Origin of the sequence: Cellulophaga sp. BC115SP, assembly GCF_009905545.1 — a bacterium.
Taxonomy (GTDB): Bacteria; Bacteroidota; Bacteroidia; order Cytophagales; family Spirosomataceae; genus Flectobacillus; species Flectobacillus rivi.
On record NZ_JAAALB010000032.1, the window covers coordinates 1 to 57,671 of the forward strand.

A 57,671-nucleotide genomic window follows, 5' to 3' on the forward strand; every position below is an offset into this window, starting at 1 on the left:
TACTTTTTCCAGTTTTAGATTTTGAAGTTGCCATCATTAGTTGATTTTTGAGGGCAACCTATTTTAGGCAAGGACAAAGGACAACTCATAATTCACAACTCATAATTCAGCACTCAGAATTACCAATCCCAATAAATAATAATTGTTTACTTTATCTCCCTTTATTTTATGAAACGTATTGCAATCGACATGGATGATGTTTTGGCTGACACGACATCAGGTATTCTCACCGAAACCAACCTCCGTCTTGGAACAAATTTTACCAGAGAAGACATTAGTAATCCTGAAAAGGCAAAAGAATTTTATGAGCAATATTTCCCGATTCGTGATTTTTTGCATGAAAAAGGATTTTTCCGTAATCTTCCTGTTTTTGATGATGCGATTGAAACTGTAAAAAAATTGCAAGACCATTATGAAATATTCATTGTTTCGGCGGCTACGGAATTTCCCAATTCATTGAGCGAAAAACTAGAATGGCTTGAGGAGTTTTTCCCGTACATTGGTTGGAAACATACGGTTTTTTGTGGACACAAATACATGATTAAAGCTGATTATTTGATAGATGACCATGAAAAAAACTTAGTAAAATTTGAAGGAACAGGCTTATTGTACGATGCACCTCACAATTACCATATCGAAGGTTATCAGCGTGTTTATTCTTGGAAAGAAATTGGCTCTCTCCTACTTCCCACCGAAGTTTAGTAGATTTGTACATTCTTTCCACTCATACTAAAATTTATGGAACTATCACTAACTTCTAATCATGCTAAAGCCGCTCGTTTGGCAACCAACGCACTATTCTTTATTTCTGGACTCAGTTTTTCAAGTTGGGCTTCACGCATACCAGATGTAAAGGAGAAATTAGGCCTAGGCGACGCCGCATTAGGCACCGTTTTGTTTGCTATGCCCATTGGGAGCTTATCAGCTTTGCCATTGGCTGGTGTGATTATCAACTACATAGGTAGCCGAAAAGTTACGTTGATTGCTGCTATTATTTATTTGCTATCCATGCCTTTTTTGGGAATCGCTAGCCAAGGTTGGCAACTAGCCATAGCACTTTTCATATTTGGCTTCGGAGGTGACCTTCTCAATATTTCGATGAATGTGCAGGCTGTAAATGTTGAAAAAACCATGAGTAAATCCATTATGTCGTCCTTTCATGCCATTTTTAGTATTGGTTTTATGATTGGAGCGGCATTGGGTGGCATTCTAGCTTCTCAAGGGATTTCTACGGTATGGCACTTGAGTACAGTTGGTATTTTGGATATTATTGTAGCCTTGTTTGTTTATCAGTATTTAATAGCACAAGACTTCAAATCTTCAGAAGCACAACCTTTATTTGCATTACCCGACAAATCACTTATGCTATTAGGAGTTATTTGTTTCTGCGGCATGCTTTGCGAAGGCGCAATGGCCGACTGGAGCGTATTATACTTCAAACAAATATTGGGGAATGCATCCAAATATGCCACTTCAGCTTTCACAGCATTTTCGATTACGATGGTAATAGGTAGAATAATAGGTGACAAAACGGTGGCTAAATTAGGACTCAAAAAGACCCTTATTCTCAATTGTTCGCTTGTAACCATTGGGATGATTTTGGCGCTGGCATTACCTATTTCTTGGACTGTTATTCTTGGTTTTTCAATTACAGGACTTGGGCTATCTACAGTAGTACCTCTTATTTATAGCGAAGCAGGGCATTCTAAAACTATGTCGGCAGGAGTTGCCTTAGCTGCTATTTCGACTGTGGGTATATCTGGCTTTATGATTGGTCCAGTAATGATTGGCTACATCGCCGAGTTTACATCTTTGAAAATTGCTTTATTTTCATTAGTTATTTTAGGTGGCTTAGGAACAATCCTAAGTACTCGGATCAAAAATTAGGAGAAAATATTATACAAGATGGAAGGACTAAAAAGAGTAGCGGTGATTTGTATTCTCCGAAATCAGACTAATTTTTTATTATTAAAACGATTCAATGAACCACTTAAAGGGCTTTATGTACCTGTAGGGGGAAAAGTTGACCCTTACGAAAATCCAAAGGATGCAGCCATAAGAGAGGTAAGCGAAGAGGCTGGTTTATCATTAGAAACTATGCGTTTTTGTGGTACTCTAGTCGAAACCTCTCCCTCCAAATATAATTGGATGAGCTTTATTTATGAAGCCGAAGTGGACTATTTCGAACCGCCAATCTGTAATGAAGGTATTTTAGAGTGGCACGATTTTACAAACATAGATTCGTTTCCAACACCTGAAACAGACTTTTTTATTTATCAATATGTATTAAACAAGAAGCCTTTTGCTTTTAATGCAGTATATACCGAAAAGGTGGAGTTGCTTTCGATGATAGAGGAAATTGAAAGTGTAAAAGTGGTTTAGGTTGTAGAATTAGCCAATGCTTTATGAAATAGCTAACCAACCCAACAAAAAAGCCGATAGTAGGAGAATATCCCTGCTATCGGCTTTTTTTAATACTCAGCTAAAATTAAAGATTATAACGGAAGATTGGATCTATCTGCTCAGGAGAATCAATATTTAATACTTCTTTGATTAATCCTGTATGCAAATCAAATACCCATCCGTGCAAGTGAGGATACTCACCATTTTGCCAAGCATGTTGAATAATTGTTGTTTTAGCTAAGTTCTTAACTTGCTCGTGTACATTGAGTTCTACCAAACGATTAAATTTCTGTTTTTCATCTTCGATACCTCCCAATTCTACCTCGTGCTTAGAATATACTTCTTTGATATTGCGCAACCACTTGTTAATCAAACCAAAATCATCATTACCCATTGCTGCTTTTACGCCCCCACAATTATAGTGACCACAGACAATAATATGTTTTACTTTCAAAACCTCAACACCATACTGAAGTACAGACAAGAGGTTCATATCTGTATGTACGACCATGTTTGCTACATTTCTATGAACAAACACATCGCCTGGCTGGGTATTAGTGATTTCTTCCGCAGGTACACGGCTATCGGCACAACCAATCCAAAGAAACTCTGGCTTTTGGTCTTTTGCCAATCTTTCAAAGTAGGTCTCGTCCATCGACAAGCGGTCAGCTGCCCAAGCTTTATTGTTGAGCAATAGTTTTTTGTAATCTTTCATCGAAACTTGTTTGTAACTTGTAAATACTCCGATACTTTGTCAAAGCTATAGGTTTACTGTCAGAGTATATTCGAACATTGATTATAACTTGAGAAATGAAACGGTAGAAATCAATCGTAAAATTTCATTTCTTTATTGCTGATGAACTTTGAGTTTTTATTGAATGCTCAAAGTTACGAATTAATGCGCGGAAATCGACTCAGGTAAGTATTGATTTATGTCTCCTTGTATTTTTCTTGACACTTTTTTGAAATCTACCTCTATATTTCTACGATATGCAGATGCTTTGAATTCATATAATAGATTATAAATGTCATGATCTATAAACTGAGCTTTAGTGGCATCAATATAAACCACATCTCCATCTTCAAGACTAAGTAATATCTGTTTGATTTTAGGCTTATTCAAAAACGATACATCTTTATTAAATTGAATCAGCACATTCTTTCCTTCTCTCACAAACGAAACCGCAGAATGAAAGTTAGTTGATAAGACAAAAATTAACCCCACTCCTGTTCCTATAAAAATACCAAATAACAAATCTTTGAACACAATCACCAAGATAGTTACCAAAAACGGAATCCATTGGTCATACCCTTCTTTGAATACTTTGACAAATACTTTGGGGTGCGCCAGTTTGTATCCAACTGTCAAGAGTACAGCAGCGAGCGACGATAAAGGAATTTTGTTTAATAAATTAGGAATTAAAAGCACAGAGCCCAACAACAACATTCCATGTACTACAGAGGACATACGTGTACGTCCACCCGAATATACGTTAGCAGAAGTTCTTACAACAACGGACGTAATTGGTAATCCACCAATCAAACCTGAAATTACGTTACCAATTCCTTGGGCAACTAATTCTTTGTCAGGAGATGATTGTCTTTTTAGAGGGTCGATGGCATCGGATGCTTCCAAATTCAGTAATGTTTCAAGACTGGCAACAATTGCTAAAGTAAAGGCAACGATATAAACCTTGGTGGTCATCAGCGCTGAGAAATCAGGAAAAGAAAATGCAGACACAAAATCACTCACTCCACTCATTTTGGGGATATTTACCATGTGAATCGGAGAATTTCCTAAGTAATAAAACGGCTGATATATACGATATGCTTCATTCATAAGTGTACCTACCAATACAGTCACCAAAGCAGCAGGAATCATGGCAAAAATACCTTTGTACTTCTTGGCAGCTCGTTCCCAAAGCAATATCACTGCCAAACAAACGATAGCAATCGTGACAGCACCATAGTTAAAATCCACTACCGAACGAATCAATTCTGTGATAGTATTCTGATGGTCAGCTACTTGCTCAAATTCAAATTCACCTTCATAATCTTGGTCATCGCCAAGCGCATGAGGGATTTGCTTTAAAATAATAACAATACCAATAGCGACTAACATACCACGAATCACACTTTCGGGAAAATAAGCACTAAACTTCCCCGCTTTGATAAGTCCAAGTGCCAATTGAATGACACCTGCTAGCACAACTGCCACTAAGAATCCTTGAAATGAACCTAAATCATGAATTGCCGTTGCTACAATTACGGTAAGACCAGCCGCTGGTCCACTGACTGAAATTTCGGAGCCTGAGAGTAAAGCGACAAAAGTACCTGCTACAATACCTGCCAAAATACCCGAAAAGAGAGGAGCGCCAGAGGCGAGAGCAATGCCTAAACATAAAGGCAATGCTACCAGAAATACTGACAAACCAGATTTCCAGTCGCTTTTAAATAAAGCGTCTTTGTAATGTTGAACTGAGTTATACATATTGTTTGATGTTGGTTTATTATAGAATCCGAGCAGAAAATGCTCGTTATAATTCTACACCAAACTTATAGATTTTTTAACTCAGATTAGAATACGATTAGAGTTTTTTTGCTAAACGAAAATAGCTTTCCATAACTATTTTTATAAAAAATAAAAATAATCCATGAAAAATAACCTTTTTTAGTAATAATTAAAGAAATTCTAATCTCTATCTAATGTCAGATTGGCTAAGAATAACGTTTCCGTTTTGTGGAGGAACAACTCTGCGAGATGATTTGGAATGGCGTATCAACTTTTTCTTTAGTCTTTCTATTTCTTTGTCGGACTCTAATTTGCTGGCTAAAGTGGAGTCTTGTCGAATGAGTGCTTCTCTCAGATTTTCAATCACGACAATACGTTCTCTCCACTGATACCAATTTGCTGCTATTGACCCCAAACAACAGATAGTCACAAGACCTATTACCCAATAGAGTTTGGATAAAGTCTCATTTTTTGTGGTCACATTCGTATTTTTTTGGTTGATTACAATCATAATTTCTTTGACTAAAACGATTTCACCTACTCCTACTATCCAACTTCACTGTGAGATTTACAAAATAATTTCCATTTTGCAGGTCGCTTGCCATCACTTACATGTACTTGCTTGATTTTCATTCGCATACACATACCATTAAGTTAAAAAATTAATTCATAACAAGCAAATGATGTATCGAAGGATGGAGGAATTAAAGTAGCAAAAAAAAGTTTCTGCAGCTCCATACAACTGCAGAAACTAAGCACCTTAAACACCTATATTATAGTACTAAAATCTTCTTTTCATGAAAAGGCCTCTATCAAACTTCTATCTCTAATTCTGCTTTAGCCTTTTCTTGATTTAAAATAAGTAACAAATCTTTAAGAAGGAATGAAGATAAAATTAAAATCTAGTTAACAACTATAACTTTTTCTTCAAAGAATTGTACTTTAAAGACCGTTTTATCAAGTGTTGATTCCTTAATAAATAAATTTCCTTTATGAAGTTTGATGATTCGTTCGGCCAATGGTAAGCCTATGCCATAACCACGGGTATCCGCAGTTTTTTTAGAACGAAAAAATGGCAAGAAAATCAACTTTTGGTCTTTGGTATCTATCACAGCGCCTTTGTTGATAAACTCTAAAAATAATCCTTTATCAAAACCTATATTAACATTTATTGTCTGGTTAGTAGAAAACTTACAGCCATTTTCAATAAGATTCATAAAAGCTACTTTCAAAAGCTGACCATTGCCCAAAATACTCAATTGCTCATCAGAGTCGATATTATCAGAAAACTCAATAGAAATACCATAATTTTTGTGCACTTTCAACAATGAACTCCTTGCTTCCCAAATAATATCGTCAATTCTGATGCTCGTAAATCTGTTAGGTAGACTATCGTCACTTAGTTTAGTAAGTTCGAGTAGGGTATTTGTTAAAAGGTTTAAGTCCTTCACATCCTGCAAAACCGATTCCATCGTTTCTTGGTATTCTTCCTCAGTCCGTCGGTTGAGCAATGATACTGTTAGCTGTGAAATAATTTTGGTTAAGGGATTTTTAAGCTCATGGCTCACATTCGAAATAAATACCTGCTGATGCTGAAAAGCCTCCTCTACCCTAGTCAAAAGGTTATTAAATGTGAAAGTTAACTGTCCTATTTCATCTTTCACATTTCGGACTTTCAAGCGCTTTTTGAGGTTGTTAGGATAGATATCATTCATCTCATTTATTACCTCGGCAATTGGCAATAACGCCCTCCCCGCGAAAATCCACCCAAATATCGCAGAGGTAAAAACGATAATGATATATAAAGAAATAAGGATACGTTGCAAATCTCGGAGGGTTTCAAGCCCCTGCTGATCGACCCCACCCGCTAGTACCAACAAACGGTTGTATTTATCGTAATAAGGAATCCCCAGAATCTGAATATCCTGATAGGTTGTTGTTGCTGTACCTTCCAGACGAACATCGTTGAGAAACTTACGTGTTACCACAACTTTTACAGTATCATTGTTTGTATAAATTTCCTCGTTTTTGTAATTATAAATCGATACTTTCTCTTTATACAAAACATCCTTATTCGTTTTTTCTATGACCTTCAACAATTTTGAGTCAATTTGGTCGACTTTTACAAGGAGTTCCGCGGTGGTAATAGCCTTTGACTGCAATCGTGAATAAAATCGATTCTCGATATAAGTATGGGTAAAATAATAAATCCCTAAAAATGACAAGAGCACGATTAGGGATACCAAAAGAGTAAATTGTAAAGTAAGTTTAAAGCGAATACGCATAGCGTTTGAGCATTTATTCTGATTTCAAAACATAACCCATTCCATAGACATTATGGATAAGTTTTTGAGGAAAATCTTTATCTACCTTTTTTCTTAACAAATTGATATACACCTCAATAACGTTGGTACCGGTATCAAAACTCACATCCCAAACTTTTTCGGCAATTTCTACTTTTGAGAGTACTTTTCCTTGGTTACGGAGTAGCATTTCTAGTAGTTCAAATTCTTTGGCAGTCAAAGGAATTTTTACGCCCGAACGTAATACAACTTTTGAATCTAGGTTCATTTCCAAATCCATAAACGTCAAGGTGTTTTTGTGCATACTCACGCCTGTGCTTCGACGCGACAACGCTCTGATTCTAGCTAAAAGCTCTACAAATTCAAATGGTTTTACCAAATAATCATCAGCTCCAGCATCAAATCCCACCACTTTATCTTGAAGATCGCCTAAGGCTGTCAGCATCAAAATAGGCGTAGTCAAGCCTTCTTTCCTCAATTCTTTACATAGTTCGATACCATTGAGTCCTGGCATGATAATGTCAGTTACAATAACATCGTAGGTATTTTTTTTAGCTAGGTGTTTGCCTATCAAACCATCATAACAATAATCAACCTCAAAACCCGACTCCTTCAATCCTTTGCTAAGTGACTGAACGGTTTTTGCTTCATCTTCTATCAATAATAACTTCATAAGGTTACTGTTTTAACTCTGTATGCGCCAACCCGACTATTATTCAAAATCAGGGTTAATAATAATTACCCAAAACTACAGAAAAAACATAGACTTTCTATCATTTAGTTCGTGGCTGATTCGAATGAAATGGTCTAAAAACAACATTGGGTTGACGAATATCGTCAACCCAATAGATATAATAAACCACATACAAACTAAATTATTGCTATAATCAGTTTTCTAAATCCAGGCACTTTCAATGAAAGTGTTCGACCCTTTCGAGTCCAAAAATGAATATGGGACAACGCTTCTATCTCTTTCTACACGCCAAAATTCATTTTGTTTACCTTAACAGGTATATTTTTTTACTACTCCCTTTCCCAAACCGTTGCCTCTCACGAGTAGTTTCCTTAAATTTCTTCATCACAAACTTCAATACCAAACTATTGGTTACAAGCGTATGATTTACTTACAAGGGTAAGTACAAGTTATGAATTAAAATTAAATAATTATTGGCTATATCAACTTTACTAAAGTATAGATTGCGGTAGGCGAAACAAAATACTTGGTAAGATTTATGACAAATCTCTGCAAAACCTTTCTTTGTAAAAATGTGTCAATCTACAGGGCATCAATATTGATATATCCCTAATAGCTTTTGACATCTCTTTATCAAGAAATGTTGCAAATCATTTAATCCTAAATTCTAAAGTTTTTAAACAGCATAAAGAGCTGTCGATCTGAGGAGTATTTTTGGAAGAATATATTATTGATCTTGCGATTTTGTTCTGCAATCAAATAATTGGTGAATAAACCGTAGAATGGCGAAAAAGACAAAATGGCTGCAGAAGCAAAAGGATGTGCGGCGTCTTCTTCGTTTTCTTCACTTTCAGAGAGATTTTCTTCGCTATATTGAAGAGCACTTTTGTCTTTCGAAGCTGATACAACAAATCTTTTCATATTCTCATTCGCCTGTCCCAGATCAGCGGCCATGGAAATAGCCACCTTGAAACTTGCAAGGACGAAGATTAAAAATATTCTAAGATATAACCTCATGTATCTACTTTGAAATTCTTTGGAATCACTGTTTTGTGACTTCTGATGGCAAATTAAAAAAATGGTTTAATCATTTGACAATAATTTAAATATTTTTTTTTGCCTCTATTGCATTTTACTTTAAAAAATACAATTAAAAGTGAAATTATAACAATTTCTGAAATAATTATCAACAAAAAATCCATTTGATTTACAAATGGATTCTCTAATATATATTAAAAGTAGGAGAAAGCTTTTTTGAAATGATTAAGACAATTGCCTGCGGAGACACCGCTGTGTGACTCCGTCAGACATTGTACACCATTAACCATTTTTATAAACAAAAACTAACCAAATATCTCGTGCTAATGCATCTGATATATCGAATGTATATTTTGAAAGCTAGTTGTGCTATGGCTAAAAAATTAGTAGTTTAGACAAGCCAACTATGCTACACTATGCTATGCTAAAAATTCAGGACAAATATAAAGACATTTTTTGCTATTCAAAATAATTTCAATAATAATTTGTACATATTGGGTAGAATTCCTCTATTTTTTTGATGTTCGTATTATTTTTTATTTATTTTAAACTACTATATTGCCGAAAATGCCAATATAATGACTTCTTAAAGTTTAGATGGCTTTTGTTTGTATAAGAAGACAAAAACAATTTTGAGATTCCTCTGTTAGGTCATTTAATATAGCTTTATAAACTTTTTGATCATTTATTTGTCAAACACTATGACGTTTATTGGACACTTGAATCACACTTTTCAAAGTATTGACTCAAACCCCAATAGGTACTCCAACGATTCTATTCTCATTAATGAAAGATTTTGCTCTAATCGATTCACAATCGAGTAAACCTAAATACCAGCAACTTATAGAATATATCATCGATTCGATTGAGAACGGAAGACTCGCCAGAGGTCAACAACTTCCTTCAATCAATGAAGTGGCTCAAAACTTTGGCATGGCTCGTATGACTGTGACAAAGGCCTATGACGAATTGCGTGAGAGGGGCTTGGTGACATCACATCACGGAAAGGGTTTCTATGTAAATAGTACAGATACTCGTAGTCAAATGAACATTTTTGTGTTGTTTGACGCCCTCACACCCTATAAGGAAATCCTATACGATGCTATTGTTGAAGGGCTAGGAGAAGATGTAAATGTCAATATCTTTTTCCACCATCATAACATCAAGGTATTTGAAAACCTGATTCTCAACAACTTAGGTCATTATAATTTTTATGTGGTGATGCCTCACTTTAATCAGGATGTTTCTGAAATTTTAAAACAGATTCCAAAAGAAAAACTTTTACTACTAGATATTGATGTTCCTTCTTTTGGAGAAGACTTTGCGCTACTTTATCAAGATTTCGAGCATAATGTTTACCAAGGTCTTTCGGAAGCCCAAAATTTGATTCAGAAATATCAAACCCTTTCCTTGGTATTAAGCAGTAAAAGTTTTCAATACACACCTGTCGGGATTATTAATGGATTCAAGAAATATTGCCTCGAAAATCAAATCCCTTTTGAGATTATTCCAGACTTAGAAGAAGAAGAACATTTGCAAAAAGACCATGCATATCTCGTTTTTAGAGAAAATGATTTGGTACGTTTTATCAATTGGTCGAACAAAAAAGGATGGAAATTAGGAAAAGATATAGGTCTCATCTCTTATGATGATACTCCTATTAAGGAAATATTAGCAGAAGGGATTTCTGTAATTTCCAACGACTTTCAAGCCATGGGAAAACGTGCAGCAGAAATGATTCTTAGCAAACAAAGAGGTCGAATTGTCAATCAATGTAGTTTTATTAAACGTAAATCGTTGTAAGTTAGAGACAATCACACATATCAAAAACCTGTATATCAATTACTTAATCCAACAGAACAATAAATACTATTATACATCCGTATAATTTCGCCAAACCCAATTGATTAATCTAAAACTATGAAATTTTTAATAACCCTACTCTTCACTATCCTTAGTGTTCACATCAGTATTGCTCAAAAGTTTAAGGTCTTGGCTTTTTACACAGGCAAAAATGACTTAGCTCACATTAGTTTTGTGAAAGAAGCCAACACGTGGCTTGAGCAACTAGCCAAGGAAAAAAAGTTCAGTTATCATGCTACTAATAATTGGGATTCTTTGAATACAGAAGTGCTAAAATCAGTGGATGTTGTATTGTTTCTAGATACCAGACCCGAAAAGCCTGAACAAAGAGAGGCTTTTGAAAACTATATGAAAAATGGTGGGGCTTGGTTAGGATTTCATTTCGCTGCATTTTCCCTAGACAAATCAACCTATCCTCAAAACTGGGATTGGTATCACAATCAATTTTTGGGGTCTGGGCAGTATGAAGGAAATACGTGGAGACCAACTTCTGCTATTTTGAAAATTGAGAAAAAAGGACATCCAAGTTTGAAGAAATTGGAGAAAGAATTCACGACTTCTCCAAATGAATGGTATAGCTGGGAACATGACCTACGTCAAAATCCTGATATTGAGATTTTATTGGCTATTTCTGAAAAAAGTTACCCATTAGGTACAGGTCCAAAGAATCATGAAATATGGTATTGCGGCTACTATCCCGTGATGTGGACTAATAAAAAATATAAAATGGCATACGTAAACATGGGACACAATGATATGGATTACGAAGGAGGAACTAATGCTACTCTGTCATATCAATTTGCCAATCAAAACTATCGACAGCTGATTACCAATACGCTGTTTTGGCTTGGTAAGAAATAGTTTTAAAAAAAATACCTAGTTCGAGACTTTGTCTCGGACTAGGTATTGGTCAATCAACCTATTGAACTCCCGTAGCCCCCTCCACCTGGCGTCTTCATAATTAGTCTATCTCCTATTTCTAATTCGGCGCCATCGACTCCAGCCAATAAGATTTTTTCACCAGATTCCTTCAAAATATATTGTTCTCCGCACTGTCCATTTTCTCCACCATTTAAACCATACGGAGCATATTTTCGATGTTGAGTCAAAATAGAAAGCTTTACTGGTTCTAAAAATAAGAATGTTCGAGTAATACCATTTCCTCCACGGTATTTACCTTGTCCTCCTGAGCCTTCACGGATTCCAAAAGATTCGAGACGAACAGGATAGCGTTTTTCCAAAATTTCAGGGTCAGTAATACGCGTATTGGTCATGTGGGTATGTACACCCGAAGTTCCGTCAAAGCCATTTCCTGCTCCACTTCCACCACAAATGGTTTCGTAATATCCAAACGAGTCGTTACCAAAAAGCGTATTATTCATTGTTCCCTGTGAACAAGCCATAATTCCAAAAGCTTTGAATAAGGTATCCGTTAAACGTTGGCTAAGTTCGACATTGCCACCTACCACAGCAGGGCATTCCTCTGGATTTTCTGAAAATATTGGACTCAGTAAGGTATTATTTGGAATTACTAATTCGGCAACCCTCAACAATCCATCGTTTAGAGGAATATTGCTTTGCAACAGTACTCTCAGGACATAAATTACCACAGAGTTTACAATTGCTTCATTAGCATTCAGATTACCTTTATGAACCCCAGATGTTCCCGTAAAATCAATAGCGCATCTACCATTTTTCAATGTCATATTTACCTCTAATCGAGTATCATCATCTAATAACTCCACAGCATGATAATCTCCATTAGGAAATTCACTCAAACGCTCCTGCATTTTATCGGCCGAATAAGATTTGAGCAAGTTCATGTAATAATGCACACGCTCCAAGCTATGTTCCTGTACTAACTGCTGAAGTGCCAACTCACCATTTTTAATAGATGCCAAAGCAGCATTCAAATCTGCTAAGTTTTCAGCAACAGCTCTGGATGGATAAGGTGCATTTTGGAGTAAATCTGTTATTTCTGTCCAATCAATTTTTCCATTTTTTGATAAAAATACAGGGGTAATCACGACGCCTTCTTCTGCTAAATTTTTGGCATCGGGTGGCATCGAAGCTGGGCGAATCCCTCCTATCTCTGAGTGATGACAGCGATTGACCACATATCCAATGAGTTGATCACCTTGTTTGGTATAAACTGGTGCTATAAGCGTTACATCGGGCAAATGAGAACCTCCAAATTTAGGATGATTTGTAATGACAATATCTCCTTTTTCAAGGGTAACTTGTGCCAAAAGCTTTCTCACGCATACACCCAAACTCCCCAAATGTACAGGGATATGCGGTGCATTGGCAATTAGTTCGGCATTGTGGTCGAGTAAAGCACAAGAAAAATCAAGACGCTCTTTTACATTGACCGAAAGTGAAGTTCTTTGTAACAAAACACCCATATTGTCTGCAATAGACATAAAGCGATTCGTGAAAAGCTCCAATTGGGTAATATCCTGTTCAGAAGAGGCTATTTTTTCTTGAACATTGGTATCTACTTTGGTCAGAATGGCTGAGCCATTAGTGGATAATTGCAATTCCCAACCTTTTTCAATAACGGTTGTACTAAAACGATCGAGTAATAAGGCAAAACCTGTAATTATTGAACCTTCTTCTAATTGCTCACGTAGAAAAACAGGAACTTCTTGCCACTGTCCTTCCACCCAAGCTTTTATCGTATGTGAAGGAATCGCTTGCTTTTTCGTCAAAACTACTTGACTTTTTTCTTCAAAAATATTCTGCTTTTGAGCTGCAATCAAACGGATATTCTCTACCTCAATGGCACGATTTTCGGTCCAGTGACCATAAATTTGGCGATACTTTTCTTCAAATGTTTGTATGCTTTTCTCGAAACCCTCCCACTCTATTTCCAAACTTGCATCTTGCCCTTTCAGGCGTAAATAAATATATCGATGTTTAATATAGCTTTGATGAGGTTCTATACCATCTTTCTTCAGTTCGATCATGGCTTTTATTGCCAAATCTTGATATTTTTTATATAACTCTTTATCAAGATTTTCATCATAAACCTCCAAAACCGATGCCTCTGCAAAACGCTCTACTTGTGCCTGAGATATACCGTAAGCTGATAATAAACCAGCATCTAGCGGTAATAATATTTTTGAAATACCCAGTAATTCAGCTATGCCACAAACATGTAAACCTCCAGCCCCACCAAAAGCCACAAGGGCATAATCAGTAGTGGCATACCCTTTGGCTATGGATATTTTACGGACGGTTTCTGCCATTTTCTCATTGGCAATGGCTCTAAAACCCTCCAATATCTCCTCAGCTTGCGGACGGGCTCCTGTATTTTTTTCGATGCTAGATAAAATTTCTTCCAATCGCTTTTTCGCCCCATCCATAAATACAGGTATACCAAATTGTGTACTGTCCAAACGTCCCAATAACAGATTGACATCGGTAATTGCCAAAGGACCGCCAGCACCATAACAGGCAGGACCTGGCCATGAGCCTGCGCTTTCGGGACCAACACTCAATTTGTAGCCATCGTACGTGCATATTGAACCTCCGCCTGCGGCCACGGTCTCAATCGCCAAGGCTGGGCTAAAAATTTGGGTATTACCAATTTTTTGGACAAACTGATATTCAAGTTCATGGTCATAACGAGCCACATCGGTGCTTGTGCCGCCCATATCAAAGGCGATAAATTGCTGGATACCAGCTTTCTGAGCCACTTTAGATGCACCAACCACACCACCTGCTGGACCTGAAAATAGGCTATCCTTAGGGTGAAAAGCGTCATATCTTACCAAACTACCAGCACTGGTCATTACCTTCATATTGCCTTCGCCAACTTTGGAAGCAATGTTGCTCAAATAACGATGAATCACGGGTGCCAAATAGGCATTCACCACCGTAGTTTCGGCACGTTGTTGAAACTTGATTTGTGAACTTAATTCTGTGGAGATATGGACAAACTCAAAATACGGACTCAAGGCCTCTTTGAGGGCGATTTCATGAGTGGAATTTCTGTAAGAGTTTTTTAAACAAATCGCTATTGACACTATTTCAGCAACCTTAAGTTTTTGAATTAGCTCGTCTATTTGCGTAATATCTAAAGTTTGCAAAACTTCACCATTAGCGTCTATTACTTCCGAAACCTCCTCTACTAATGCATACAAAGGTTCAGGACGTTCGATTTTCATGGCAAAAATATCAGGACGGGCTTGGTTGCCTATTACCAATAAATCCTTGAATCCTTTACTGACTAAAAAAGCTGTTTGGGCACCCTTCAATTCCAACAAAGCATTAGTTCCTTTGGTAGAGCCAACACGCAATTCGATGGAAGGAAAAGCCTCGTTTAACGCTGTTTCAGTAATGAGTCTTGCACCTAATACTGGCGCTTCTTCAAAAGCAGTGAGCGCAAAGTTTTTTCCAATCAAATCAGTCGGGATTGGTAGCTCAAGCGTCAATATTTTTTCCTTAAAATCATAAGATACAACCTTCGACTCAAATGATTGGTCGAGGCTGTATAATTGGTATCCTGCCAAAATATCTTTTGACAAAAACCATGACTCTTTAATTTTGAGGCTATTCTCGGACACTAATGCTAAGGCTTGCCCACGCAAAGTACCATTAGATAAAATCTTTTTTCGGTATATTTTTCCTTCGGAATCAGTTGCGATGCAATCAGTAAATGTTCCTCCAGTATCTATTGACACATTGTAATGCACAGACATCTTTCGATTGGGGATTTGGGATTTTTGATTTCAGATTTGGAGACTAGCTCATTAATATCCGATGATTTATTAGTCTATTGGAAAAATCATTTATAATTCACCTATCAACTCTCCAACTTCTCGGTATTCATTGGGCTGTAAATCGCCCAAATGTATTTGGTCAATTCTTATTCTTTTGAGAGACAAAACTTCATAATCTAGTTTATAGCACATACGACGGATTTGTCTATTGAGTCCTTGTACTAGAATAATGCTAAAAGTATGCTCATCAAGGGCTTCTACGGAACAAGGTAATGTAGTTTGCCCCATAATCGTAATACCACTTGACATTTGAAGAATAAAAGATTCTGTAATAGGTTTGTCGACCGTCACGATATATTCCTTTTCAGTCTGATGTTCCTTTCGAAGAGTTTTATCAAAAAGTCTTCCATCATTGGTAAGCAATAAAAGTCCTTCCGATGCTTTATCGAGGCGACCTACAGGAAAAAGTTTTTCTTCAAAAGGCAAAATAGCCTGTAAATTATCAGGGATAGTTTGATTGAGGGTTGTTTCTATTCCGACTGGTTTGTAAAAGGCGATATAGTGCAACTTTTTTTCTTCTCGCAGTATTTCCTCCTTCCAAACAATTTCTTGAAACGCTTGTATTTCTACATTTTCAAACACCTGTTTTCCAGCAACCCGACATTCACCAAGCGTAATCAATTCAAGGGCTTTTTTATTTGAAATTTGTAATCGTTTTACCAAAAAATATTGGAGTCTATTCCGAAAAGTCATGAGTTTGTGTTTGAAGGATTTGGGTTAGGCTTTGGGCAAATACAATTTCAGATTTCAGATTTCGGATTTGGGATGTTGGATTTTGGAGTTATTGCCAGTCTGTAAAATTCCGAAATCCCACATCCCAAATCCGAAATTGTTATGAAACTCTTGCCTAAACCCTCTCCCCTATCCCCTAATAGTCAATATGTACATTAATCCAACCAGCATCGAAACGTGCTCCAAATTTTTTGTAAAAATTAATAGCAGGTTCATTCCAATCTAACACTTGCCACATCAAACCTGTACAGTTGTTTGCTTTAGCAATATCGAAAGTTCCTTCCAAGAGTTTTTCGCCTACCCCTTTTCCACGCATTTTTTCACGAACTACTAAATCCTCTAAATATAAACGTTTGCCTTTCCAAGTAGAATAACGATAGTAATACAGCGACATTCCGACCACTTCGCCATCAACTTCAGCTAGAATAGCACCAAAAACAGGATTTTCACCAAACCCATCGATATACATTTGTTCAACAGTATTGGTCACTTGTTCAGGAGCTTTTTCATATACTGCCAACTCCATAATCAAATCAAACATCACTGGGAGATCTTCAGGAGTAAATTTTCTTATAATAACAGACATTGAGGAATGGTTTTAGGAAATAAAAAAAGACTATTTAAGATTTGTTGATAGTCTATTTATTTCAGTGATGATTTTTCAAATATAATAAAAAAGTCAGTTGCGAGGCTTTTGCTCAACAACTGACTTAGCTTACATTTTCAGACAAATTGCTTTGTTGCTAAAAATTGTAAATAATATCTCCATTCAACCCGATAAAAATCCAACCTTTTTGCTCTAATTCTCGCAAGAGGTTGTGCGGGCTTTGAGGAGGATGCGATCCCACAAAAAAAGTGGAAATGTAGTTTTTTAAGGACTTGGCCTTTTTAGGTCTTTTAGCTCGTTCGATGCCTGCTAAATAATCGACTAAATCTTCTGTTTCGGTAACAAAGGTATTCATGGCTTTACAAGAACAAATTGTTAAGAACTCAAAAAATCGTGTAAATATGAATGAGAATCTATTTACACATTAACTAAAAAATTGGAAAAACTTTTCAGAAAATAATCAATAGTATTTTAGCGATAATTCATGAATCAATACAATGTTTGCTTAAATCATGAGTTATTCAAACCATTTTTATGACAAAATAATAAAAAAATTCTATTCGTTGTTCACGTATTTTTCCCATTTTTCAAGCAAATTCTGCATGTCTTCAGGTAAATCAGTATCAAACTGCATAAACTCACCCGTTGTAGGATGAATAAAACCTAATGACTTGGCATGCAGGGCATGACGAGGACAAATTTTAAAACAATTGCCTACGTATTGTTCATATTTGGAGAACAAAGTACCTCTCAAAATTCTATCACCGCCGTATGTACTATCATTGAAAAGTGGATGACCAATATGCTTAAAATGCACACGAATTTGGTGAGTACGCCCCGTTTCTAAGTTACACTTTACCAAGGAGACATAACGCAAATTTTTCAACACTTTATAGTGTGTCACAGCATGTTTTCCAACCGAACCATCAGGGAATACTGCACGGATTTTACGGTCTTTTATGCTACGACCAATATGTCCTGTAACAGTACCTTCTTCATTTTTAAGTTCGCCCCAAACCAAGGCATAATACGTACGCTCGATGCTATGGTCAAAAAACTGCTTAGCCAAGTGTGTCATGGCATAGTCGTTTTTAGCAATTACCAAAAGCCCAGAGGTTTCTTTGTCGATACGGTGCACCAATCCTGGGCGAGCCTCCCCGTTACGATGAGTTGGCAAGTTTTGAAAATGATATACCAAGGCATTTACAAGGGTGCCCTCCCAATGCCCAAAAGCAGGGTGAACTACCATACCAGCTGGTTTGTTTACCACCAACAAATCATCGTCTTCATAAACAATATCCAAAGGAATATTTTCAGGCTCGATACCACCTTCGCGTGGAGGGTGCGGCAGCGATACCGTGACAACATCAAAAGGTTTAACTTTATAACTTGCTTTGGTTACAATATCGTTGACTTTTACGAGACCTAAATCTATACCGTTTTGAATCTTGTTTCGAGTTGCATTTTGCATGCGCATCATCAAATATTTATCAAGACGTACTAATTCTTGACCTTTTTCTACTACGATTCGATGATGTTCGTATAATTCTTCTTCGTCTTCTTCCAGTTCTTGCATAATTTCGTGTTTTCAGATACAAAATTATTAATTTTAGTTAAGAAAAGCTGAAATAAATGAGGATACAAGATTTGTTTTAAAATTCATGACTACGTAAAAAAGGACTACAAGCCTATTTAAGTTAATTTTGTAAGAATTAGAGACTCATTCATTTCAGACGCTTCAAATGCCTTATTATGCTAATTTTCCCATCATTTGACCTTCCTATATCTCCCATACAAACAATTTTTCATCCTACTTTAGAAAAAGTAGATATTCAACTGATTTTAAAACGTGACGACTTAATTCATCCGAGTATTTCGGGAAATAAATGGCGCAAAATGAAGTATAATTTGATCGAAGCGCATCAGCAAGGCTTTAGGCAACTCATTACTTTTGGAGGAGCTTATTCAAATCATATTTATGCCACTGCCTCCGCAGGAAAAGTTTTTGGTTTTGAAACTTTAGGAATTATTCGCGGCGATGAACTAAATCCACAGTCGAGTCCCACGTTGAAATATGCAGCCGAAAATGGAATGCAGTTTAAGTTTGCCAGCCGAACAGCATATCGAGACAAAGAGGAGATTTTAAGACAATTAAAACAAGAAGATATCACTTTAGAAAAAGCCTATTATTTACCAGAAGGTGGTAGTAATCATTTAGCCTTAAAAGGACTAGCAGAGTTAGCACAAGAAATTTATCAACAAACTCAACCCGATTATATTGTTTCGGCAGTTGGTACAGGTGGTACCATTGCAGGCATACTTGCAGCGAGTAAAGCACCGACCCAAGTTATCGGAATAACGGCACTTAAAGGAGCAACCTCAGGACTTTTGAATGATATTCAAGACCTCCTTTCCGAAAACTCTACCATTGATTTTATACGCTTTGCCCTACTCGACGCCTATCATTTTGGTGGATACGCAAAATATACTCCTGCGCTACTAGACTTTATCCGACAACTTGAAAGCTACAATCCAAACCTCCAACTCGAACAAGTCTACACAGGCAAAATGCTGTACGGAATCATCGATTTAGCAGAAAAAGGATATTTCAAGAAAGAAAGTCAAGTGGTGGCTGTGCATACTGGCGGTTTGCAGGGGCGGTTATTGGAGATTTAAGATGGCTATCTCCTAATTCAATTTTTCTAGCAATAGAGGTTAAATATTAAGTATCTTCTGTCTGTTTTATAGCTATTAAACTAGTTAAGTTTTTGTAAAACATATTCCTATCACCGCCTTGACTTTCTTATACATTTTGTATAATTTTATATAAAATAATCGAGCCTATGAAGCCTAAAAAAGTTCTAATCAAACGCCTATTAGATAACAAATATATAAATGCGTCAATCATAAAAGTAACTAACTTTCATATTCTTCCCAGCATCACTGATGGATGGAGGTTTAACTTCCGAAAACATGCTCGCATGAAAACGAGGCAGACATATTCATTAGTTACAGATGAAGAACCAGCCATTATACAAGGATGTTTAATTTATGATGAAAGTATTCCTTACATGGCCTATATCGAAATTGCGCCACATAATAGAAGTAGTTCTGAAAGCCAAGTCTATGATGATGTTGCAGGCTGTTTAATTGCGCATGCCTGTAGGTTAAGTTTTTTGCATGAGGACGATAGATTCAAGGGATGGCTTACCTTTGATGTCCTAGAAGATAGCACCGAGGAAGAGTTAAAGTTGAAATCGTTGTACAAGCAAAAATATGGAGCCAAAGAAATTCCAGGTCGTTCTACCATGTACATTGATCCTGAAAATGGAGAGAAATTGATTCAAAAATATTTAACACGAAAATCATGACAAAACATAATGAAATACATCCTTCCGATATTTGGAGTAAGGACAAGGCAGATTTTTTAGTCAATTTTATCGAAAATCAATCAGACCTTCAAACTCCTGAGAGATTGATTAGAAATAAAATGCTTGCTATTCAATATCAAATCGAAGACTATCTTGAATCAAACCCTTCAGATGAAATTAAGTCAATTGCCTACTTCGTCAAACTCTATATCAAAGCATTTGATGTCTCACAAAGTAAAGTCGCAAAATTATTTCAGATGCAAGAAAGTAATTTTTGTAAGTATATAAATGGCGAGAGAAAACTGAATAGTAGTTTTATTATAAAAATCAGCGAATTGACCCAAACAAATCCTGAATATTGGCTGAGGATTGAGGCTAAAAATAAATTGTGGGAAATCCAAAAAGAGAAAAGAAATAGGAAACATGAGGAATACACTCTTAGCAAACTTCTAAGTATCGAATAGATATAAAAAAAGAGGAACAAATTTCTTTGTTCCTCTTAGTACCCAGAGCCGGAGTCGAACCGGCATGCCAATGAAGGCATTGGTGTTTGAGACCAACGCGTCTACCAATTCCGCCATCTGGGCATTTGGTATTCAAGTAAACTTGAATGCGAATCGTTGTTCTTTCGTTTCGTGATGCAAAGGTAGAGAGTTTTTCTTTATCCTCCAAATCTTGTGAAAAGAAAAATCAATAATTATTTTCTTTCCTGTGATGAAAAAATAGCATTTTTATCTATTTCAAGGGCTTTTTTACCATTTTGGTTCTACCCATAAAGCCGTAAGAATGAATAGGATAAGCACCCACCAAACCCAAGGAGAAAGGCTCGATTGTCGGGCAATTGAAAAATCTATATTTTTTTGTTTTTTTTCTGAAAAATTATTTCCAACATACATTTTTAGCCGTTGTAAGTACGCTAAATCCTGCGTTGAGTCCTCGACATATACCGATAAACTATCAAAAAGTGGCTGCCAACCAGCCTTTGTAAATCGGTAGTTTTGATACTCATTCTGAGAACTCAATGACGATACCGACGGCTTAAGGGTATCCTCTCCTACTTGCCAATTTACATTTTTCTTGAGCGTATTCAGCCTGATTTGTTTAGGAATATTAACAAAAACAGGTGCGTTAACTTGTATAGAAACTGGTTCGGAAGGCAGAACAGCCTCCAAGGTTGAAGCCCAAATTTTGTTGTAGGTAACACTATCACCACTGAGCATTAAAGGATAGGTTTCGTTGAGCAAACACAGCCCTACTCTCCCCTTCTGGCGTTGTACTGCAATGGGATATTCCTTCAAGCTTTTTTGCCAAGTATTTGGTTGTATTTGATAAGGTAAGGCTGTCAAATCATTGGATAATTGGATAGCTTCTTGTGTCGAACTTTTTGTCAATCGCCATTGTGTTCCCAACGCCTGATTGATAATACGAGTTTCCGTTTCGGGATTGGTTAAATTGATAATAAGAACGCCTTTATTCTCTCCCAATACCTTCTTGACTCTTGCATCGCCTGCTAAGCTAGGGTCAGTCACAATCAAGTCATAAGATTTGATGGATTGTTTGGTATTAATTTGAAATTGACTTTGGGTATTCTTAGCTACTTTGGTCCAAGTTTCTACTTTGTATCCACGTTTGCCCATCCAGTCGGCCAAAGTTTTACTTTCAAAATCGGGGTTACTTTGTAATACCAATACACTTTTACTCGGTTTTTCCATTACTGCAAAATGTATAGGCTGTAAAAGCTTTTCACCAAGCCATAACTCACATTTCGCTTTTCCTTTGATAAAGGCAGGAAATTTAAGATTAAAATCTACTAAGCCTTTTTTAAGGGAAATACTATCCAATACTTGTTCTCCAATTTTCAGGCTCAACACTTGTGTTTTCTCACTCAATATCTTCCCGCTTACACGTTGCAAATCTCCTCGGTACAAAACACCTTCCCATCGAATAGACTCAACTTGATTATTTTCCCAAGTAGGTAGCCATTTCCATTCTTTATCGAGCAGTTGATTCAATAAGGTTGGCTCAAAATGCGTCCCAGCCAAATAAACTGTACCTATTTTCGAGATCCAAGCTGGATGCTCGTTAATGGATTGTAATAATTCTTTTTCTGTAAAACTCTCAGCTATATGAAGACTATCTTGCCAATGTTGAAGGTTTGTATGTGGTATATTCTGCTGGTAAAGTAATATCTGATTTGAATCTGATGAACGGGTAATGGTGGGTTGTAATATCCAGCCCAATACGCTTATCCAAAGTAAAAAATTCAGTAAGACCTTTAACCCCCATCTTCCTTTTGAGCGGTTTCTCCAAAGGGCTAAAAATTGTACTATTCCCATAATCAACACAGCTACCAATAAGATTATATTGGATGCAGTGTTGAGTTGGAATTGAAAGTTGATCTGTAATATCATCTGGTTTTCAATATTTTTCTATAGAGCCATTGCGGGCAAAGTTCTCTCAGGAGATTGATTTTCCAATAAATTATTATTGGGATGTACAATCTTTGATTTTTGGTTTATCTACCTGAAAACGTTGCCTGCAACATCTCTACCTAATTGTTTGCCCAATTTTTGAAAAAGGATTTTTCCAATCTTTTTTCCGAAACATTTCCTTGTGGCGTTGCTGAAGACGGTTTGGGTAAATCAGTATTGAGTAAGGCAAAAATGCGAGTATTCAAGCGCTTAGCCTGAGCTGAATCTAAAACCTTACCACTTGCCAGTTTTTGTAAATCCGACAAAATACTCCATTGGTTCATGCCTGTATTCAATACCTTCTGACTCAAAGCCATGCTTAGCATAAGTACCTTTTGTTTTTGCAAACCATTTAGCGATTTTTCTTCTTGCAAATAGCCCATTATCTCAGCAGCTAAGGTGGTTAATTGTGCTTGAGAAAGGTTTTTTGCATAACTAAACTTGGCATTAAACTTGGTCAACTCGCCTGATAGTCTCTTTTCTTTTTCCTTGATTGGAGGCGGGTCAAAGCTGGTTTTCTTGGCAAAAGTTCTGGCTTTGTGTTGTGCTGCTTTCAAAAACTCCAAAGCTTTTTTCTCGTACGGCAATGCCTTTTCTGGTTCATACATACGCAAATGCAGTTCGGATTGCCACATTTGTTCTAATGAAGACTTCAACAAACTTCTAGTCGATTGTTCGTAAAAGGTATTCGCTTCTCCATCGTCATGCGAGTGTACATAATCCGCCAGCATACTTGCCAATGGATCTTTATTATCATCATTGGACTGTTCGTGATGATGATGTTCTTCTTCATGTTTTTCGGCTTGGTCATGATCATGCTCACCTTCATCGTGTGCATGACGAAAACCTTTTAGAATATCGCCATCTTTGTCAGCATTGTCTGGCAGGGGATTGCCTCCTCCTATCGAATTTTCGAACTCTTCACCCAAATATTGTCCGTATCTCAAACGCAGCGTTTTTTGGTCAAACCCAATCTCGTTTGAGGCACTTTTAAACTCCCTATCTCCGATTTTTTTACGTTTGGCAATCAATTTTTCAGTATCAATAATAATCTGTCTTTGACTTCTAAAATATTCGGGCATGATATTCATAGCCATTGTTGCCAAATCTGATTCTTCCGCCTTAGTCGTATCTTTATAAACAATAAAATAGGTATCTGATTTTGTGAAATTTGGCCTAGGTTTACGATTATCGATTGCAGCCCAATAATAGTACAATTCATCTCCTGGCGTAAAATTGAGCACCTTTAAGTCAATAGATTTACTCAATTGTGCTGATTTGAATGCCTTTTGTGTGATAGGCATTTTTACTTCACGAAACTTTACATTTTCACCGCTACCTCTTGCCAAAGTCGCAATCATATAGACCTCATTTACCATAAAATCATCCGAAACTTTGGCATTTAACTGTACTGTTTTAGGGTCTTTGAGATAATGAAAACTATATAATTCTTTGCTACTTGGCTCAATTTTAGGGGCTGCGTCTGGTAAGGCCTCCAAGCGATAATAGTCTGAAGCATAAATCAATGAATCTTTCCAATAGGCTTTTATGGCATATAATCCTGAGCTCAACAATTGATCTTGGTAAAGATATTTATCTTCTTTCTGTGTAAAAGGAAGTTCAACGCCTCTGGCATTACTAAGCTTAACTTTGAGTTGGTCTTGATGTGAAAATGTCAAATGCCAAGTCAAATTTGAGCCTACAATTGCTGAGGCATTCAGTTGCTCGGATTGAACGGTCTGCAAACCTGTGTAAGCCGGTGGAACGACCGTTAAAACAGCTTTCTCGAATTTGGGTGGTACTGCTGGCGTATCCTTTTTTCCTGAAACAATTTCTGTCAAAGACTTTTCGGATAGTTTTTGAACAAAAGATTGGTCAAACAAAACAGTCAATAAAATTGATGTACAGACCGCTCCCAGATAATACCATAAATGATGTGTAAAAACCCAAGGTGTTTGCAGATTTCCTTTTTCGAATAAGCGATTAAGCTGGAGTTGCTCAGCAATATTAAGCTCGTTTTTCTCCAATAAATCTAGGCTATATTCAGTATTATCGATTTTTTGATGCACTAAGCGAATGGCTTGTTGGTGTTTTGTGGAAAAGAAACCTTTCCAAAAAGACCAAGCCAAAGCAGCCACAAAAGCCAAAGCCCATGTCCAGATTGCAACGGGGAAATAGTAATGAAGCCAAATCGCAATTACGCCGAAAACAGATAGCCCTCTGAGCAAATCTTCGGTATGCAATTGCCATTTAACTTTTGATATGATTTGTGAGAAAGGATTCATGCGTTTCGGTGAATTGCGAGCCAACGCTCAAGACTAAGCAATAAAACCAAGAGAGTGATTAATACTGCGGTAAACCACTCTGTTTCGAGCGGTTTGACTAATTTTTGTTCCTTAAATAAGGCTTTCAACTGGCGATTTGAAATGGTGTTATTCTCAGCTTTGATTCCTTGAAAGTTTAGAATTTTCTCTAATAACCATGCAGGAAATTTTCCTTCAAAGACCGCATCATCGGTTTGGGGATTCATTGAGTTTGACCACTCTATGACATTCGAAGCCAAGGACTTTTGCGAATACTTATCACTTTCTGGAACCAAATAGAGTACTTCAGGATTTAACACTTGAGGAAGTTGACTAGTACAAACTAATTGTGCTTGTTCCTTTTGGTCTTTATTCAAAAGTTGAATAGGAAGTTGATACACTTCTTCAATTGCTTTCAAACTAGCTTTCAACGTTTTCTGAGCTGATTCAGAAGTTGAAATCCAAACTTTCAAAGCGCCTTTTTGTACTATTTCTGGATTATTAGCAGTAACTATTCCTAATTGTCCTTCGGGATTTATACCTACGTTTTTCTGTCCATCTACTTGCCAAACCTTTACTTGATGTTGCCTAGTACTATCAGAAATAGCGTGTAAATTCAGTGGTGTTGGGTGATAAATTACAGGCAAATTTGTCAATGACTGTTGGTTCACCACATACAATTCCACTGATTGTTTTGGATACTTTTTTCCTAACTCTATAAGCGCATTCTGTAATACACTTGCCTTAGTAGCTTCTTTAGGCTGTTCGGACAAATCTTTCAGTTCAATTGGAGAATTTTCTATCCAAAAACACGGTTCGCCTTTTTTGAGAGCCTCCTCTATTTCAAATCGAAAGTTATTGGTAACCAATGTATTCGACTCTATCAGATGGATTTTAGAGAAAGATGAAGACGTTTGTAAGGTATTCCAAAGTGGCTTGGCTAAAGCCAAACACAGCAATAGTACAATTGCCAAACGCAATACTAATAGCCCAATATTATCTAATCGTATGCCTCTAGCTTGTTGTAAGTTTTTTTCGCTTAACCACTGAGTAGCGGCCCAGTCTAGTCGTTTACCTTGTTTCTGATGCCAAAAGTGAATCAGAATCGGTATCGCTAGACCAAACAAGCCCCAAAGTAATGTTGGCGTATTAAAATCTATCATTAGAATAGTAAAAATTTGAAAGTTCAAAATCAGCTTGATATATTTTCATCAAAGGATTTCTCTTATAATACCCGCAATAGGGTCTTTAAGACTGATTTTTTTCCAGTAAACAAAAGGCACTTTTAAATCTGATTCGATTTGTGACAAAAACGATTCGGCATTGGCTTTTACTTCGACCTTAATTTGCTCTGCCTGAAGTTCCACTTCTTGTCCTGTTTCCAAATCTTTGAAGCGGTAAAATCCTTTTAAATCAAAATCTAGCTCATGTTGTCCAAGTACCTGAAATACATAGATTTCTCGTCGTGGATTCGCTAATTTTTTCAATAATTGAATCCATTCATTATCCAACTGTAAAAGGTCTGAAGCAAAAAATAGTATCTCTTTTTGTTTTTGTTGAAAAACGGGAAAGCTCTTGGTATCGCTTGTCCATTTTCCTGAGGCTTCTGCTTTTTCTAAAGCGTACAAAATCCGTTGAAACGCTTGCTTGCCAGAGGCTACCAAAGTATGTACTTGATTGTCTTTGAGCACATATAAACTCAATTGATCGCCTTGTCGAAAACCCATATAGGCTATAGAGGCCAACAAGATTTTACAATATTGTAATCTACTTACCCCCTCTTCAGTATAATTCATCGAACCTGAAAGGTCAAGTACAAAACGGATATGATAATTACTTTCGGTAGAAGACTCTCGCACCAAATGTTTTTGGGTACGGGCAAAAAGCTTCCAATCTATGCGTTTGGGGTCGTCCCCTATTTCGTAATGCCTATATTGCTCAAATTCAATCCCATAGCCATATCTCTTACTGGCGTGAATCCCTAACATAAGTTCCTCACTTACCAATTTGCTGGCTAATTGGAGATTGGTAATTTTTACTAATTCGGAACTGAGTAAAGCCATTCTTTGAGTTGTGAGTGATGAGTTTTGAGTGATGAATTACAATCTGTCCTTCAACTCATTAGCCCATTAATTATCATCTGTTGAGTTACACTATTTTCCTGAAAGCATGGCTTTGATTACATCATCAGGAGCAATTCCTTCGGCCTCTGCACGGAAATTTAAGGAAATACGATGGCGTAAAATAGGATAAGCCAGCGTATGAATATCTTCAGGAATAACCGAAAAACGTTCATTCAATACGGCTCTTGCTTTGGCACATAATACCAAGGCTTGTCCCGCACGTGGACCAGCACCCCAGTCGCACCATTCTTTTACAAAAGCCGAGCTAGTTGTATCAGGACGAGTACTTCTTACAATACGGTTAACCTCCTCTATCAATTCATCACTAATATGAACTTGACGTGTTAGTTTTTGTAAATCCAAAATATCCTTATCGCTCATTACTGCCGATAATGTTGGTTTTCCTGAGCCTGTCGTACTTTTTAATACTTGTAATTCTTCTGCTTCGGAAGGATATCCTAATTTGATATATAACAAAAAGCGGTCGAGCTGCGCCTCTGGTAATGGATAAGTTCCCGCTTGTTCGATAGGGTTTTGCGTAGCAATAATCAAGAAAGGCTTTGGCAAATCGTAGTTGGTACCCGCATAAGTCACCTTGTATTCTTGCATAGCTTCGAGCAAAGCAGCCTGCGTTTTGGGTGGCGTACGGTTGATTTCATCGGCCAAAACGATATTGGCAAAAATAGGTCCTTTGCTAAATTTAAAGAACTTCTTGCCCGTTTCATGATCTTCTTCCAATATCTCCGTACCAACAATATCCCCTGGCATCAAATCTGGGGTGAATTGGATACGTTTGAATTGCATTTCAAGTGCCTCCGAAATCGTTTTTACCATAAGGGTTTTTGCTAATCCTGGCACACCTTCTAGTAGGCAGTGTCCACCAGCCAAAAGGGAAATAATAATCTCGTCAATAGCCTCCTCTTGTCCGATAATGACTTTTGCGATTTCCTTTTTGAGTAGAGGTAATTTGCTTACCAAGGATTTATAATATTGAAGCTCTTTTGTTTCCAGTGTCATTTGTTAATGAAAATATAGTTAGATGGCTCTAAATATTTAGCCATGGGTAATTGTCGTAAGTAAAATAGTCAGTCAAAACGATTTCAGTCTTTAATTAGATAAGAAGCACTAATGACTGTTTTGACTTTAATTTAGGATTCGTAAAATCTTAAATTGTCAATGCGTAATTGATGATGTTTACGCCAAACTTAGTATTGTCTTCGGCAAGCCAGCGTTTATTGCGAAAATCATAGTCCCATTCGCAACCATAATCCTTGTTGCTATACAATACGCCAATACGTCCGTTGATGGTAACAGCTTTGAGATAATCATGCACAAGGTCGTCGCCCCAGCCATTTAGTTCGAAACTAGTTGTGGGCGGACCTTCAAATTCGAAGAAACATCGATAAATTTCGTGAGTATTAGGAATCTTTTGAAGGGCCTTTTGTCCAAAAGTTTTAGCCATTTCTTGCTCGAATGACTTTGCAAATAGCCCATCAATATCGTGATTACAGTCGTCTACAAATACGAATCCACCGTTTTGTACATATCGGTGAAAAATATCTCGTTCTTTACTCGAAAACTCTACTAATTTATGACCACTCAAATAGCAGAAAGGGCTTTTAAAAATCTCGTTACTACTCAATAAAACCACTTTTTCCTTTTCATCGATTGGAATAGTGGTGTACTCAACCAACGAATTAAGCAGATTGGAGGGCATTCGTTGATCGGTATCCCAGTCGCCTGAGTTATATTGAATACGAGTAAATACAAATGGTTTCATAATTTTGAGAGTCGTGATACTGTAAGGGCTTTGGGCTTTGGGCTTTGGGCTTTGGGCTTTGGGCTTTGGGCTTTGGGCTTAAGAAAATTTGGGTTCTCTAATTTTATACTCAAATTTTCTCTATAGTTTAAAAACTAATTTGGATTTGAGATTTCTGATTTCGGAAATATAAAAACCTTCAATTTATACCGTAATATACTAGAAAGTCTCTTTTACTTCCGAAATCAAAAATCTCAAATCCGACATCAATTCATCCCTTTACTACACAGCATCCGATAATGAAGAGAACGTAAACTCACGAATCTTCATTGGAGGTACCATATAGTTGGCGTTTGATTCAGTACTTACAACACGCTCCGTTTTACCCAACATTTCTAAGTTGTTCAACATAATAATAGGGCTTTCGTTGAAGCGGAAGTTTTTTACTGGATACTTAATTTTTCCATCTTCTATTAAGAAAGTACCGTCACGTGTTAGACCAGTTTGTAATAAAGTCTGCGGGTCAACAGGGCGAATGTACCAGAGTTTAGTGACCAAAATACCTCTTTTAGTACTCTTAATCATTTCTTCTAGCGTAGCTGTGCCACCTTCCATAATCACATTGCTTGGGAAAGGAAGAGGTTTAACTTTTTTCTGTTGAGCCCAATACCTTGAATAGGCAAGGTTTTTAACCACACCTTTTTCTATCCAAGACACTTTCTCTTGTGGTTGACCATCACCTGCCCAAGGAGCCCCAGGGAGCGCAGGATAAGCAGGGTCAGAGAAAATCGTGACACGCTCGTCTACAATCTTATCTCCTATTTTGGTTTTTCCACCTTGTTTACTAAAAAACGAACGACCTTCGTCGGCGCTTCGAGCATCCATATCAAAATAAATACTTTCGAGCAATACCGCTGCGGCTGTTGGTTCGAGGATTACCGTGTATTTACCAGGTTCTAATGCTTTGGCATTTTTAGAACCAACTGCTTTTTGCATCGCAATCTTTGTGGCAGCTACCGTATCCAGTTTTTTAACGTCGTTGTACCCTCTAGTTACATAACCCGAACCTGTACCGTCCTCTGTACGAACGGTCAGGGAGAAATTAATACCTGAGTCTTTATAATAAGCAAACAATCCTTTCGAATTCATCATGGCCGAAAAGCCTTTTTGATCTTCTAAAAAGCCTGCTGCTACTAATTTTTGCGCACGTGCCAACTCCAAACTTTTGAAGACCATCTCTGCACGTGTATCTGGGGTGATATTTGCAGTGTCCTCAACATAGCCCAATGAGTGGCTTTTGTACTGTTGTGGTCCTAGAAGTCCTACATACTCAGGATTTTCAGGAGCAAGGCGAGCCAATTCTTCCGAGCGACGAACAACTTTTTCTAATGAAGCATCGTCAAACTCATCGATAGTAGCCACACCTACTTTTTTGCCAAATGCAGACTGCACTTGGAGATTTTGATTGATTAATGCACCACTGGTCGAAACCTCGTTACGTGCATAACGAATATTTCCACGAATGTTTCCTAGCAAATTAGCCTCACATTCATCGGATTTTGAATAGCTCATCACCTTTTTCAACAAGGCTTTTGCTTCTTCTTCGGTTAATATTACTGACATAGTTTTCTTGAGAAGTTAAAGTGGATTAAAGGTTGGTTGCTACTAGATTTTACGAGCTGTATTAATGACATTTACGCCATTGAAACGAGCCGTTGAACTACCATGTGATACGGCACTAGACTGAGAAGGCTGACCTTTTCCGTCGAAGAACGAACCACCTAAACGGTAATCACGATCGTCACAAATCTTCGCACATGAATTCCAGAATTCTTGTGTGTTAGATTGGTAAGCTACATCTTTGAGCATACCCACAATTTTTCCATCTTTAATTTCATAGAATAACTGTCCACCAAATTGGAAGTTATAACGTTGCTGGTCAATAGAGAACGAACCGTCGCCTATGATATAAATACCTTTTTTAACGTCCTTGATCATTTCATCTACAGACAAAGGCTCTTTTCCTGGCGCAAGCGAGACATTTGCCATACGTTGGAACTGAACAGAAGACCAGCTATCGGCATAGCAACAACCATGAGATTCAGTTTCACCAATGATTTTCGCTTGGTCACGAATGGCTTGATAATTGACTAACTTACCATCTTTAACCAAATCCCATTGCTTGGTTTTAACACCTTCGTCATCCCAACCTACTGCGCCTAACGAACCAACTTGTGTTTTGTCAGCGAAGAAGTTGACGATATTGCTACCATAGTTAAAATTCTTGCTTTGCCATTTGTCCAAAGTAGCGAAAGAAGTACCCGCAAAGTTTGCTTCGTAGCCTAATACACGGTCAAGCTCGAGCGGGTGCCCTACTGACTCGTGAATAGTTAACCAAAGGTGAGAAGGGTCAAGGACAAGGTCATATTTACCAGCCTCCACAGATTTAGCCGAAAGTTTCTGTTTTACTTGTTGCGAGGCAGCGATGATATCTTCCATCATATCATAGCCTTTGTTGTAACGAGTAGTTACACCTGTTACCTTATCCTTAGGGTTAGTTTGCAGGTATTCATAACCCATCCCCGAAGGAGCACTCAAAGTCTGACGATTTTCGAATTTACCTGTTTTCGGATCAATAGCCGTTACAGTAAATACAGGCCAGATACGATGTACATCTTGGTCGATATACGAGCCATCCGATGAAGCGAAGTATTTTTGTTCGTTTACCAAAAATAAAAGAGAGTTAACGTAGTTTGCGCCATTTTTCATAGCGGCATCATTAACGCCCAATAATAAATCTACCTTTTCCTGAATAGGTACTTCAAAAGCATTTTTCTGGATAGGTGCTTTCCAGCTTACTTCACCAAAACCTTTTTGTGGTGCTAGTTCCACAGGCTGACTCATGAGTTTTGCATTGGCTTTTGCAATGGCAACTGCTTGCTCTGCTGCTCTAGCAGTATCCGCCTCTGTTTTGGCGTCTACTACCGCTGCAAAACCCCAACAGCCATTGGCAATCACACGCACACCTACACCATACGACTCGGTGTTGACGATATTTTGCACTTTGTCTTCACGAGTAATCACAAACTGATTGAGATAACGACCAATACGAACATCCGTATAAGTTGCACCTTTTGCCTTGGCAGCATTGAGCGCTGCATCTGCCAAACGTTTTTTCACGGCTACATCGATACCTTCATTGAGAAAGGATTCGGCAGCAACGGACCTGCCCATAATCGGAATATTAGGAAGCATCATTGCTCCTAAACCTAGACCCGACATCTGGATAAAATCTCTTCTTTTCAAGTTTTTTTTAGTTTATTAATTGAAAAATCGTTTAAAAGAGGCCTTCTCTCAATTTTTTGCAAGTAGTTATCTGTTAAATGTTTATTCGTTAATAGAAAGAGGAAATCATCAGACATCGTATAAATCATGGATGACTCGATTTTTTATACTTGTGGATACTTCCGTATAACAAATCAACTTATAACAAATAACCTATTAAGACCATAAAACGCTTACAAAAGGCAATAAGAGCCTAATTGAGAGGTTTTCCCAATCTTAATTTACCAAAATTTCAAGAAGATGCCCAGCTAGCCAATGGCTGATTTTGATGAATGGCTTTTTTTCGTTGTAAGCGGAAAAGGATGTTAGTGCTTTAAGCTGTAAGCTAAAGGCACTAAGCCATTATTAAAAATAAAGCTTAGTGCTTACGGCCTACGGCTTAAAGCAATTTTCTATACTGCATCCGATAAGCTACTGAAGGTAAAGTCACGGATTTTGAGAGGTGGTACCAATGACCCACCAATACGAGTTGGCTTGCCCATAGCCTCAAGGTTGTTGAGCATAATCACTGGACTTTCGTTGAAACGGAAGTTTTTGATTGGGTATTTGATTTGACCATTCTCAATATAGAAAGTACCGTCACGAGTAAGACCCGTGTATAATAATGTCTGTGGATCTACTGCACGGATATACCAGAAGCGAGTTACAAGAATACCTTTATCGGTACCTTTGATTAAATCTGCCAAAGATTCTGTGCCACCTGCCATGATAAAACCACCAGGATTTGGAACAGCTTTTACGCCTTTTTTCTCAGCCCAATAACGTGAGTAAGTTAGGTTTTTCACCACGCCATTCTCAATCCAATATACTTTTTCTTGTGGACGACCATCACCAGCAAATGGAGAACCTGGAATTTCGAGATTCATTGGATCCGAGTATATATTTACTCTTTCGTCGAATAGTTTTTCGCCTAAACGAATACCTCCTCCTTTTTTACTTAAGAAACTACGACCTTCGTCAGCATTACGAGCATCCATGCTTCTCATCATATTTTGAAGCAAATCAATAGAAGCCGCTGGTTCGAGAATTACGGTGTATTTACCTGGTTCCAAAGCACGAGCAGATGTCGAAGCCATCGCTTTTTGCATCGCTATCTCAGTTGCCTGCTTTGTACTTAATTTAGAAACATCGTTGAAATCACGAATGGCATAGCCTGAACCCAGACCATCGGCAGTACGTACTGTGATAGAGAAATCTACCGAAGTAGCTTTGTTGTATCCAAAAAGTCCTTTGCTATTGCCAATGGCATTAAAACCTGTGCGATCTTCCATATAACCCGCAGCAGTCAAGTTTTTCTTGCTACAAGGGTCGATACTATCAAATGCAGCGTTGGCACGATAATCTGGAGAAATATCAGCTGTTTTTTGAGAGAAGCTAGCTGGATCCAAATATTGTTGTGGACCTAATGCTGGAACAAACTCAGGGTTTTCTGGTGCTAAACGAGCAATTTCTTCGGCGCGTCTTACGGCTTTTTCCAAAGACTTATCGTCAAATTCGTTAATCGTAGAAGTACCCGAACGCTTGCCAAATACTGCGGTAATAGAAAGTGATAAGTTGTATGATTCTCCACTCGTCGAAACCGAGTTACGAGCATAACGGATATTACCCGTGCGACCTCCTGAAAGTGCCACACTCATCTCGTCTGCTTTTGAAAAAGACAAAACCTTATCTATGATTTTTTTAGCTTCTTCTTTCGTTAAAATCGTCATTGTTGATGCTGTTTAAGGTAAGTTTTAGATTTTTCTTCCTGTATTAATCACATTCACCCCGTTGAAGCGAGTAGTGGCACTACCATGCGACACAGCACTCACCTGCGAAGGCTGACCTTTTCCATCGAAGAACGAACCGAATGTACGATAATCATCTTTATCACAAATCTGAGCACATGAGTTCCAGAATTCTTGTGTATTTGACTGATACGCTACATCATCGACCATTCCCGCAATTTGACCATTTTTGATTTCGTAGAATAACTGTCCACCAAATTGGAAGTTATAACGCTGTTGGTCAATTGAGTAAGAACCACGTCCAATGATATAGATACCTTTTTCAACACCTTTAATCATGTCTTGTACGTTCAACTTCTCTTTACCCGGACGCAAAGAAACGTTTGGCATACGCTGGAATTGTACTGAATCCCAGTTGTCGGCATAGCAACAGCCATGAGATTCTTTTTCACCCAAGATATTTACTTGGTCACGAATCGCTTGGTAGTTTACCAAAACGCCGTCTTTAATCAAATCCCATTCTTTACAAGGTACACCTTCATCATCGTAACCAACTGTACCCAAAGTGTATGGTTGAGTTTTATCAGCAACGATATTCACTAATTTGCTACCATAGTTAAATGATTTGGTTTTCCATTTATCCAACGTAGCGAAACTTGTACCTGCGTAGTTGGCTTCATATCCTAATACACGATCAAGTTCGAGTGGGTGACCTACAGATTCGTGGATAGTCAAACCTAAGTGATTTGGATCAAGCACGAGGTCATATTTCCCAGCCATTACCGACTTGGCAGTCAATTTTTCTTTGGCTTGTTTAGCAGCAAAAATCGCATCTTCGACCATGTCATAAGAATTGCGGTATCCTACCAAACCATTTGGTCCAGGGATTTTCTCAGAAGCTAAACCATCTAAATACTCATAACCCATCCCCATTGGCGAAGAAATCGCATCACGGGTCTTGAATTTACCAGCTTGCTTATCTACCGCAGTTACGGTAAATGTTGGCCAAATACGGTGAACATCTTGATCGATATAAGAGCCGTCAGTTGAGGCAAAATATTTTTGTTCGTTGATGAAAAACAAATTGGATGTAACGAAGGCAGCGCCATTTTTCATAGCTTCACCATTTACATTCATCAACAAATCGATTTTTTCTTGAACAGGAACTTCGAATGAGTTCTTTTTGAGTGGGGTTTTCCAAGACACCTCTCCTACTCCTTTTTGTGGCGCAAGAACTACAGGTTCTTTCTGGATTTTCGAGTTTGCTTTTGCAATAGAAACAGCCGTTTCAGCGCATTTGGCAATACCTTCAGGCGTAACATCGCTAGTAGCGGAAAAGCCCCAAGTTCCGTTGGCAATTACACGAATACCTACACCATAAGATTCGGCATTGACTACGTTTTGAACTTTGTTTTCACGGGTAAATAAATACTGTTGGAGGTAACGACCGATACGAACATCGGTGTATGTGGCGCCTTTGGATTTAGCAGCGTTTAGAGCTACGTCTGCTAAACGTTTCTTTGTTGCTACGTCGACACCCGAACCTATTAAGTGCTCGGCTGGAACAACATTTCCCAAGACAGGTATAGCTGATGCACCTATAAGCGCACCTAAGCCCATACCAGATAACTGGATAAAATCCCTTCTTCTCATATTGGGGTTTGCTGATTGAAGTTAAATAAATTTTGAAATAAGATAGATTCTGTAAAAGAGGTTATCAGTTTGAAAGTACTTCTGAATAGTTACTTTTACGGTTTTAAGCCCAAACACAAGACAACATTATTTCGTATTAATAATTATTGGTATGTGGATTTATTAATTTTCAATTTTCGACCTAAAAGAGAACATGTAGGTCGTGTTGCCATGTTATTGTGTGATGCTTAACAATAAAAATACAAAATCTGGACTATTATCCAATACGTTATTCGACAAAATGCGGGCTTTTATCGACATCTGTAAAAGAAAATATTGGCACTAAGTACTTTTTACAGAAGAAAATTGGGCAATTAGGACTTTTTGTAGGAAAGATTGTTTTAGGAATTGGCATTTAGCATTTGGGTACAGGCAATCGGGTTTTGATTTAATATTTGGAAGACGTGGTGTTTGAAAACTTTCGTGTAGTTCCAATTATCAAATGACTATTTGTAACTTTACTTCTTTGTGATGCCTCCACAATATACCTTGTCAACTCAACCTGTATTATTCCATGAAAAAGACTTTAGCGATAGGTTCTGTAAATATGATTCTTTGGGCAGCCAATACTAGAGGATTAGACACTTCTGATATTTTAAAAAGCCTGCGGATTTCGCCACAAAGTTTACAAAACCCTGATGAAAGAATCGAAATAGCTAAAGTACAAACTATTTGGAAAGCTATTGTCGAAAAGCTCGGTGACCGCTCACTTCCTTTACAAATGGGCGAAATTATCAGCCCTATCTCTGTAGGTATTTTAGCATACGTGATGATGCACGCACCAAATCTGGGTAAGTCTATCGAAAAACTTTGTCAGTATCAAGACATTGTTTGTAATGCTGTAGAAACAACCTTTATTCAAAAAGAAAAACTATCCGTTATTGACTTACGAGTTAATTCTGAGGATATGATTTACCCTGAGTTTGCACTCGAATCCGAAATGTCAGTCTATGCTAGTGCTTTCAGAGCACTTACACTTTCAGAATTTAAACTTTCGGAAGTCCACTTTGAACATGGCCCCACAAGCGATTTCGCGATATATCAGAGAATTTTCCAATGTCCTGTTTTTTTTGAAAGTGGTAAAAATTGGATGGTATTTGAAAGTTCTCAGCTTGAAAAACCTATTCTCAATGCCAATGCAAGCCTTTTTCCTGTTTTTGAACAACATGCCCAAGATTTACTTGCTCCTTTACAACCCAAAGTTTTGTTTAGCGATGTAGTAAAAACAGAAATAGTCAAATGTTTGGTTGGACAAGAACCTTCTCTCAATCACATTGCGATGACCTTGGGTGTTGGAATAAGAAATATTCAGAAAAAGTTGAAGGAAGAAGGAAAAAGCTTTCAACAATTATTGGATGAGGCTCGAAAAGAATTAGCTATCAAGCATTTGAAACAGCCTTATTCTAGTACGACTGATATTGCATATTTGTTAGGCTATTCTGAACCAAGTGTATTTTATCGTTCCTTTAAAAAATGGACTGGGCAAACACCAAGCGCATTTAGAGCGTAAAATATAACTCCTAATTGAGTGAATTGCGGTGGAGTAATTAATTTAAAAAAGAAATTCGTCTGTAGAAATGTCCGAAGGATTCCAAAAAATAAGGTATATATCCCTATTTCCGAAATCAGAAATCCCAAATCCGCAATAGTCTGAAATCCTTCGCACACTAGTTACTCATATTTTTATTTTGCATTAATACCTATGATTGGTATCCTTTCCATGACAAAGCCGTTTTTATTGCCTCCTCCAACGGAGTTTCTTTAAATTCAGGGAAAAGTCTTCTCAACTTATCATCATTCAATACCACTGTATTTTCGTAGAGATAGGTCATTTCCTTAATCTCTTTTAGGACAGGAATAAAAATAGCCAACAAATTTATCATCCATTTTGACATTAATTGATATTTGGCTGACTGTCCAGCTTGTTCGGCTATTTTGGCAAAGAGTGTTCGCATAGATGCGTGTACTTGCCCTCCGTAATTATATACTGACACCTCCTCTACCTGCTTAATCTTCATTAATTCAACCATGATTTTGGCGGCATCTGGCGTATAAACCGTCTGGTGAGGAATATCCATATTGCACAACCAACGCATAGGCTTACCCTTGAGAGCATTCGCAAAAATGGGACGAACACCTTCATTCATCACATTTGGTCCCCAAAAGTCTGGAAGACGCACAATGAGTAATTTGCATAGGTTATTTTGCGCAGCAGTTCTCATCATGGCTTCTAATTCTACTCGAATTTGACCTTTTACAGCACAAGGATTTTCTGGACTTTCCTCCATAATTGGAGTCTGAATCAATCCATAATTGTATATATTGCCAGGGAAAATAATTTGAGCTTTATTTAAGCTGGCTGCTTCGATAACATTTTGTGTAGCCTGTTGCATATTTCCTTTCCACGCTTCATAAGAATAATTAATCCCGTGGAATATCACCTTTTTATCTTGGGCAAGAGTTTTCAATAAAGCACCATTTTGTACATCTCCTTCTACAAATTCAATCAATGGCGTTTGATCAAAAATTTGTTGAGCTTTATGTATATCTCTAACCAACAAAGTTACAGGGATTTTTTGCGCTACAAGTTCCATGGTAAAAGCATATCCGATGCTTCCTGTTCCACCTAAAATAAGAATATCTGAGTTCATAGTTTTGTTTGTTTTGATGATACAAAATTGGCTCAGATAAGCATTCTTTTAGATGACTAAAAGCGAATGTCGATATGACAAAAAGCGAAAAATTAACTTAAATTCTCACTTCGCAGAATAAACAAAAACGCCCCTTCACCGTAGTGAAGAGGCGTTTGAATAAAAGCAATAAATGATTAAGTTGATTTGTATGAGTTTCAAACTTCTAAACTCAACGCTCACAACTCAGCACTCAATCTTATTGTTTAGGGTTCTTGATTGGAGCACTACCAGCAGCAGCAGGGTTGTATGCCAACTCATTGTCTGGCACATCCCAGTAATCTAAGTACCCGTAAGTAATAGATGCTTTAGTATTGATAGTTTTACCATCTTTAGAAATAACCACTGCATTTTTGCGACCGCTATCCAATACTCCCCAACGACGTGCATCGTAGAATGCTAAACCACGGAATGCTAAAGCCACACGTCTTTCTTTACGAAGTTCTTCTTTTACTGTAGCCAAGTCTGTCGAAGCAAGAGCTGCCAAGCCAGCACCTTGGTAAGTACGAATGTTATTGATGCTAGTAGCTGCACCAGCAATATCGCCAGTGTACAATTTAGCTTCAGCTTTCATCAATTCGTTTTCTTCGTAGCTACCCAACATGTATAACTCGGCCATACCAGCAGTACGGTTTGTATAAACCATAACGCCAGCCAAACCATTACCGCCGTCTTTGATACCCCAACGAGTGTTGAAAGCATTACCACGGTCAGAGTTACCAACCCAAACAGCAAATTGGTTGAAGTTATTCGCCAAACGCTTATCGCCAGCATTAAAATCTTGAATCAAACGTTCAGAGATTTTGAATGTACCACCAGATGCGTTAGCACCTACACAACGAGCCGCTACAGAATAGTTCAAAGGTGAGAAAATATCACCAGCTGTATTAGTGTTACCAGCAAATACAGGGTCAGAAGAACCAACACCAGCGTTAGTCAATGTTAGAATTTGATTCCATTGAGCAGCAGTCATCGAAGCCACAGGCGTGTTTACGATGATATTACGTGCTTTCAAGGTGTTCAAGTTCTTGATAAACTGTGCTGTTGTAGGAACTACTCCTTTTCCTGTTTGGAAATAACTTGGAATCAAAGAACCCAATACTGATGAATAATCAGCGGTATTAGTGATTGCTCCTAATAAAGCAGCAGCTTTGTCGTAGTTAGCGTTAGACTCGTCAATGATTTTTTCCTTCGCTAGGTAATTTCCATTTGTCGAGCTTGAAGCATTATTAATCAAACCAGCATAGTAGATAGAACCGATACGAGAATAAGCAAATCCTTTCCAAAGGTAAGCCCAAGCTTTAATTGTGTTCTTTTTCGTTGCAGCGTCACCTGAGAAAGTTGTTTTTTCAACTACCTCCAAAACTGAGTTTGCAGCATTGTTCAAACCGTACATCAAAGCCCACTCATGGAAACCAGGGTTACCACCTTGCTGAGCATTTACGTTAATATTACGAAGTAATGTAATTTGCTGGCTTGGAGAGTTCGGGTTTGGAACAACTGTACCATCATCCAAAGTAACTGAGTTTGGAGCTGACAAGTTGTTCATATAAGTGTTTGCAGCTTCAGCAGCTACTACATCACCCATCATTTCGTGAAAACCTACAACACCGTTATAGAAAGCACCTACAACGCCATCATAGTATTTGTCACCAGATGAAGTGAAACCGTTAATATAGATTGCACCTTGAGCCAAACCAATCACCCCAGATTCTGTTGCAGCACTGGCAGGTGTTGGTTGGTTAGGGTTTTGAATATCGAGTTGGTCTTTGCACGACATCATCATACTACCCATGAGTAGTACCGAGAGTGCAGTAATTTTTATCTTTTTCATTCCTTGTGTCGTTTAAACTGAATACTTATTTCTGAAAATGAAGACTAAAAATAGCGTCTTCTATTGGAGAAAATTTGGCTGACTAGAAACCGATATTCAAACCAACTTGGTAAGAACGAAGGTTAGGCATAGTGTTGTGGTCTGTACCTCTATCCCAAGCAGAACCGTTTGAACCAGAAGAAATCTCTGGATCCATACCAGTGTATTTAGTGATCGTAGCCAAGTTACGACCAGTCATTACCAATTGTAGTTTTCTGAAACCTTTAATACCGAATGCTTTTACTAAGTCAACAGCAACAGAAAGGTTACGCAAACGAGCGAATGAAGCATCTTCGTAGAAATAGTTTTTCGTACCGTTACGAGAAACCTCAGCATAAACACCACGATAGAATGCAGACCATGCGCCAGTTTGTCCATTGATAGTAATTGGTACTTGGTAATCAGCGTGAATACCATCACGGTACATCCATTCTTTCGTTTGGTTGTACAAGTGTGAGCCATATACCCAGTCAACTTGGAAGTTGAAGTTAACGATACCTTTCCAGCTAAAGTCATTAATAAACGACATATTGAATTTAGGGTTAGGATCACCAAAAGCGAATTGTTTTGTAGAGAAATACGGTGCTTTTGTAGTTTTGTTTACTACCCAACCATTACTAGCAACTTCATAGTTTGCACGGTTTGCTTCTGCGATTGCGAAAGTTCCGTCTGGCAATTTCTCATCTAGGCTGTGAATTGCATAGAATCCATACAACTGACCGATTTTTTCACCAGCTTTCAATACATAACCTGTCGAACCAGCAGCAGAAGTAATAACCACCTCAGCACCACCACGTACAGCTGTAATTTCAGAAGATTGCTTACCGAAGTTAGTAGTAAAGTTCCATGAGAAATCTGTGTTTTTGAAAATAGAAGCATTCAATGAGAATTGGAAACCATGTGATGCTAAAGAGAATGCGTTATCTTTCAAAGTACCAACCCCAGTTGATGGAGCAGCATCGATGTTGTAAATTGCATTGTCTGTACTTCTTTTCCAGTAACTAGCATTGATAGATAAATCATTCATCCAAGGTGTACCTTTTGCTAATGATAGGCCAATATCTGTACCAATCTCAAGTTCTTTTGAAACCTCTACGTTCAAGCCTGGGTTAGACTGTGATAATGGGAAATAGAAAGAGTTACTTGTACCGATTGTTTTAGTATTCAAAGTTACATAACGGTCAAATTGGTTTGGTTGGATACCAGCCTCACCATACGCTGCACGAAGTTTGAATTCTTCAATAGTACTTGCCACTTTGGAATCTTTCCAGAAATCAAATGCCGAAAGACGAACATAACCATCACCACGAGGGAAAGTAAATGGTGTTGAAGCAGCACCAAACGCAGAAGAGTAGTCTGTACGGAAACCTCCAGAGATACCTGCTACTTCACCGTAATCAACACGTTGGTTTACTAAATAGCCATACGTAACGAATGGAACTTTATAATCACTAGCAATACGGTTTGTAGGAGTTTGTGACGCGTTAAATGGCGTGTACGTAGGCAAACCTAAACCATAAGTAATATATTCTTTGTAATAGCGATCTCTCCAGTCAAATGATACTTGCGTTGAAGTACGAATTGGTAAACTTAAACCAAAATCTTTTTGGAAATCAGTTTTGAAATAAGCTGATGCCAAGAAGTTTTGGAAGGTTGTATTGTAAGTATAGTTATCTAATTCACCTGAACCATCTGTACCATAGTTACTGTAGAAAAACTGTTGATCTACAGCATTTTTATTTCCGTTTTGATTTAGGTAAGTATAGGTATTTTCTTGATGCTGATAGTTGATACCATATTTAGCATCTAATTCTACAAATTTTGGAAACTGATAGTTCAAAGAGAAATTTTGAACTACATCAACCTTATTAATCAATGAAGAAGTATACTGATTCACAAAGTTAGGGTTCGCACCGTTTACCCCTACAGCATCACCAAAATACACAGGATAGTTTCCATCAGTGTCTTTGAAATCGTAATTAGCAAATGGACGAGAGTTGAATACTGAGTAGATGATACTTCTACCTGTTGCGTCATTAATCGTATTTTTTGTATAAATCAACTGCGTGATTGAACGCAATTTCAAGCCTTTAGCCAATTCTGTACCGATATTTGACGTAAAGTTTGTTCTACCAAGACCACCCAAGTTTTTGAAGTTAGTTTCTTGTTGAGCGTGTGACAATGACATACTGAAATCACTCTTTGCTGTACCGCCTGCAATTGACACCGAATGTTGGTGGTTAGTTGAAGGTTGGAAGAACATCGAGAAGTGATCGTAATACTGCAAGTTTTTGTCGTAAGGCTTGTTGATTTGAACCGTTGGGTCAGTCGAGTTCCAAATAACGTTCTCTGAATAAGAACCGTAAGTAGGATCCAATGTCAATGGTTTACCAGAACCTCCAACAACTTCATTGTTAGCGTTTGTCACAAAACCGTGCATATTAGCTTTTTTCAAACCACCCACGTTCAAATATTCAGAACGGATTACGCTAGAAGATACGTCGATAGTCAATTGACCATTTTTACCTTTTTTCGTAAACAACTGAATTACACCGTTTGCACCTTGCGCACCATAAATTGTAGCAGCAGCAGCACCTTGAACAACTTCAACACGGTCGATTGTATTCAAATCGATTGAGTTTAAGTCAGTAGTACCTAATTGGATACCATCCAACAAAATCATTGGAGTAGTACCACGGTTGATCGTGTTAATACCACGCAATAAGATGTTTACTGGCTGACCTGGCATACCATTACCAGAGGTGATTTGAGCACCTGCAATTTTACCCACCAAAGCTTGGTCGATAGATGCTGATGGTACTGATGGTAAATTTTTAGCACTTACAGACTGTACGTCAATAGCCAATTTTCTTTTGTCTACCGCAGCACCTGTACCCGTTACCACAACTTCAGAAAGTTGTTTTGCATCCACAGCCAATTTTACGTCAATAACCGAACGGTTACCAATCGCTACATCTTGACTTGCCATACCTACAAAAGAGAATGAAAGTGTACCACTTGAAGGCACTGAGATAGAGTAAACTCCATTTGCATCAGTTTGGGTACCTTTAGCTGTTCCTTTTAGTTGAACAGTTACTCCAGGAAGACTAGAACCGTCTTCAGCAGATGTCACCTTTCCTGTGACTTTGCGGTCTTGTGCCATGATAAGGACACTAGAAAGCATAGTCAACAAGAAAGTCATTAATAGACTTTTTCTCATGAACTAATTTAGTTAAGGTTGATAATATTTGTTAAGGTTATTTGTGCCAAATTATAAAATTATCAAGAAACTCACAATAGGATTTCAAAATGATATTTTGCATTTTTTCAAAATTACCTTCGTTTTTTCCTTAAAATCTACCAATTAGCCAATTTTATTCCTGTGTATTTTAATGCGTTAGTACCTAATTTTTTCTATATACGATTCAAATTCAAGCATTTTTATAAGTATTAATTACTATAAAATATACCACTTAAGTAGTCTAATAACCGTTTAAAAAAAATTCTAATCAAATCTTAATTTTTTTTAAAAGTGTAGACTTGTATAGTCATTTTTAGCATCTATATTATGCTAAATCAAATATACATTTTCTCAAAATTGAACATTTCCAATGTAAGACCATTCATTTCAAACGCTCGTTTGAGATAGTCCATAAAACAAAAAACCGAGCCCAAAATAGGCTCGGTTTTAGGTACAATTCAATTGTCAGTTATTGAATCACGTTTACTTTGTAAAAAAATGGTGAACTATAAAAAGCTCCACCTGTAATATTGGGTCCAGTATTTGTATTCGTATACGACTTGCCATTAGTAAGCTTCATTGTACCTGTAATCTCAAAACTATCTCCTACTGATATATCGCTTGCCGTAAGTTTGGTTGCTGACAACGCTTCAGCTGCCGTAATAGCAATCGTAGCACGCGGATAACCAGAAGTTGGGTCTTTCGTAAAACTTGAAGCAGCAATGCTCTTCAAAGTTAATTGTGCCGTAGTCTTAGTACCATTAGCAGGCGTTGCATCCACAAATTTGATTACCAAGTCATAAGATGAAAACAAGGCTCCAAAGTTAGGGGTAACGGCCTCTGCCAAAAACTCCATTTTGCTGGTAGAGATGGCTGATACTTTGTAGGTAAACGAGCTTGAACTTACAGGATACGGAGACACTGTACGAATGTATCCCCCTGTTTCTAAGGCATTCAAGTCGATAGGCTCAATCATTTCGGTTTTGCAAGCTCCTACCAGAAGCCCCAAAACCAACAAAATTGAATATATCTTTAAATGTTTCATTGTATCTATTGTTAAACTTTGAAAAATTGTCGCCTATTTGAATAAACTCGCAGGATTATTATCCCAGAACACAGGCAAAGTCATATTGGCTTTTTGTTTGGCATTGACATTTCTACTCACAAACGCCGTTGGATAGTAGAATGAACGAATGAACGGTCCTGGATTAGGATCAAGTGCTGGTTGCAAATTGAGTGGCATACCCGTACGACGATATAAGTTATAAGCCTCTATTCCATTACCGTACAAAGCAAACCAATATTCTGTTGCAATCACATTGAGTTTAGCAGAGCTTGTAGTAGCACCATCATAGGCAGAAAGTACCGCTTGCACATAACTATTTACTTGGTCAGCCCACACAATATTATTGCTAGTTTCAAATGCTGTGATTTTGCTCGACTCAGCCGATGCCAACATAAACGCACGAACATCCGCCATTGATTTACGTAATCCAGATTCTAACAAAGCTCTTGCATCGCCAGTAGTACCTAAAGTCAAAGCCGATTCGGCCAACATAAAATCGGTGAAAGACGACATCAATATAGGCTGAATCCCTGCTCCTGCCGCTCCTGCTACAAGAGATACGGGTCTGCCCGCATCATTGTCATATAATCCCCCCGCAGGATATAATCCCCAAGCGGTTCTTTTCAAACCATCGGGTGGAATACCTTCGTTACTTAGATGGTCACGTCCCCAATAACCTACATTGGTTGGTAAACAGTAGTAATCAGTAGCAGCATAGTGATTAGGTTTCTGATTGGTAATACAACGGATTTCGTTCACGTCTTTTGAATTTACCGTTACCTGACGATAAAAATAGGCTCTGATACGAGGGTCTTTTTTATCATACATCAAACCCATATAAGCATTTGATTGGTAATCGCCACCACCTGTCGGTGAATATTGACCAGCATAACGTGGGTGACGGTTATCAGGGTTTACCTGAGTTGTTCCATACTTAAACGTTAAGTTTTGAGTAGTTGTCGAAATCAATTTGTTTCCTGCAATCAAGGTATTAATTCCTGTTTTTGAACCTGCAGCATCTATCAATTTTCTATTCAAATAGATTTTCAGCTTCAAAGTATTCGCAGCACGAATCCAGTTATCAATTGTTCCACCATAATAGAGATCCACAGTCAAACCTGATTTTGACTTGGCATTAAGATTCTCGATGGCCTTATCCAAATCTGCTAATGCAACTGTGTATAAAGTTGCACCTCCATCTACTTTTGGGTTAAAGTTAGCGGGATCAAGTGCTTCGGTATAAGGAACATCGCCAAAAATATCTACGAAGTTCATCAATACAGACGCTCTCAATATACGTCCTACGCCTGCATGAACAAAAAACTCTCCTTGCTCTGCTAAAGGAATCAGCGTTTTAATATCATTCAAAATTCCAGCGTAAGCGTTGGTCCAAGCTCCGTCCATACCTCCTGGCGTTACAGCATTATCATAAATGGCTGCACCAGCGTTGAGCATACGAGTAAGGCGCATTCCTGGGTCGCCCACTTGGTTGAAGTGAGTAGCATAACTCACCTGAATTTGACTAGCCAAATAGTTAATATCTGTATTATTGGTAGTCACAGCGTTGGGGTTGTCTAATAAGTCGAGCTTACACGAGCTTATGACTATCGACATCAACGCGAGCCATAAAAAATGTATTTTCTTTATCATCATCTAATCAGATTTAAAGTAATTTCTACACCAAATTTCTGTGTAAGAATATTAGAACGATAACTTGAGAGAGCCACCGATTCTGCGTGCACTTGGTCCTGTCAAGAAGTCAAAACCAAGACCATTACCTACTCCTAAACCAAGGTTGTCTGTATCCAAATTCAACCCAGTTGGAATATGAAGGGCTTTGTACCAAAGGTTATTACCCGTTACCGACAAGCTTGCGCCCTTGATACCAAAACGATTTAGGAAATTCTTAGGTAGGCTATATGAAAGTGCTACTTCTTGCAAACGAATCGTAGAGCCATCGTACATACGACCTTCGTCACCAAAGAAGAATACGTTGTTGAAGTACACATCAGAACCAGTAATTTGGATATTATTAGGCGTTCCGTCTGCTTTTACCCCTGGAAAAACAAAGGTTTGTGCGCGGTCATAACCTGTTTCTGGACCAGTTTCGATAGTCAGACCTCTACCCAACAAAGCTCCTGCCGTAGATGAGTATATAGCGCCTCCATGACGATACGATACCATGACGTTCAAAGAAAACTTCTTGTAATTGAAGGTATTAATCAAACTGGTTACAAAAGCAGGGTTAGGGTCACCCAAAATCACAGGAGTAGTTGTAGCCTGTAAGTTACCCGAAGCATCTATCAACAATCGTCCTTGTGCATCTCTACGGAAGCCCGTACCTTTAATAATGTTAAAAGGCTTTCCAACAATCGCATAGTTACCCAACGATGAACCAAAACCTGAAATTTGTACCTCTTGAATAGTCCCTCCCAAATCCAATACTTCAGGCGTATTTCTTGAAAAATTGAAAGTTGCATCCCAACTGAAATCTCCTTTAGTAAATGGTGTTCCAGACAAACTCAACTCAATACCTTGGTTACGAATTTTACCTACGTTGATGGTTGTACTGGTATAACCTGTGGCAGCATCCAATGGTGCTGAAGTAATCAGGTTGCGGGTATCACGACGATAAACCGTCAAGTCGAAGCTTAGCTTGTTATTGAACAATTTACCTTCTAAACCGAATTCTGTTTCAGTATGAAGCTCTGGTTTTAGGTTAGGATTACCTAAAGTATTATCTACCGAGTGGGTCTGAATTGGTCCTGTTGTAAACCAGCCTCTGGCATTTTGATTTAGGATGTTACGTGTTTGGTAAGGATTAGGAAAACCTGCTGAAGTACCAATACCCGCACGCACTTTTAAGAAATTGACTGTATTACTGGCAAGACCTTCAAAAGCAGTCGTTGGTACAAAAGACAAACTGGCAGATGGATAGAAAATCTGTCTATTTTCTTTTTCTACAGTCGATGTCCAATCGTTACGACCTGCCAAGTTTAAGAACAAATAGTTGTTATAATCGGCTGTTATTTCACCAAATACCCCCAAACGAGTTTGCTCACTAGTGAAGTTACTCGCCACGTTATCAATAAAGTTTGAGTGACGGAATAAATTACGTGCCAACTGATTTTGGGAGGTAATGTTGTATTGTGAAAAACGGTCATTACGCATGTTTCCACCTATTTTACCCGACATAGTCAATTTATCTGACAATGTCTTGTTGTATGACAAAATCAAAGAGTTATCCCAAATGGTATTCTTAAAATTTAGGGTATTATACAAACCATTCACAAAAGACACTCCCCCTTTGTTCAACATATATTCTTGTTGCTCGTCATAAGTATCCAAGCCTATTTTATATAACAAGAGTAAATCTTTCGCTAAATCATAGTTGAAAGTAGTAGCTGAGAAAAAGCGGTTTACTACGCCTGTGGTTTTATAATTTGCTAAAATCCAACGTGGATTGGGAATATCATTACCACTTCTGAAGTACACCGAGCTTCCGTCGACTGGACTTTCGTAAGGCCAGCCCATCAAATCTACTTGGCGTGGCGTAAACAAAACGTTTGCCAATACAGAAGGGAAATCGTTGGCATTGTTACCTTGTCCAGCACTCAACGGTGGTGCATATTGGTCGGTATTAGCAAAATTAAATGACGTAGTGGCTGAAAGCTTTTTAGTTAGTTGAGCATTCAAACCCAAACCAATATTTAATCTTTTCAGCCCGTTTTCAGGAATAAAACCTTGTTCTGCATTATATCCTGCCGACATGTTGTAACTCACTTTTTCGCCTCCTCCTGAAATATTCAGGGAAGTATTCGAAATAAGCCCTGTTCTGAAAAAGTCGCTTACGTTATTGGGAAAAATTTCCATTTTGTAAGGACTCACCGACGCCACATAATCAGCCATTGCAGCACGAGTTGTGGTATTAGTAAAAAACGCATAAGGATGGGTTGTCAAGGCAGTATTAGTATTTTGAGAAGGATACAAATACGATTCAGCCAAGGATGGTCCCCAGTTACTAAAGAAATAACCTAAATTTTGTTGAAAGCCACCAACATAGGTATTTTGGTAACGAGGTAAATGAGCCGTGTTGGTAAACAAAGATTGCGTTACCGAAAACTCTGTTTTGCGGGCTTTTTTAGTACCATTTTTAGTCGTAATCAAAATTACGCCATTTCGTCCTTGGTCACCATACGTAACCGTTGCGGCTAAGCCTTTCAATACGGTTACATTTTCAACATTGTTAGGGTCAATATCCAAGAAACGGCTCGAAGAAGATTGTCCACCACCAGTAAAGCCTCCACGAGTGTTAGTATTGGAGTTAAATGGAACACCATCTACCACAAACAAAGGTTGTACCGAACCCGTAATAGAAGAGTATCCACGAATTGTGATGTTGGTTCCTGTACCCGATACCCCTGAAGTTGAGGTGATATTTACCCCAGGAATTTTTCCTTGTAAAACCCGACCAACATCTGCTTGAGGTCTGTCTTCCATCACTTTCTTGTCGAGCGTGGTGATAGAATAGCCCAAGGCACGTTTTTCGCGCACGATTCCTTGTGCTGTAACTACTACCTCCGAAAGTTGTTTGGTATCACTTCCCAACTGAACATTAATAGTTGTTTGTGTTCCAACGGGAACTTCTTTGGTTTCAAAACCCACAAAAGAAAAACGTAAAACGGCATTAGCGCCACTAACAGGAAGAGAGTAATTGCCCGAAGCATCAGTTTGAGCACCTTTGGTAGTGCCGACCAGTGTAATAGATACTCCTGGTAAACTCGTTCCGTCTTCGGCAGACGTCACCTTTCCCACCACCTTACGTTCTTGCGCTTGTAAAAACGCACAGGACAATAAGGTAGCGAGAAAAGTCAAGAGGAGACTTTTCTTCATAAATTGTAGTATTTAGTAAAGGTTAAAAATTTGTATTGCAGACTCAAATTAGTAATTTTTCTATAATACCCCAATTTATCTAACAAAATTTTTTATTTATTATTAATGAAAAAAAAGTCATTTTTATTGAAAATATAACATTTCACAGTATTTTATTAGGTATAAATAATGATATACACAATTTACAAATACAAAAATCGGCAATATAATATCTACAATTTAAGTATTTTCATCTACACAAAATATCATTTTATCGCAAACCTAATAAGGAGAAAGCGTCATTTTTCAGAAATACGAGAAAATTCCTTCCCCGTAAACTTTACTGCATACCAATTCTTTTAAATAATTGAATTTTTCCAAGAATACTCAAGTATTAGATTTTCGCATTAAAGTCTATATTTTTAGCAAAGTCATAACCCGCTTTAAAAATCTCTTTCGCTTTTCTCACGTCCTGAGGTTCAAAATTTACAAGAGCAGGCGGTTCTATCAGTAAATTACACTGTGCAAGACGAGGTTTGGAGTTATTATTAATGGCTAAATAAAGACTTTTTTGAAGTACACTTGGTATTGATTTGATATTCGGATTTTTACCAAAAGGATTACAGTGACTTCCAATGATAAAATCACAACGTGATTGAAGCGGCTCAATAGGCATATTATTCAACACCCCTCCATCAACAAGTACTCGCCCATCAAACGTTACAGGTTCGAACAAGCCAGGAATACTACAAGATGCCAAGACTGGCTTGATGAGTTCTCCAGAAGAATAAAATACACTTTCTCCCTGCATAATGTCTGTGGCGTTCACAAACAATGGAAGTTTAAGATTTTCGAACGAATTGTGTGGAAGATATTTGAGGTATATCTCCTCTGCTTTTTGCATACGCAACAAACCCAATCGGCTAAATGCAGGACGAAAAGCCTTGAGGGTATTGGAGGAAACCACTATTTCAAAAATATGATCAGGAGAATACCCTGCGGCAAACATTACTCCAGCAATAGAACCTGCGCTGCATCCTGAAATGCAATCAATAGGGATTTTTTGCTCAACTAATGCTTTGAGTACACCCAAATGAGCAATACCCCTTGCTCCTCCTCCAGATAAAACTAAACCAATTTTTTTCATATAGACGTTATCTGTATATCCGTTATTTGTGTATTTGTTATCTGTTAATTTCATTTCACTATCCTCTTCCTCCCAATACCTTCACCCCTATCCCCTCACACCTATCTCCTTTTCACTATCCCCTAACCCCTATGCCCTCATCCCTATTCCCTTTTTCCCTATTCCATCTATAATTTACTCAACTTCTCTTATCTTGCAAATGTTTAACAAGACAAAACACAAGAACAGTTATGAATCTTTACAGTATCGATGCTGGCAACTTCAAATTAGATGGAGGTGCAATGTTTGGTGTTGTTCCAAAAACTTTCTGGAACAAATGGTCACCTGCCGACGAAAATAATCTTTGTACATGGAAGATGCGATGTCTACTTATCGAGCAAGGAAATCAACTTATATTGGTTGACACAGGTATGGGCGATAAACAGGATGCTAAATGGCAATCGTATTATTATCGACATGGCGAATCAGACTTAATCGGTTCTATTCGGAAGGCAGGATTTTCGGAAAGCGACATCACTGATGTAATCTTAAGTCATTTGCATTTTGACCATTGTGGAGGCGCTGTACAATGGAATAAAGCCCAAACAGGCTTCGAAAGCACATTTTCGAATGCTAAATATTGGACACATTCGAAGCACCTAGATTGGGCACTAAACCCCAATATGCGTGAAAAAGCGACTTTTTTCAAAGACAATATTTTACCGATACAAGAAGCAGGACAGCTTTATTGTATCGATAAAGACCAATCTTCATTTGAGAACATAGAGTTTTTATTGGCTGATGGTCATACCGAAAAAATGTTGATGCCCAAAATAAATTACCAAGGACAAACTGTTTTGTTTGTGGCGGATACGATTCCTTCGGCAGGGCATATTCCTGTACCTTATGTGATGGGCTATGATATCCGTCCGCTCCAGACGATGGAAGAAAAGACAAGTATTCTTTCGAAAGCCGCTGAGGAAAAATGGGTGCTCTTCTTTGACCATGACCCCAATCATGACTGCGCAAGAGTCGTTTCAACAGAAAAAGGATTCAAAATTGAACATACATTTCCGTTGACTGAACTATAATAATAATTAGTCATAGGCTGATGAGAATTTACAGACAACTCAACCGCATTTATCTGCTAGTGAATAAGTATTTCTTGTCAGCCAACCGTTATTCTTGCCCAATTCACGAAAAATTATATTGCATTAACACTTTGGCAAGGTTTTAGTATTACCATTTACTCAGTTAGCAAAACAATCTGTATATAACCACTAAAATTTTTCTGGTTTATTGTAAATAATTAATATCTTTATGTGGTTTTCAGCCATACCCATAAAATCATTGATATTAAATTTCTTACGAAAAGTCCGCCCAACAAAAATCTTCGTATATAAGGCACAATGTGATTGCTAACACCTTTTAATTTGTTACAAGAGCGCTTCAGCCTCATATACCACTGTCAAATTATGATTACCAACATGTTGAAGAAAGTTTTACTTGTAGACGATGACTCTGTCACTTTATCACTTTGTGATATGGTCATAAAACGCTTTACCTTTGCCGAAGAGGTCGATAAAGCGCAAAATGGGCAGGAAGCAATCGATTATTTCAACGATATTGTAGATGATTCTAACAATACGAATATTAGTGTGCCTGCAATCATTTTCTTAGATTTGAATATGCCTGTTATGAATGGTTGGGATTTTCTAGATGAATTTATCCGTAAAGGATTTAATAAACTTTTTCCAGAAACTCGCATCATTGTTCTTTCATCGAGTATCGATCCAAGAGATATACAGAGAGCCAGCAATTACGACATCATTATCGAATTTATCAGCAAGCCCCTTACCTTGAAGGTTATTAAAGAGATCAAACAGCACTCTGCGCTAGTTCCACATTTCTCTTAAATATTACAAAACCAAGATAGCCGACTTGCTATGATACTTCACTATACCACAGATTGTTAAGCAGTCCAATGTAACCAAAGTGTCGTTAACTGAAGTATTTTGTAGATTTTTTTTGATTTTATTTCCTTCTCGAAGGATTCGGATATTTCAATACTTATTCTATTTTTGTAACCGAGTGCAATGTAATTATGACATTTCACTCGGTTTTTTATCTCTAACCAAAGAATTCACTCTTGGTTTCCAAACCCAGAGTTGATTTATGCTATTTTGTTATGAGTCGTAGAAGCAATTCTATTGACGAGTTTCTGGTGCAATGATACCGCATTTTATCAAACCCATTAAGAAACGCTCTTAGTTACAACTAATTGATTCGATGAAAATGAACCGCCTTTACTGGTCTGCTCAAATTTTTGGGTGGCTAGGTTTTAGTGTATGTATGCTCTTGGCTATTCTCCAATCGCCACTTACGATTTGGGAATGGATGATGCTTGTCATACCTTTTAATATTATTGGGCATGCTATTGGCTATGCACTGTATAGCATTCTTGCCAAATTTCAATTCAGCTTACATTTGCTCAATCGCAATATCAAGTATAGTTTTGGCTTTCTGCTTGCTTCTGCTCTACTATTTTCGCTTGCCTACAAAGGATGTATAACACTTATTCATCCTTCCTTTGATAGCATTACTTGGATCCAAACATCAGTTATTGGTCTATTAGGCACAGGTATTTGGCTTTCTTTATACTTTTCTATTCGTACAGTAAAACAGTTTTACGTGGATCTACGTACAGAAGCAACTGTTCAAAATCTCATCCGAAGCACCGAGTTAGATAGCCTGAAAAGTCAATTGAATCCCCATTTTTTATTCAATTCCTTAAACTCTATCAAAGCTTTAGTTAGAATAGACCCTCCCTTAGCTCAAAAATCCATTATTCAATTATCGGATATTCTCAGAAAATCGCTAACTATCAGCGAAACGCCAATGATACAGCTCATGGATGAGCTACTGATGATGCAACAATATCTTGATTTAGAGAAAATTAGATTTGATAAAAGACTTACCTATCATTTCAAGCTCGAAAATCAATCCTTGAATTTTCGTATTCCTTCTATGTCCTTATATCTGCTTGTAGAGAATGCCATTAAGCATGGAGTAAGTAAATTGAGAAAAGGCGGTGAGCTTTTTATTCACACCCGAAGCGAAGAAACTCATTTGTATATTATCGTCAGAAATACGGGAGTTCTTGAAAAGAAGGATAATTTTTATGGAACAAGCCTAAAAAATCTTGAAAGAAGGCTCAATCACATGTATAATGGCAAAGCGAAATTACTTTTTAGCGAACAAGAAGGTATGGTTATAGCTACCTTGTGTATTCCGATTGAGTAGGACAATTTCAGATTTATGATTTGGAATTTCGAACAAAAAGAAAATTTCAAGTCTTCAGTATAACACATCTGCTATGGTATTCAATTAGAGACAATGTAAAATAAAATTGTATTATTACTCTTTTGGTAAAAGCCATAGGCACTAAGCAAAAATGCATTAATAATTTCGCAAGAAGCTTTGATTCTTTTTGCGTACAGCATAAAGCCTAATGCCTATCGCGGGCAAACTTAATTAAAGTATTTCTTCAATTGGCTGCTTTTTTTGAGCTCATTCAAAATCTCCATGGTGAGAGGTTTGCTAATAAACTCAAGTACAATCTTATACTTTCCAGCCTTTACAAAGTCTTCTGGGTCGATAGTCGAAGAAAGGATACACACCTTAGTTTCGGGATATTGCGCAGCGAATTTTTGAAGATAAGCTTTCAAAAAATCCCATCCATCCATTACGGGCATATTCAAATCCAAAAAAATCAGTGTAGGAACAATTCCGTCTGGAGATGTACCATCTTCTAGTGCATAAAATATGTCTAGTGCTTCTCTTCCATTCTTTACTGTCTGAACCTTCTTCGAAAAGCCACTATTCTTGATGGCAAACTCACAAAGTGAGAGTGCTATCAAATCGTCATCTACAACGAGTACACTTTCAATCATCATTTTAAATTATAAATTTACGAACCTCAAATAATTAAGTTAGGGTAAAATGAAGGTCTTTACAGCGCAAAATAAGTACAACCACCAATGAGTTTTTTCAATTATACTTATTTGTGAAATATTCCTGTTACATCTACATCAATAAAACCTAACTTTTATTCTGAATTACTAATTAACTAATACTATTTTAGACTTTCATACAAAATCGTATAAGCGAAGGATTTTCGTGTATAAACCAGATTTTCATTTATCTCAAAATCACAGCTAAGAGTTCTGTACTTTTGTTTGTCTTATTTAATCAATCAACCATAAAAAATGGCAATTCTTTTTCAAGGCTAATATCAATTAATTTTTCTTGAAAGAAACAATAAACGTAGTCCCAACTCCCTCTTCACTTTGTACGTCGATCATTCCTCCTAAAGCTCTTATCTGCGAATTAATGATGTATAGCCCTAAACCTTTACTGTCTGGGTGATGATGAAATCGTTGATACAAACCAAAGATTTTATCGCCATGGCGCTGTAAATTGATACCTATTCCGTTGTCAGCAAAATAAAGTTTTAAAAAGCCTTTTGTTTCTTTAGTAAAGATTCTTAGCTCAAGATTACGATCAGGCGATTGGTATTTAAAAGCATTCGTAATCAAATTTTGGTAAACGGATTCCAGATAAGTAGCATTAAAATAGATTTCTTTTCCACCTGAAAAATCCATTGTGATCGTTACTTCTTTATCTTGACGCAAATAAGTCAATCTTTCTAACGATTTATGAAGCTCATTTTCTAAATCTAAAGATTGTTGCTCAATATTAACATTATTTTTGATAACTAATATGTCCAATAAATCATTTACCGTATGATTTAAGGCATGAGTTGACTCTTTAAATTTTTCAAGTAAAAATAAAGTCATTTCATCCTTGACATTATTAGGATTAATGAGGTCTAATATTGCCAAAAGGTTAGACAACGGTGCTCGCAAGTTGTGTGACGTAATATAGGAAAACTGCTTTAGGTCATTATTACTTTCTCGCAACTCTTTAATGAGCATTTCACGTTCATCTTCGCTTGTTTTTCTGCGAGTAATGTCTCTACCCGAAATAAAAATCAAATCTTCTGCTGGAATTTGAGTCACTGTGCAATTAATCCACTTAATACTATTATCCACCGCCACACAGCGTAGTTCAAACGGCGAACTGACCCTATCATTACGTAATTCATCTAGGGCGTTTTGCAAAATCGGCCAATCTTCTTGATAAATAAATCGATGAATCGGTTTGGTCGTCAAAGTATGCTCATCGTAACCCAATACCTTCTTGAAACCATTATTGACCTGCGTCATAAATCCACGAGGATTGGCCATACCCATCAAATCTCGACTAAATTTGAAGATATACTGAAGTTGCTCTTCGGAGTTACGTCTGCGGATTTCGTAGCCCAATTGGCGACATATACTTTCGACTAAATTGATTAACGCAACATCTTTCCGACTAAACTTGTCACTAAAAAAAACCACCCAAGCCACATAATTATCTTTATAACTAATGGGCACCGAAAACGCAGAACGCAATCCAAGTTCTTTGGCCAGTTGTTTTCGTTGAAACAACTCTTCTGTATTCAAATCTTCAATCCAATACGTTTTCTGATGCTTAGATTTGCGTCTAAACACCGTTTGTTCGATAGGGATAGAAGTAAATGCAACTGGGGTAGCAAAAGTTTGTAAATCAACAGGAGCATTGGTATCAAAATCATGAGTTATCATTTTGATACTATCGCATGAAGAATCAGTAAGCCAAATTTCACCGTATTGCCACTGAATATATTCTCTTACATATTTGAGAATGGCGTTGAGTCCATCCAATAAATGAGATTCTTGTCGAAGTTTTTCTACCACCTCCAACACAAACGTACGCTCATTTCGAGCCCGCAACTGCTCTGTAATATCAATAACCATCACTTTGGTTGCCATTACATTGGTCAACTGAATATCCGTTGCGGTAACCTCCACGTCTATGATTTCACCATTTTTTTTCAGGTGTCTTACCTGCCAATGTCTAACAGGATTGGATGACACAATATCTTTCGGAAGATTTTTGAGTTGCACCAAATCTTGAGCAGGTCGAATATCCCTTAAAGTCATTTGTAGAAACTCATCTCGAGTATAACCGTACTTCTGAATAGCAGCAGTATTTACCTCCAAAAAAGCGTAACTATCATTATCATAAATCCACATGGGATAAGGATTATGAAAAAAGTATGCTCCTAGTTGGTGATCAAGAAATTGGATTTGCCCCTCCTTTTTCTTTCTGTCATTTATATCAATAATCGCACCAATGATGCGAAAAGGTCTTCCAAACGAATCATTTAATATATAACCCCTCTCGTTGACCCAAGTATAACAACCATCTGATTTACGAAAACGATATTCAACCTCCCAATAGCGTTTGGTATTATCAGCCAATGATTTTTGAATCGTACTAACTACCCTTTGAGAATCGTCTGGATGCAGTTTTGATTCCCAAAAATCAAATTCTTTATTATATTCATCATTGTTGTATCCTAAAGATTCATAAAATTGCTTCCCAGAGCGTTTGACTTGGTGATGAATCAAATCAATATCCCACACAGCACCAAGGGCAAGACCATCGCCCAAAAACTCTCTATTTTCAAAATAGCCTCCTGTAGATTCAACAAGAGAAAAGCAATCTTTAATAACCTTCTCAACAGCCTGCTCGTCATAGTCACCCTTTATCAAATAATGCTTGGCACCATTGATAAGCGCTAGTAGCGTAGTTTCTGGCGCAGCCACTTCACAAAGAGCCACAATGGATAATTTGTGATCGACCCAGTCCATAATTTGCAAGAAAAATTCTGTATCCTGATGGTTTTTTAAGTTTAAATCAACGAACAACAGATCAAACTTCATTTCACCGAGCAAAAAGTCCTTGGTTTTAGCAACAGTTTTAGCATGTACAATATGCTCCGTCAGGACACCAGAATTCTGAATACAATCCAATAAAAGATTATACTCCTCGTCATGATCCTCGACAATTAGAATATTTAATTTTTTAGCAAGTAAACTCATGGTAATCAGTGGTTATCCCCTATCTCTTCATCGAAAGTTAAA

42 protein-coding genes and 1 tRNA gene are annotated in these 57,671 nt (G+C 37.6%); 12 read left to right on the top strand and 31 right to left on the bottom strand.

The annotated features are described in order from the left end of the window. Window positions 1-168: 168 nt before the first annotated feature. Genes GVN22_RS19220 through GVN22_RS19230 form a run of 3 tightly spaced genes read left to right on the top strand, consistent with a single transcriptional unit; the run spans window position 169 to window position 2,382 of the window. On the top strand, window positions 169-702 hold the full coding sequence (locus GVN22_RS19220) for a 5'-3'-deoxyribonucleotidase (RefSeq protein ID WP_166552634.1): 534 nt from the start codon (window positions 169-171) through the stop codon (window positions 700-702). A gap of 36 nt (window positions 703-738) precedes the next feature. Further along, window positions 739-1,887: an MFS transporter gene (locus GVN22_RS19225; RefSeq protein WP_166552635.1), complete on the top strand. Its 1,149-nt coding sequence runs from the start codon at window positions 739-741 to the stop codon at window positions 1,885-1,887. 18 nt (window positions 1,888-1,905) lie between these two features. Next, the gene (locus GVN22_RS19230) at window positions 1,906-2,382 is read left to right on the top strand and encodes an NUDIX domain-containing protein (RefSeq protein WP_166552636.1); all 477 of its coding nucleotides are present in this window, start codon (window positions 1,906-1,908) and stop codon (window positions 2,380-2,382) included. Window positions 2,383-2,488: 106 nt separating this feature from the next. On the opposite strand, the gene can is transcribed toward GVN22_RS19230, so the two are convergent. The 6 genes from can to GVN22_RS19260 all read right to left on the bottom strand — a co-directional run bounded on the left by can (window position 2,489) and on the right by GVN22_RS19260 (window position 8,833). Beyond that, entirely contained in the window at window positions 2,489-3,118 is a 630-nt protein-coding gene (gene can, locus GVN22_RS19235; protein ID WP_166552637.1) for a carbonate dehydratase, read from the bottom strand. 180 nt (window positions 3,119-3,298) lie between these two features. Continuing rightward, a complete protein-coding gene (locus tag GVN22_RS19240) occupies window positions 3,299-4,894 on the bottom strand; it encodes a SulP family inorganic anion transporter (RefSeq protein WP_166552638.1) in 1,596 nt (531 codons plus the stop codon). A 208-nt stretch (window positions 4,895-5,102) separates the two neighbouring features. After that, window positions 5,103-5,396 (bottom strand): hypothetical protein, encoded by a 294-nt coding sequence (locus GVN22_RS19245; RefSeq protein ID WP_166552639.1) that lies wholly within the window; start codon window positions 5,394-5,396, stop codon window positions 5,103-5,105. A gap of 421 nt (window positions 5,397-5,817) precedes the next feature. After that, complete coding sequence (locus GVN22_RS19250) at window positions 5,818-7,200, bottom strand: HAMP domain-containing sensor histidine kinase (RefSeq protein ID WP_166552640.1); 1,383 nt, start codon at window positions 7,198-7,200, stop codon at window positions 5,818-5,820. A gap of 13 nt (window positions 7,201-7,213) precedes the next feature. Then, on the bottom strand, window positions 7,214-7,891 hold the full coding sequence (locus tag GVN22_RS19255; protein ID WP_166552641.1) for a response regulator transcription factor: 678 nt from the start codon (window positions 7,889-7,891) through the stop codon (window positions 7,214-7,216). Between the two features lie 681 nt (window positions 7,892-8,572). Then, the gene (locus GVN22_RS19260; RefSeq protein WP_166552642.1) at window positions 8,573-8,833 is read right to left on the bottom strand and encodes a hypothetical protein; all 261 of its coding nucleotides are present in this window, start codon (window positions 8,831-8,833) and stop codon (window positions 8,573-8,575) included. An 858-nt stretch (window positions 8,834-9,691) separates the two neighbouring features. Here GVN22_RS19260 and GVN22_RS19265 point away from each other — a divergent pair. Together GVN22_RS19265 and GVN22_RS19270 are read left to right on the top strand one after the other, a co-directional pair. Then, entirely contained in the window at window positions 9,692-10,753 is a 1,062-nt protein-coding gene (locus GVN22_RS19265) for a GntR family transcriptional regulator (RefSeq protein WP_166552643.1), read from the top strand. Between the two features lie 117 nt (window positions 10,754-10,870). Beyond that, window positions 10,871-11,674 (top strand): ThuA domain-containing protein, encoded by an 804-nt coding sequence (locus GVN22_RS19270; protein ID WP_166552644.1) that lies wholly within the window; start codon window positions 10,871-10,873, stop codon window positions 11,672-11,674. A gap of 53 nt (window positions 11,675-11,727) precedes the next feature. Here the strand turns inward: GVN22_RS19270 and GVN22_RS19275 are convergent, their stop codons facing one another. From GVN22_RS19275 to GVN22_RS19295, 5 genes are all read right to left on the bottom strand, one after another. Next, the gene (locus tag GVN22_RS19275) at window positions 11,728-15,519 is read right to left on the bottom strand and encodes a hydantoinase B/oxoprolinase family protein (RefSeq protein WP_166552645.1); all 3,792 of its coding nucleotides are present in this window, start codon (window positions 15,517-15,519) and stop codon (window positions 11,728-11,730) included. Window positions 15,520-15,609: 90 nt separating this feature from the next. Continuing rightward, entirely contained in the window at window positions 15,610-16,293 is a 684-nt protein-coding gene (locus tag GVN22_RS19280; protein WP_166552646.1) for a pseudouridine synthase, read from the bottom strand. A 175-nt stretch (window positions 16,294-16,468) separates the two neighbouring features. After that, window positions 16,469-16,918, bottom strand: coding sequence for a GNAT family N-acetyltransferase (locus GVN22_RS19285; protein ID WP_166552647.1), 450 nt, complete (start codon window positions 16,916-16,918; stop codon window positions 16,469-16,471). A gap of 157 nt (window positions 16,919-17,075) precedes the next feature. Next, window positions 17,076-17,294, bottom strand: coding sequence for a hypothetical protein (locus tag GVN22_RS19290; RefSeq protein ID WP_166552648.1), 219 nt, complete (start codon window positions 17,292-17,294; stop codon window positions 17,076-17,078). 201 nt (window positions 17,295-17,495) lie between these two features. Then, on the bottom strand, window positions 17,496-18,515 hold the full coding sequence (locus tag GVN22_RS19295) for an RluA family pseudouridine synthase (protein WP_166552649.1): 1,020 nt from the start codon (window positions 18,513-18,515) through the stop codon (window positions 17,496-17,498). Between the two features lie 176 nt (window positions 18,516-18,691). On the opposite strand from GVN22_RS19295, the gene GVN22_RS19300 reads away from it, so the two are divergent. The 3 genes from GVN22_RS19300 (at window position 18,692) to GVN22_RS19310 (ending at window position 20,774) form a co-directional block, all read left to right on the top strand. Continuing rightward, window positions 18,692-19,615: a 1-aminocyclopropane-1-carboxylate deaminase/D-cysteine desulfhydrase gene (locus GVN22_RS19300; RefSeq protein WP_166552650.1), complete on the top strand. Its 924-nt coding sequence runs from the start codon at window positions 18,692-18,694 to the stop codon at window positions 19,613-19,615. 305 nt (window positions 19,616-19,920) lie between these two features. After that, window positions 19,921-20,310 carry a hypothetical protein gene (locus GVN22_RS19305; RefSeq protein WP_240915710.1) on the top strand — a complete coding sequence of 130 codons (390 nt, stop codon included), beginning with the start codon at window positions 19,921-19,923 and terminating at the stop codon, window positions 20,308-20,310. Beyond that, entirely contained in the window at window positions 20,307-20,774 is a 468-nt protein-coding gene (locus GVN22_RS19310) for a transcriptional regulator (protein ID WP_166552652.1), read from the top strand. The genes GVN22_RS19305 and GVN22_RS19310 overlap by 4 nt, the downstream gene beginning before the upstream one ends. Window positions 20,775-20,813: 39 nt before the next feature. On the opposite strand, the gene GVN22_RS19315 is transcribed toward GVN22_RS19310, so the two are convergent. The 11 genes from GVN22_RS19315 to GVN22_RS19365 all read right to left on the bottom strand — a co-directional run bounded on the left by GVN22_RS19315 (window position 20,814) and on the right by GVN22_RS19365 (window position 35,691). Next, window positions 20,814-20,897, bottom strand: a tRNA-Leu gene (locus GVN22_RS19315). Between the two features lie 165 nt (window positions 20,898-21,062). Further along, window positions 21,063-22,721, bottom strand: a complete 1,659-nt coding sequence (locus tag GVN22_RS19320) for a hypothetical protein (protein WP_166552653.1) — start codon at window positions 22,719-22,721, stop codon at window positions 21,063-21,065. A gap of 140 nt (window positions 22,722-22,861) precedes the next feature. Continuing rightward, window positions 22,862-25,066 carry a hypothetical protein gene (locus GVN22_RS19325; protein WP_166552654.1) on the bottom strand — a complete coding sequence of 735 codons (2,205 nt, stop codon included), beginning with the start codon at window positions 25,064-25,066 and terminating at the stop codon, window positions 22,862-22,864. After that, entirely contained in the window at window positions 25,063-26,247 is a 1,185-nt protein-coding gene (locus GVN22_RS19330; protein ID WP_166552655.1) for a BatA domain-containing protein, read from the bottom strand. The genes GVN22_RS19325 and GVN22_RS19330 overlap by 4 nt, the downstream gene beginning before the upstream one ends. A gap of 48 nt (window positions 26,248-26,295) precedes the next feature. Beyond that, window positions 26,296-27,147, bottom strand: a complete 852-nt coding sequence (locus tag GVN22_RS19335; RefSeq protein WP_166552656.1) for a DUF58 domain-containing protein — start codon at window positions 27,145-27,147, stop codon at window positions 26,296-26,298. 90 nt (window positions 27,148-27,237) lie between these two features. After that, window positions 27,238-28,224: a MoxR family ATPase gene (locus tag GVN22_RS19340; protein WP_205690966.1), complete on the bottom strand. Its 987-nt coding sequence runs from the start codon at window positions 28,222-28,224 to the stop codon at window positions 27,238-27,240. A gap of 148 nt (window positions 28,225-28,372) precedes the next feature. Beyond that, window positions 28,373-28,987, bottom strand: coding sequence for a DUF4159 domain-containing protein (locus GVN22_RS19345; protein ID WP_166552657.1), 615 nt, complete (start codon window positions 28,985-28,987; stop codon window positions 28,373-28,375). Between the two features lie 261 nt (window positions 28,988-29,248). After that, a complete protein-coding gene (locus tag GVN22_RS19350; RefSeq protein WP_166552658.1) occupies window positions 29,249-30,589 on the bottom strand; it encodes a TldD/PmbA family protein in 1,341 nt (446 codons plus the stop codon). A 42-nt stretch (window positions 30,590-30,631) separates the two neighbouring features. After that, a complete protein-coding gene (locus GVN22_RS19355) occupies window positions 30,632-32,272 on the bottom strand; it encodes a TldD/PmbA family protein (protein WP_166552659.1) in 1,641 nt (546 codons plus the stop codon). Window positions 32,273-32,703: 431 nt separating this feature from the next. Further along, window positions 32,704-34,020 (bottom strand): TldD/PmbA family protein, encoded by a 1,317-nt coding sequence (locus GVN22_RS19360; RefSeq protein ID WP_166552660.1) that lies wholly within the window; start codon window positions 34,018-34,020, stop codon window positions 32,704-32,706. A 24-nt stretch (window positions 34,021-34,044) separates the two neighbouring features. Further along, window positions 34,045-35,691 carry a TldD/PmbA family protein gene (locus tag GVN22_RS19365; RefSeq protein WP_166552661.1) on the bottom strand — a complete coding sequence of 549 codons (1,647 nt, stop codon included), beginning with the start codon at window positions 35,689-35,691 and terminating at the stop codon, window positions 34,045-34,047. A gap of 553 nt (window positions 35,692-36,244) precedes the next feature. Here GVN22_RS19365 and GVN22_RS19370 point away from each other — a divergent pair. Then, window positions 36,245-37,240 carry an AraC family transcriptional regulator gene (locus GVN22_RS19370; protein ID WP_166552662.1) on the top strand — a complete coding sequence of 332 codons (996 nt, stop codon included), beginning with the start codon at window positions 36,245-36,247 and terminating at the stop codon, window positions 37,238-37,240. Between the two features lie 190 nt (window positions 37,241-37,430). On the opposite strand, the gene GVN22_RS19375 is transcribed toward GVN22_RS19370, so the two are convergent. The 7 genes from GVN22_RS19375 to GVN22_RS19405 form a co-directional block, all read right to left on the bottom strand. After that, window positions 37,431-38,381, bottom strand: coding sequence for an NAD(P)H-binding protein (locus GVN22_RS19375; protein ID WP_166552663.1), 951 nt, complete (start codon window positions 38,379-38,381; stop codon window positions 37,431-37,433). Between the two features lie 238 nt (window positions 38,382-38,619). Further along, complete coding sequence (locus GVN22_RS19380) at window positions 38,620-40,254, bottom strand: RagB/SusD family nutrient uptake outer membrane protein (RefSeq protein WP_166552664.1); 1,635 nt, start codon at window positions 40,252-40,254, stop codon at window positions 38,620-38,622. Between the two features lie 82 nt (window positions 40,255-40,336). Next, the gene (locus GVN22_RS19385; RefSeq protein ID WP_166552665.1) at window positions 40,337-43,513 is read right to left on the bottom strand and encodes a SusC/RagA family TonB-linked outer membrane protein; all 3,177 of its coding nucleotides are present in this window, start codon (window positions 43,511-43,513) and stop codon (window positions 40,337-40,339) included. Between the two features lie 490 nt (window positions 43,514-44,003). After that, the gene (locus tag GVN22_RS19390; RefSeq protein ID WP_166552666.1) at window positions 44,004-44,579 is read right to left on the bottom strand and encodes a hypothetical protein; all 576 of its coding nucleotides are present in this window, start codon (window positions 44,577-44,579) and stop codon (window positions 44,004-44,006) included. Window positions 44,580-44,612: 33 nt separating this feature from the next. Beyond that, entirely contained in the window at window positions 44,613-46,253 is a 1,641-nt protein-coding gene (locus tag GVN22_RS19395) for a SusD/RagB family nutrient-binding outer membrane lipoprotein (RefSeq protein WP_205690967.1), read from the bottom strand. A 48-nt stretch (window positions 46,254-46,301) separates the two neighbouring features. Beyond that, a complete protein-coding gene (locus tag GVN22_RS19400) occupies window positions 46,302-49,493 on the bottom strand; it encodes a SusC/RagA family TonB-linked outer membrane protein (protein WP_166552667.1) in 3,192 nt (1,063 codons plus the stop codon). Window positions 49,494-49,866: 373 nt separating this feature from the next. Next, window positions 49,867-50,673 (bottom strand): patatin-like phospholipase family protein, encoded by an 807-nt coding sequence (locus GVN22_RS19405; protein WP_205690968.1) that lies wholly within the window; start codon window positions 50,671-50,673, stop codon window positions 49,867-49,869. 176 nt (window positions 50,674-50,849) lie between these two features. On the opposite strand from GVN22_RS19405, the gene GVN22_RS19410 reads away from it, so the two are divergent. From GVN22_RS19410 to GVN22_RS19420, 3 genes are all read left to right on the top strand, one after another. Next, window positions 50,850-51,689: an MBL fold metallo-hydrolase gene (locus tag GVN22_RS19410; protein WP_166552668.1), complete on the top strand. Its 840-nt coding sequence runs from the start codon at window positions 50,850-50,852 to the stop codon at window positions 51,687-51,689. A 384-nt stretch (window positions 51,690-52,073) separates the two neighbouring features. Beyond that, the gene (locus GVN22_RS19415; protein WP_166552669.1) at window positions 52,074-52,514 is read left to right on the top strand and encodes a response regulator; all 441 of its coding nucleotides are present in this window, start codon (window positions 52,074-52,076) and stop codon (window positions 52,512-52,514) included. A gap of 379 nt (window positions 52,515-52,893) precedes the next feature. Beyond that, window positions 52,894-53,901, top strand: a complete 1,008-nt coding sequence (locus GVN22_RS19420) for a sensor histidine kinase (protein ID WP_166552670.1) — start codon at window positions 52,894-52,896, stop codon at window positions 53,899-53,901. A gap of 227 nt (window positions 53,902-54,128) precedes the next feature. Here GVN22_RS19420 and GVN22_RS19425 read toward each other — a convergent pair whose 3' ends face one another. Together GVN22_RS19425 and GVN22_RS19430 are read right to left on the bottom strand one after the other, a co-directional pair. Beyond that, the gene (locus tag GVN22_RS19425) at window positions 54,129-54,554 is read right to left on the bottom strand and encodes a response regulator (RefSeq protein ID WP_240915711.1); all 426 of its coding nucleotides are present in this window, start codon (window positions 54,552-54,554) and stop codon (window positions 54,129-54,131) included. Window positions 54,555-54,896: 342 nt separating this feature from the next. Beyond that, entirely contained in the window at window positions 54,897-57,629 is a 2,733-nt protein-coding gene (locus GVN22_RS19430; protein WP_166552671.1) for a PAS domain-containing protein, read from the bottom strand. Window positions 57,630-57,671: the final 42 nt, after the last annotated feature.

What these genes read in the sequence shown, in the direction of transcription:
- GVN22_RS19220 (WP_166552634.1), top strand. Translation starts at nt 169, where the DNA reads ATGAAACGTATTGCAATCGACATGGATGATGTTTTGGCTGACACGACA.
- GVN22_RS19225 (WP_166552635.1), top strand. Translation starts at nt 739, where the DNA reads ATGGAACTATCACTAACTTCTAATCATGCTAAAGCCGCTCGTTTGGCA.
- GVN22_RS19230 (WP_166552636.1), top strand. Translation starts at nt 1,906, where the DNA reads ATGGAAGGACTAAAAAGAGTAGCGGTGATTTGTATTCTCCGAAATCAG.
- can (WP_166552637.1), bottom strand. Translation starts at nt 3,118, where the DNA reads ATGAAAGATTACAAAAAACTATTGCTCAACAATAAAGCTTGGGCAGCT.
- GVN22_RS19240 (WP_166552638.1), bottom strand. Translation starts at nt 4,894, where the DNA reads ATGTATAACTCAGTTCAACATTACAAAGACGCTTTATTTAAAAGCGAC.
- GVN22_RS19250 (WP_166552640.1), bottom strand. Translation starts at nt 7,200, where the DNA reads ATGCGTATTCGCTTTAAACTTACTTTACAATTTACTCTTTTGGTATCC.
- GVN22_RS19255 (WP_166552641.1), bottom strand. Translation starts at nt 7,891, where the DNA reads ATGAAGTTATTATTGATAGAAGATGAAGCAAAAACCGTTCAGTCACTT.
- GVN22_RS19260 (WP_166552642.1), bottom strand. Translation starts at nt 8,833, where the DNA reads ATGAAAAGATTTGTTGTATCAGCTTCGAAAGACAAAAGTGCTCTTCAA.
- GVN22_RS19270 (WP_166552644.1), top strand. Translation starts at nt 10,871, where the DNA reads ATGAAATTTTTAATAACCCTACTCTTCACTATCCTTAGTGTTCACATC.
- GVN22_RS19275 (WP_166552645.1), bottom strand. Translation starts at nt 15,519, where the DNA reads ATGTCTGTGCATTACAATGTGTCAATAGATACTGGAGGAACATTTACT.
- GVN22_RS19280 (WP_166552646.1), bottom strand. Translation starts at nt 16,293, where the DNA reads ATGACTTTTCGGAATAGACTCCAATATTTTTTGGTAAAACGATTACAA.
- GVN22_RS19285 (WP_166552647.1), bottom strand. Translation starts at nt 16,918, where the DNA reads ATGTCTGTTATTATAAGAAAATTTACTCCTGAAGATCTCCCAGTGATG.
- GVN22_RS19290 (WP_166552648.1), bottom strand. Translation starts at nt 17,294, where the DNA reads ATGAATACCTTTGTTACCGAAACAGAAGATTTAGTCGATTATTTAGCA.
- GVN22_RS19295 (WP_166552649.1), bottom strand. Translation starts at nt 18,515, where the DNA reads ATGCAAGAACTGGAAGAAGACGAAGAAGAATTATACGAACATCATCGA.
- GVN22_RS19300 (WP_166552650.1), top strand. Translation starts at nt 18,692, where the DNA reads ATGCTAATTTTCCCATCATTTGACCTTCCTATATCTCCCATACAAACA.
- GVN22_RS19305 (WP_240915710.1), top strand. Translation starts at nt 19,921, where the DNA reads ATGAAAACGAGGCAGACATATTCATTAGTTACAGATGAAGAACCAGCC.
- GVN22_RS19310 (WP_166552652.1), top strand. Translation starts at nt 20,307, where the DNA reads ATGACAAAACATAATGAAATACATCCTTCCGATATTTGGAGTAAGGAC.
- GVN22_RS19320 (WP_166552653.1), bottom strand. Translation starts at nt 22,721, where the DNA reads ATGATATTACAGATCAACTTTCAATTCCAACTCAACACTGCATCCAAT.
- GVN22_RS19325 (WP_166552654.1), bottom strand. Translation starts at nt 25,066, where the DNA reads ATGAATCCTTTCTCACAAATCATATCAAAAGTTAAATGGCAATTGCAT.
- GVN22_RS19330 (WP_166552655.1), bottom strand. Translation starts at nt 26,247, where the DNA reads ATGATAGATTTTAATACGCCAACATTACTTTGGGGCTTGTTTGGTCTA.
- GVN22_RS19335 (WP_166552656.1), bottom strand. Translation starts at nt 27,147, where the DNA reads ATGGCTTTACTCAGTTCCGAATTAGTAAAAATTACCAATCTCCAATTA.
- GVN22_RS19340 (WP_205690966.1), bottom strand. Translation starts at nt 28,224, where the DNA reads ATGACACTGGAAACAAAAGAGCTTCAATATTATAAATCCTTGGTAAGC.
- GVN22_RS19345 (WP_166552657.1), bottom strand. Translation starts at nt 28,987, where the DNA reads ATGAAACCATTTGTATTTACTCGTATTCAATATAACTCAGGCGACTGG.
- GVN22_RS19350 (WP_166552658.1), bottom strand. Translation starts at nt 30,589, where the DNA reads ATGTCAGTAATATTAACCGAAGAAGAAGCAAAAGCCTTGTTGAAAAAG.
- GVN22_RS19360 (WP_166552660.1), bottom strand. Translation starts at nt 34,020, where the DNA reads ATGACGATTTTAACGAAAGAAGAAGCTAAAAAAATCATAGATAAGGTT.
- GVN22_RS19365 (WP_166552661.1), bottom strand. Translation starts at nt 35,691, where the DNA reads ATGAGAAGAAGGGATTTTATCCAGTTATCTGGTATGGGCTTAGGTGCG.
- GVN22_RS19370 (WP_166552662.1), top strand. Translation starts at nt 36,245, where the DNA reads ATGAAAAAGACTTTAGCGATAGGTTCTGTAAATATGATTCTTTGGGCA.
- GVN22_RS19375 (WP_166552663.1), bottom strand. Translation starts at nt 38,381, where the DNA reads ATGAACTCAGATATTCTTATTTTAGGTGGAACAGGAAGCATCGGATAT.
- GVN22_RS19380 (WP_166552664.1), bottom strand. Translation starts at nt 40,254, where the DNA reads ATGAAAAAGATAAAAATTACTGCACTCTCGGTACTACTCATGGGTAGT.
- GVN22_RS19385 (WP_166552665.1), bottom strand. Translation starts at nt 43,513, where the DNA reads ATGAGAAAAAGTCTATTAATGACTTTCTTGTTGACTATGCTTTCTAGT.
- GVN22_RS19390 (WP_166552666.1), bottom strand. Translation starts at nt 44,579, where the DNA reads ATGAAACATTTAAAGATATATTCAATTTTGTTGGTTTTGGGGCTTCTG.
- GVN22_RS19395 (WP_205690967.1), bottom strand. Translation starts at nt 46,253, where the DNA reads ATGATGATAAAGAAAATACATTTTTTATGGCTCGCGTTGATGTCGATA.
- GVN22_RS19400 (WP_166552667.1), bottom strand. Translation starts at nt 49,493, where the DNA reads ATGAAGAAAAGTCTCCTCTTGACTTTTCTCGCTACCTTATTGTCCTGT.
- GVN22_RS19405 (WP_205690968.1), bottom strand. Translation starts at nt 50,673, where the DNA reads ATGAAATTAACAGATAACAAATACACAAATAACGGATATACAGATAAC.
- GVN22_RS19410 (WP_166552668.1), top strand. Translation starts at nt 50,850, where the DNA reads ATGAATCTTTACAGTATCGATGCTGGCAACTTCAAATTAGATGGAGGT.
- GVN22_RS19415 (WP_166552669.1), top strand. Translation starts at nt 52,074, where the DNA reads ATGATTACCAACATGTTGAAGAAAGTTTTACTTGTAGACGATGACTCT.
- GVN22_RS19420 (WP_166552670.1), top strand. Translation starts at nt 52,894, where the DNA reads ATGAACCGCCTTTACTGGTCTGCTCAAATTTTTGGGTGGCTAGGTTTT.
- GVN22_RS19425 (WP_240915711.1), bottom strand. Translation starts at nt 54,554, where the DNA reads ATGATGATTGAAAGTGTACTCGTTGTAGATGACGATTTGATAGCACTC.
- GVN22_RS19430 (WP_166552671.1), bottom strand. Translation starts at nt 57,629, where the DNA reads ATGAGTTTACTTGCTAAAAAATTAAATATTCTAATTGTCGAGGATCAT.